Here is a 57,671-nt window from a genome sequence, read left to right as displayed (position 1 = left end):
ATATTTCATACTGCTCAAGTGCTTTTTCATTATTATCTTTCTTTCTATAAGCATCACCTAATGCTAAGTGTAACTCAGCATTATCTTCATTATTGGTCAATCCATTTTGATAGACTTCAATAGCCTTAGCAAATTTTTCATCCTTTGTATATAAGTCAGCTAAGCTTACATAAAAATCAACTTGTTCAGGATAATTTTGAATTGCCTCTTGGTAAGTTGAGATTGCCTCTTCTTGATTTCCATTCCTCTGGTAAACTTCAGCTAAGTTGTGATATAGATAGTATGCTCCTTGATTATTAGCAATAGCAGCTTTATAATTATTAATTGCTGTTTCAAAATCACCATCTTTTGCTGCATCAAAAGCATTAATTTCCTTATTTTCAATTACAATCTTAGCACTATCTCTAACCTCTTCTAACCAATTATTAACGGCTTCTTTCTCTTTTTGAGCAACTAACTCTTTTCTTAACTCTTCTTTCTTCTCTTCAAACTCTTTTCCACTAGCTTCTTTCTTATCAGTTACCTTAATAATATGATAACCAAACTCTGTCTTAACTAGATCACTAATCTCTCCAACTCCCATAGAAAATGCAGCTTCTTCAAAAGGTTTAACCATTCTACCACGAGTGAAAGAACCTAATTTACCACCTCTAGAAGCAGAAGGTCCTTCTGAATATTTTTCAGCTAATTTAGCAAAATCTTCTCCAGCTTTTGCCTTTGCTAACACTTCTTTAGCCTTAGCTTTAGCTTCTGCATCTGTTTTATCATCAGTCTTAATTAAGATATGGCTTGCAGTAACCTCTTCATATTGCTTTGCAATCTCTTGGTCAGTTACCTCTACATTAGCTTTTACTGAATCTAGCACAGCTTTAATTTTTTCTTGAGTAGCCATATTCTCTCTGATGTTGTTCTTTACATCTTCAATTGTTTGTCCATTCTTCTTGATAATCTCTTCAAATTCTTCTTTAGAAGAAGCATAATAATCAACAACTTTATCTAATTGAGCTTGAACATCTTCATCACTAATCTCTGGATTAATATCCTTCTTATTAGCCTCTTGAAGAATTAACTTTTGATTAATTATATTATCTAAAATATTAGCCTTTAACCCTACTACTTGGCTTGGAGCAATTTGATTCTGATATTGTCGTAAATAACCTTGTAATTGATATTGGTATTCTTGATAAGGTATCTCTTCACCATTTACAGTTGCTACAGCTTTATTAAATCTTTGAGCATAAGCCTCTTGTTGAACTCCACCTTTTCCTCCTGGAGTATTCAAATAAACCAATGCACCTGTTGCAACAAAGGCAACTACTACTACATAAATTATAACTTTTGTATTCTTTCTTAATAAATCCATCATAATTGCATTTTCCTCCCTCTATATAATTTAATTAAGAGCTTAACTGTAGCCTATAGCTTATAGCCTTAAATTCTCATAAATAGGCCAATAATAAAAGTTTGAAATCAGACAACTAAGTTATATTGTAACGTATCAAAGTTAAGATGTCAATTTCAGCTATTTTGATAAATAAGATAATTCAACCTAAGGAAGATGATTATAGTATATATAAGTAAAATTAACAGCTATTTAGTATAAAATCCCTTTAATTTACTTACCTTTGTAATCGTTCTTTCTTTAATTTCACTACTATATTGTCCAGGAAATTTAGGGTTATATAATCTTTCTAAAGACCAGTCCTCAGGATTGACTAGCTTAGTTATTGCTCCTCCCCCAAGTCCAATTACTGTCTCGCGCTCTTCCATCATTATAATATTATAAATAGATTCCTCTCCAGACTTAGCATATCCTACATTTTCTAGATTACCCAAGATGTGCTTCTGCCTATACATATAATAAGGTATCAAACCTATTTTTTTTGCCAAGCCCTCTGTCAAATGTATCATCTCTTCTACTTCTGTAGCAGAAGATAAATCAGTATCATCTAAATTATTTTTCAGTCGAGAAGCCCGCTTAATTGCCAAAGTATGTACAGTGAAACTATCAGGATTGAGCTTTTCAATCTCCTCTAAAGTATGTTCAACATCAGATATATTCTCATCAGGAAGTCCAATAATGATATCCATATTAATATTCTCAAAACCAATCTCTCTAGCTAAATTAAAGGATTCAACTACCTCTTCAACAGTATGACACCGCCCAATATGATCTAAAGTTGACTGATTCATAGTTTGAGGATTGATACTTATTCTTTCTACACCATAGTCTTTTAAAAGCTGTAGCTTATCTTTATCAATTGTATCAGCTCTACCTGCTTCAACGGTAAATTCTCTTAAACTAGGATGAATAAAATACTTCTTCAATAATGCTAATAGTACATCTAACTCTTCAGCAGATAAAACCGTGGGAGTTCCCCCTCCAATATAGAGGGTGTCTACCTTCAACCCTAACTCATTAACCACTTTACCTATCTCTTCTACCTCATAGCAAAGAGATTTTAGAAAATCAGGCATATACCTTCGATTATTCTCAATAGGATAAGAAGCAAAGGAGCAATAATTGCATCTAGTTGGACAGAAGGGAATTCCTACATAAATACTTATTTTGTTCTTAGCTTGATCTTGAGTAGGAAGATAATTCCGTTCTAATTTGATTATATCTAGTAATAACTCTCTTTTTTCCTTGGATACACCATAGATATCCTCTAAATAGTTATCTATTATCGAATAATCTAACCCTCTATCCAATAAATAATGTCCAATCTTAGTTGGACGTACCCCAATTAGAATCCCCCAAGGGCTCATCTCCTGATTTAAATATTTAATTAATAATCTATAAAGGCTTAATTTAAGCCTTTCTTTGACCCTTTTAAAAAAGTCTTCTTCACTATAAATGTCAGATAGAATCTCCTTATCGCTAATCTTTTCCTCTAAAGAGCTCTCCTCTTTTAGATAGCTATTGACCTCAATACCATCAGAAGTATCTAATTCACAAACAACTGTTACTCCATCTACTTCTTCCTCTATATGATAAAACTCTACCTCTGGTAATAATATTTTCAATGTATCTTTAACGGATTCATAGTATTTTGGAGTTATATCTAAATTTACTTTCATGATAAAATCCTCTCTAACTTAAGTTAATTAATAGCTATTAGTAACTATATATATCAGATTGTGCTAACTAAATTTTATGTAAATATGTTGGTTAATAGGTATATTGAGACACTTTTTACTTTGGTGGTTAGGAGTTAGGGGTTTAGGTATTTAGGCAGTTCCCAACCCCCTACCCACCTGTCTACCTCCTACGAGTTAAAAAACAACTCTGCGTGTAAACCGTCTAAATATCACTCTATTATACCAACCCTTACTAAAATAAAAATTATATATATGAATTTTCACTTCTAGCACGATTTAAAGTACTCTCTGGACCATGACCAGGGCATACCTTCAAATCTTCTTCAAACTCTAATATTCTAGCTATAGAATCTCTTAAAGCAGAGTAAGAACCCATTGGGAAATCAGTTCTACCAACTCCTCTAGCAAAGATAGTATCACCTGTAAATAAGATATCTTCTAATTTCAAACAGATACTACCTGGAGTATGACCTGGAGTATGAATTACTGAAAAGACTAAACTACCACATTCTATCTTTTCACCATCCTCTAGCAGTCTATCAGCCTTAGGACATTCCAACTGTTGACCCATCTCACCTATAAAGAAAGATAAATTCAGCTCAGAGTTCTGTAAAAACTCAGCATCATCCCGGTGAATTAATAATTCAGCACCAGTCTCTTCTAATAATTTAGGGTTGGCAGCAATATGATCATTATGACCATGAGTATTGATAACATATTTAACCTTTAAATCATTGTCATCAATCACCTTTAAAATATCATTAGCTTGTGAACCAGGGTCTATCACCACTGCCTCTTTACTATCTTCATCAGCAACAACATAACAGTTAACACTTAACGCTCCTACAGATAACCGCTTAATAAACATTTCCCTACTCTTTCCTCCTTAAAATCAAAAATCTTTCTTACTATCCACTAGAATAGTAACAGGGCTAGCATTAATTAAAGTAACCTTCATATGGGTTTTAAATTCACCAGTCTCTACCTTTAATCCATAAGCAAACCCTTCTTAACTTCAACCTCAATATCACTAGAACTTACGCTCTGTAAAACTGCCCTGATCTATCGTCCTCTTTACAATCAAGCAGGATTTGCCCGTTGTACATTCAGTACTCCATCAATATCTTCTAATTTACGAATAATATCTTTCATATGCTCTAAACTGCTTATCTCTAAAGAAAGATTAATATAAGCTAAAAGATTCTTAGTAGTACGAGCATTAATTGATGTTATATTCACTTTAGCATCTGAAATAACAGTAGTTACATCATTTAATAGTGATTGTTTATTCCAAGCTTCAAGCTTCAATTCAACCTCATAAGAAGTCTGTTGATCTACATACCACTCTACTTCTACAATTCTCTCTTCCTCAGTCTCTTCTAAATTCTTAAGATTAGGACAATCCCCTCTATGAACAGATACGCCACGCCCTCTAGTAATATAACCTACTATCTCATCACCAGGTACTGGGTTACAGCATTTAGAGATTCTAACTAATAGACCATCCATCCCTTTAACTTTAATCCCTTTGTTTTGGCGTTTTCTCTTAATAATTCTCTTCTTTCTTAATTTATCAAGCTCATATTCAGGACAATCTTGTTTTTCTGGCGGGATTAATTTTTTAACCACTTGAGAAACTGAAAACTTATTATATCCAATCCCTGCATAAAGCCCGTCGATATTAGCAACTCCTAGTTTTTTAGCTATCTCTTCAAGCTTTTTAGTCTTTTCAGCCTCTTTTAAGGTGAAATTCTCTTTTTTCAGTCTTGATTCTAACATCTCTTTACCCTTAATACTTGTCTCTTCTTTACGTTGCTCTTTAAACCAATGCTTAATCTTACTTTTAGCTCGAGAGGTCTTGACAAAATTAAGCCAATCACGGCTAGGACCACTATTATTAGAAGTAAGTATCTCTACAATATCACCATTTTTTAAACGATATTCTAAGGGAATAATCTTCCCATTAACCTTAGCCCCAACACAGGTGTGACCTATATCAGTATGAATATTGTAAGCAAAATCTACAGGACTAGCTCCATAAGGAAGAGAGATTACATCACCTTTAGGGGTAAAGACGAAGACTTCATCTTCAAAAAGATCAATCTTTAAATTTTCCATAAATTCTTTAGCATCATTTAAATCCTTCTGCCACTCTAATAGTTGGCGTAACCAAGAGATCTTTCTCTCAAAATCTTCATCCTTCTTATTACCTTCCTTATAACGCCAGTGGGCTGCGATACCATATTCAGCAGTACGGTGCATTTCCCAAGTTCTAATCTGAATCTCTAAAGGTTCTCCTTTAGGACCAATTACTGTCGTATGAAGGGATTGATACATATTGGATTTTGGCATAGCTACATAATCCTTAATTCTACCTGGCATTGGGTTCCACAACTCATGAATAATTCCTAAGACCTGATAACATTCTTTAACCGAAGTAACTATTACTCGTAAAGCAGTTAAATCAAAGATTTCCTTGAACTCTTTGCTATATTTAATCATCTTCTGATAAATGCTGTAAAGATGCTTTGGTCTACCATAAAGATCAGCTTCAATATCTACCTCTTCTAGCTTGCCATTTAAAGTAGATATGATATTTTCAATATACGCTTCTCTCTCTGCTCTATTTTTAGCTATCTTTCTAGCCAATTCATAGTAATGATCTGGCTCTAAATACCTAAAGCTTAAATCTTCTAACTCCCACTTAACATGGGAGATTCCTAATCTATGAGCTAAAGGAGCATAAATTTCAAGGGTTTCGGTAGCTTTTCTAATCTGCTTCTCTTTAGGTAGATATTTTAATGTTCTCATGTTGTGAAGTCTATCAGCTAATTTAATTAGAATTACTCTAATATCCTTAGCCATAGCCAAGAACATTTTACGCAAACTCTCAGCTTGATGCTCTTCACGAGATTTAAAATCTATCTTACTTAGCTTAGTAACTCCATTAACAAGCAACTCTACCTCTGGACCAAACTCTTCTCTTAATTCTTCTGCCGTTACTTCAGTATCTTCAACTACATCATGTAAGATAGCAGCAGTAATAGAGATTACATCCAATTCTAATTCTGCCATTATTTTAGCTACTTGTAAAGGATGACTAACAAAAGGTTCGCCAGAAACTCTATATTGACCTTCATGGGCATCTTTAGCAAAGTAATAGGCCTTCTTCACCAACTCAATATTCGGATTTTCAGTATAACTGCTTATTTTTGCTAACAATTGCTCTAAAGCCATAACTTATTGCTCCTTTATCAAAAGATTAAATATTTCTATTTATTCATCAATAATTAAAGAAAAGACCTCATAATCTCCTATCTTCTCTCTACCATCTAAAAATCCCAATTCCATTAAGAACGCAATTTCAACAATCTCTCCACCTAACTGTTCAACTAAATCTATAGTGGCCTTTACAGTTCCGCCAGTAGCTAATAAGTCATCTACTATTAATACCTTGGCACCTTGCTCGATGGCATCTTTATGTATCTCAATTATATTACTTCCATACTCCAAATCATATTCTGTCTTAATGACATCACCAGGTAATTTGCCTTCTTTTCTAACTGGTACAAACCCTTTATCTAATTTTAACGCTAGAGGAGCACCGATTAAAAATCCTCGTGCTTCTATCCCTAAGATTAAATCGATATCTTTATCTTCATATCGCTTAGCAATTCTATTAATAGCCTCTTGGTATGCTGTTGGATCCTTTAATAAAGTAGTAATGTCCTTAAAAGCGATACCCTCCTTAGGAAAATCTGGAATAGTTCTTATCTTATCTGCTAAATTCAACATTCTTCTCCCCTTTCAATTTTATAAACCTTTTTGGATAAATTGGTTGATTGATTAAATTTAATAGTTTCTCTGGTGATTCTTCTAAAGCAAACTTCTTAAACTCCATAAAAGCCTGCTTATCTTCAATACCTTCATTATATCTTATTGAGCTACTTAAGTCTAGTTTTACCTTGGGTTTAGGGTGCAACTGAATTATCCTGCCACCCTCTTGAATTCTAGTTAAGAGCTTTAATTCCTCTAAAATTCCTAATCCTGCAGAAACAGTACTTGCTTGTACCGATTTCTTTATCTTTTGATTTATCTCATCTGCCAGTTCTTGATTAGTAGCAAAGACCTCTCTATCTTTGGTCTGCAATTTATTTAAAACAATATATAATTGGGCTAAGACTTCTCTGTCAGGAGCCATAATATCTAAAATAAATTCATTAATTCTAGCATCTTGCTGTCCATATAAGAGATGGATATATGACTCTTTACCATCACGGCCAGCCCGTCCACTCTGTTGATTGAACTCAGTTCGATTAAAATTGAGATGGTATAAGATAATATGCCTAATATCTGGGATATCAATTCCTTCACCAAAGGCACTAGTAGAGATAACTACCTTTAATTCACCATCTCTGAACTTCTCCTCTACCAAAACCCTCTCTTGATTGGTCAAGCCAGCATTATAAAAAACAATCTGCTGGGCTAAGAAAGGATTAGCTTCCCTTAACCTACTAGCTATCTCAATACTCTTTTCTCGGCTATTGACATAAATAATTACCTTCTCTCCTTTAGCAATTATATCATCAATATAAGCATCTTTATTAACAGTATTCCTATTGTCAATTAACTTTAGGTTATTACGGACATGGGGGTCAATTATCAACTTGTCTGTCTGCAAAGAGTTAACTATCTCTTCAGTAACCTGATCATTTGCAGTGGCTGTTACTGCTAAAACCAAAGGGTTTTCTAATTCTACTAATAGTTCGGGTATTCTCTTATAAGTAGGTCTAAATTGATTAGACGCTAAACCAATATGATGACTTTCATCAACTACAAAAAATCCTATTCTATCTCCAATTTCCCTAAATCTATCTAAATTATATTCAATAAATTCAGGTGTAGTTAGTAGAACATCAACTTGATTACTATTTAAAGCTTGATTCAACTCTTCTCTTTCTTTAATAGTCAATGAACCATTCCCTTTATAAACTCTAATCCCTAAAGGTGCTAATTTATCCTGTAATGAACTATATTGATCATTAACTAAGGCCCTCAAAGGATAGATGATTATGGTCATTAAATTGAATTTTATAGCTTGAAAGGCTGCAAAACTCTGAAAAACAGCCGATTTGCCTCTCCCAGTTCCAAAGATAGCTAAAGTATTATTACCTTTGAATAGACTATCAAGGGCTTCTGCTTGCTTTTCTCTAAAACTATAATTCCCAATTAATGATTTTCTAATCTCCTCTAAAATCTCAGTTTCCGATCTAGTAGCAAGTTTGGCTCGATATAAACTATGTTCTGCATCCTCTTTTTTATCTAAATAATCTTTGTCCTTTTCTATAAAGAGATTGACACCTAGGCTCCTACCATCCTCTCCTCCTGTTATATCAGAAACGATGGCTTTATATTCAAGTCCATTATCCAAATAAGGCGCTAAATGTTTAGCTAAATCAGCTTTGAGAAAACCAATCTGCTTCTGAGTCTTAGTCAATACTTTAATCGCATTAACATCATATCTATTATCGGGATCTCTTTCTAAAAAGAGCAAATCACCTTTGTTAACCTCTGCTTTTATTATCTCCTGTCTACCTTCAAAGGTAACACCTACAACTTTAGTATAGAAAGAATCACTCTCTCCAATTCCTCGATAAAAGTCATCTGCTAATATCTCTTCACTCTTAGCAAAAAGCTGATCTACAAAGGATAACTTAGGAAACTTGATATCCTTGATAGTCAAACTTACATTCTCTTCTCCACCAAAGTCATTAATATCCATAGTAAATGCTAAAGATATATCCTCATTCTCTGTCTGCAACCTCTTCCTTAGCTCTGCCATTCTCCAACCAATAGCCTCTATGCTTCTACCTTCTTGGGCAAAATTAATCTTAATATGACTTTCTTCTTTACCAAAGAGATAGAAGTTATCTACAGCTAATTCCTTTAAGGCAAACTTAGGTCGGGGATTTGCACAACCATAAGGTTCTAGTTTGGCTAATTGATAGACCAATTCCTTTGAAACCTCTTCCATACTAATAACTTGTTCTACTTTTAAGCGATCTATTAAATCTTGTTCTGTTAAGACCTGATCTGCATACTCATTGATCATCTTTCGCAATTTAGGGATATCTTCTGCTTGTAAGGAGCAACCTGCTGCCTCCTTATGCCCTCCAAAACCTTCAAAACACTCTTCACAATACTTAAAGGCTTCATAGAGGTGGAAATTGCGAATACTTCTAGCTGAACCTAAAACTCTACCATCTTCAGCATAAGTCAGTAAGACCACTGGCCGATAATACTTCTCTTGAATCTTAGATGCAGCATTTCCAATTACACCTGGATGACCTTCAGCTAAAGGGATTACTAGTACCTTTTCTTGCTTCAAATCAATCTCTTGGTCGATATATTCTTCAGCCTGTTCTAAAATCTGACCGGTAATCTCCTGACGATCAGCATTCATCTCCCTTAGATGTGCAGCTAAATCATCAGCCACCACTATATCAGGCTCAGTAAAGATCTGTACACCTAAATATGCTTGCCCTAATCGACCAGTAGCATTGATACATGGTGCTAGATAATAACCTATTCCTCCAGCACTAATATCCTTATCCTTATAACCGACCTTGCTTTTTAAGATTCCTAAATTAAAGTCTCCTCTTCCGACAAACCCATTAATCTGCTTTAGTCCATAATAGACTATTACTCTATTCTCTCCAACAAGAGGAACAATATCAGCAATAGTACCTACTGCCACTATGCTTATATATTCGATTAATCCATTGAAATCCTCTAAAGCTCTTAATCTAGTCAATAAAGCATGAACTAATTTGAAAGTTACCCCTACCCCAGCTAATTTTTTAAAAGGATATTGGCAATCTTCTTGTTTAGGGTTCAGTATTGCTAAAGCCTCAGGTATCACCTCTGGTACTGTGTGGTGGTCAGTAATAATCACATCAATACCTAATTGCTTGGCTAAAGCAACCTCTTTAACTGCTGAGATGCCACAATCTACAGTTATAATCAAATCAGCACCTTTGTCAGCTAAAATCTTAATAGCCTCTTGATTTAAACCATAGCCTTCTTTAAGACGATTAGGGATATAATAGTCAACATTAATTTTAAATTGCTTTAATACCGTCATTAATAAGGAAGTACTTGTAATACCATCAGCATCATAATCTCCATAAATAAATATCTTCTCTTGCTTTTCAAGAGCCTGTTCTATTCTATTACAGGCTTTCTCCATATCCTTCATTAGAAAAGGATCATGTAAATCCTCTAAACTAAAATCTAAAAACTCCTCGATCTCTTGAGGAGTTTTTAAACCTCTATTGGTCAAAATTCGTGCTATGACTGGATTTATATTCAAACTTTTGGCTAGTCTATCAATATTGTCTTGATTGCTTTCTTGGAATGTCCATATCTTTTCTTGATTTACCATGATTCTCCCCCATTTTTGCAGATTATAATCAGCAACACTGATATACATTCTTCATAAAAATCCGTTTTCCTTCTTAAAGATTTATGTAATTTTTCTTTTAATTACTACTGATAGTTTAATGGTTTCTCTAAACATTCTATGTAAATGAATAAATTTGAAGTGAAACTTAATGGGTATATTGCGACAGTTTAAGTTTTAGCTACGGGTTTTAATCCGTAGTGTAACATGTCATCATCACCACAGATTGAAACCTGTGGCTAGTAAATTTATCATTATAAAAAGTATCGTAATATCTCATATAACAACACTTTTAAATTTCACTCCAAAATCAGATAATTATAATATATTATATCAAAATCTCCCTGATCTCAAAATAGAGATGACCAACCAAATTCCTAGCATTGCAGCAATTAAATAGCCTGATATACCTACAACAGGAAAACCTAAAAACTCTGGTCCCTTATCTGCTAACATAATTAAGGAGGAACCGACAATCAAAGAGGCAATGATTAAAGAGATCGATAAGCGATTACTTACAATATCCAATTTAGAGATTAAGGGTTTAATCCCTACATGGTGAAACTTTATCTCTAATTGATCCTCTTGCATTAGATTAAATATATTATGTAACTCTTCAGGCAAATCTATTATATAATTACTAATTTCTTGTAAGCGTTCTAGAGTATCTTTCATTAGTCGTTTAGGGCTTAGCCTCTTTTTAATAATATCATAAGCAAAGGGTTTAGCTACAGTTAAGATATCAAATTTAGGCTCTATTTTAGATACTACCCCTTCAACTGTAATCAAAGATTTAACCAATAAAATAAACTCTATTGGCAGCCTAATCTTGTATTTAAAGGTCAAATCCAAGAGTCTATTCATGATTACTGACAACTCTACCTCTTCTAAAGTTACACCATGATAATCCTCAATCAATCTAGCAAAATCTCTTTTTAAAGATCTCATATCTATCTCTTTAGTTACCATTCCTAAATTTAATAACTCTTCAATTGCCTTATCTGTATCCTTTTTTATCAAAGCTATAAATAAATTAGCCACTCTCTCTCGATCATCTTGCGTTAGCTGACCTACTAGCCCAAAATCAATCCAAGCCACCTTATAATTTTTAGTGATGATAAAGTTACCAGGATGGGGATCACCATGGAAAAGTCCATCAATCATAATCTGTTTCATAAAAGATTTACTGATTGTCTTAGCCAGATTCTCAGTTTGAGAATCATCCTTTATTTTATTAATATTATAACCATCAATGAACTCCATAGTAAAAATTCTCTTAGTTGTTAAATCCCAAAAAACCTTAGGAATAATAATGTCATCTTCAGAAATAAAATTCTTGTAAAATTTCTTTGTATTTCTACCTTCTATTCTATAATCAAGCTCCTGCTTAATCATATTAGAGAAGTTATTTACTATCTCTACAGGATCAATGAAGTCATCACTAAAGACTCTATTTTTTAAGAGGTTAGCTAAATTGGACATAATATCCAAATCAGTCTCTATAGTGGAATGAATCCTTTTTCTTTGAACCTTAACAACAACCTCTTCTCCATTCTTTAAGATAGCTTTATGAACTTGTCCAATAGAAGCACTTGCCAAAGGAGCAGACGAGACTTCGCTAAAGTATTGACTATAATCTCCATTCAACTCTCTATTTAACTGTTTAATCACATCCTCAAAGCCCATAGCCGGAACCTGGTCTTGTAATTTCTCTAACTCTTCTATATAGTTACGAGAAATCAAATCAGGTCGAGTACTAAGTAGTTGTCCTAACTTAATGTAGGTTGGTCCCAACTCCTCCAATACCTTTCTAAGCCTCATTGCTCTAGAATCATGTTGAGGCTTACTTGGTTTTAACTTTTTAATCCTCTTACTTAAAGGTAGAAACTGGCGTAACTCCATCACTTCTATCAAATAACCAAAGCCATGTTTGATCAAAACTTCTACTATATCTCTATACCTTTTTATATTCCTATAATGCATTCCAAGATCTTTAAAGAGCATCTATACCACCGCCATTCAGTATACAGTTAACAGTGTACAGTTGACAGTTAAATTTAAATTTAAATTTTTTCTACCTATACCCTTTTATGAATTAATGAATTTTAATCTATTTAATCTTTATAACTGTCAATTACTAACTGTTAGCCATCAACTACAAAATATCCCACTTACTATCTATAACTTAAAAAATCTTTACTAATAATAAAGTAGTCATCAATATTGAGATTAAAAAAGAGATTATTGAGCCACTAATATTACCTACAATTGTACCTATTCCAACCTTTAAAGCCTCTTCAAGCCTCTTGCCTCTGAATAATTCTACAATGATTGCTCCTAAAAGTGGACCTATTACCAGACCAACTGGACCTAGAAATATTATAGCTAATATAACGCCAAAAATAGCCCCTATAATCCCATACTTACTAGCACCAAAATACCTAGCTCCTAGTGCACTTGCCAAATAATCTAATCCTTCAGCCAATATGCTCAATAGGGCTAATATACCAATAAATCCCCAACCATAAACAATAAAGTTATTAATAAATCCATAAATTAATGCTCCTAATAAAATTAAAGGGGTACCAGGAACTGCTGGTACTAAGGTTCCCAAAACCCCTAATGCTGATAATATTGTAACTATAATCTTAACTGTCATCTTCAGCTACCTCTATCCCATCACCTTTTAAGCTCTCTATCTCTCTTTCTAAAGACTTGATATGTAGCTCTAATTTAGCAACCTTCTCATTTAACTCTTCTACATCCTCTTTTTTTACAATACCTACTTTATTGAGAGAATTATCTATCTCTGTCTTAATCTTATCTCTCATCTGTTCTTGTTGCTCTTTAGCTTTTTTAGTCATATTATTAATCAATTCATTTGCTTCATCTTTACTTACCTTACCTTCTTCTACAAGCTTTTGAACCATCTCTTCAACTTTATCCTTGGTCAAAAACAATGCACCTAAACCTGTTACCATCATCTCTTTAATAAAGTTTAACAAATTCATCACCTCCAGAAGTTGTTAATAATTATATCACAACTCTTATATTTTTCCAAATACTACAAATCTAATACTAGGATATGAAGATTTTTTATTTATATAACTTAAACCATAAAATAAAAACAACCCCCAGCTTCTAAAAACCAAGGGTCATTAAATATAACTTATTATTTATCTTATCTTCTCTCATCCCACTCTACTAAGATAGGACTAGCTACAAAGATTGAAGAATACGTTCCTGATAAGACACCTATTAATAATGCCAACATGAAGTTTTGAATAGTTGTACCACCTAAAAACAAGATAGCCAAAACAGGTAACAACGTAGTAAGTGATGTATTGATAGAACGTGGTAAAGTCTCAATAATTGCTTCATTATTTAATTGAGCAAAGGTCTCTTTTTTAGCCATTCTCATCTTCTCTCTGATTCTATCAAAGATAACTATCGTATCATTAATTGAGTATCCAACAATAGTCAATAAAGCAGCTATAAAAGGACTGTTAATCTCAACATGTAACAATGAAAAGATACCTATTACAATTAAAACATCATGTAATAAAGCTAATATTGCTGCAATAGCAAACCTAAACTCAAATCTCATACTAATATAAGCCACAATAGCAATAGATGCTAATAGTAAAGCAATCAAGGCTTTGTTTCTCAATTCCTTCCCGATTGTTCCACCAACCTTCTCAGTTCTTAACATCTTTCCTGGATATTTCTGTTGAATCTTGCTTTCAATAGCACTGACCTCTTGATGTGATAACTCTTCCATTCTAATTAAAACACCATTATTTTCAGTCTGTTGCACTTTAACCTCTTTAGTCAGTTTGAAGTCTTTTAGCAAGTCTCTAATTTCTGTATTAGTAACTGGTTTATCAAATCTAAACTCTATAACTGTTCCCCCAGCGAAATCAATTCCAAAGTTCATTCCTTGCAAGATAATAGAGATCAAACCTACTAAAATAATTATTGCTGAAATCGACATCCATAATCTTCTTTTACCGATAATATCCACTACTATTACCTCCTTGCCCAACCAAAAGCCTTTGGTTTATTTACTAGATTAGTACTTAATAATAAGTTCAATAACATTCTAGTCACTACAATAGCTGTAAACATACTTACTAAGATACCGATACTTAATGTAATTGCAAAACCTCGAACAGTTCCAGTTCCAAAATAGCCCAAAATAGCAGCTGTAATTAAAGTTGTGATATTAGAATCTAAGATAGTGGTAAATGCACGATCAAAACCAGATTTTACTGCTGATTTAACTGTTTTACCTTGACGATATTCATACTTAATTCTTTCAAATATAATTACGTTTGCATCTACTGCCATACCAATAGATAAGATTAAACCTGCAATTCCTGGTAAGGTCAAAGTAGCATTTAATCCTGCTAAAATACCTAAAGCAATTATACTATAAAAGGCCAGGGCCACTGCTGCCACTGCTCCAGATAACCAATAAGTAATAATCATAAAGATTACAATTAAAATTAAACCAATAATTGCTGCTTGAATACTCTTGTCAATGGAAATTTTACCCAAAGTAGGTCCAACAGTTCTATTCTCTACTACCTCAACTGGTACAGGTAAAGCACCTGCTCTAAGTAATAAAGCAGTCTGTTGAGCATCCTCTAAATCTTTAAAGCCAGTAATCTGACCCTTTCCTCTGATTTCACTCTGTACTGTTGGTGCAGTTAATAACTTATTATCTAAATAGATAGCAATTACTTTGCCAATATTCTTTCTTGTAATTGTAGCAAACTCTTTACTTCCCTCTTTTGTTAATTCAAAACTGACAACTGGTTGATTAAACTTTCCACCATAAGCAGCCCTTGCATCCTTTAATGCTTCACCAGTCATTACAATCTCTCCAGCCTCATTTTTAAACTGCAATTGAGCTGTCTTTCCGATAGTTTCAATAGCTTGGTTAGGATCTTCAACACCAGGTAGCTCTACTATAATCCTTCTTTGACCTTGTCGCTGCACAAGTGGTTCTGTCAATCCTAATTCATCAACTCTGCGATTAATAACATTTACTAATCGATTCATAGCATCATCATCTACTTTAGCAGTTTGGGTATCATGAGCTTCTAAAAGGACATGAGTTCCTCCCTGTAAATCTAATCCTAATTCCATACTTTCATTTAATGGATATAAGAAGTATGCTGCTAATCCTAATAATGCCACAATTAGAATAAAATTAAACATTCTTTTCTGTTTCCAGTTCATAATCCTGTCTCCTTCCTCTTATTAAAATAAAAGTTATCCAAATATATAACATCTCTTATTTAGAAGGTTAGATACTTCTAGAGATATTATCTATAGGATAAAAACAACCCTTAGCTTAGTAATACATCACTAAACTCTGCTTCAATTATCCATCAGCATAGTACCGTTGCTTAACTCCCTTGAAATAGGCTTATGTAAAATCTTATAAATACTAACTAGAGGATAATATAATACTAGCTACTAATTATTTAATATTAGATAGTTACTTGAAGAGAAATTATCTAAGAACAAAATTAATAGCCATATATAATATTAGACAACATATCTATTATATCCTTTAAAAAATCCCTTGTCAATCAGTCAAAGCCCTTATAATAGCTTAGTATCATTAATTATTAAATGAAAATTACATTCTAAAGTTAGGGCTGCTTTTCTAGACATTAGCATCCTTGTTAGAAAGATTTCAAAGTATTCTATAACTGAAATAATCTCTAAATCAATCTCTAACCTCAAAGTAATTGTCTTATCATATCTATTTACCTCAATAGTCGACTGCTTAGCTGCATAATTGACCCGGTCATGGATATCAAAGGTGGCAAACTCTTTATTTCTAACTCTAGTATAGTGAACATCAGATTTATCAGCTATAATCAATGCTGCTGCAACTACATTAACTGGCTCTCCAAAGTTCTCATCATGATTGCCTATAGCACCAATAACCATTGCAATTTCCTCATAGCTCATTCCCATCTCCCTTAACAGATTCTCAGCAATTATAGCTGAATGTTGGTCATGGTCATGACGATTAATGACATTACCTACATCATGTATATAACCAGCAATCTTACCTAACTCTATTACTCTCTTTGAGTAGCCCAACTCTGCTAAAATATCACCTACCAACTTTGAAATTAGACCTGCATGTCTAAAGCCATGCTCAGTAAAGCCCATTGCCGAGAGGTGCTCATTAGCCTTTGAAATATATGCCTTAATTAAAGGATGCTTCTTGACCTCCTCTACTGTAATTAATCTCTCAACAGTTAGTTCACTCATAATACAATCCACTCCTCTATCTAATGAATTAGTTTTAGTTTAAGAATTAGACTCAAACTTAAACTCATAGTTAGATTTAAACTAAAGTTAATCTTAATTAGTATGGATTTATTCTCGGGAATCTGGAATCAGTCTGTTTTACTGATAACTGGTCCCTGACTCCTGATTCCTAAAGGTGTCACAATATCCCCATTAAATTACACTTTAGACTTGAATATCTATAAAGCTCCCCAATTTTGGGAGCTTATATTTGAACAACTATTAAATTTTATCTAACCAAGGAACATCTTAATCCCAAATAAGATTAATATAATCCCTCCAAGATACTCAGCATATTTCTCTACCAACATTAAATTCTTTATGTACTTTACTGTAACTATTGCAATCAGAGTAGAAACTGCTGCTACAAATCCAATTATCAGAGAATTATTAATTACCATATAAATAGAGTATTGATGTAGTACAGAAAAACCAATACCTAAAGCATCTATGCTGACACTGATACCTAAAAGAATATACTTCCAAAAGTCTAATCTATAATATACACAGGCTTCTTTGTTTTCTAAACCTTCTTTGATAAATAGTGTACCTATAATCAATATTATTATCCCACCTAAATAACCAGAGATATCAAAGAAATAATTACTGATAAAACTCCCTAAAACTCCTCCTATTAAAGCTAATAGAGCTTGAAAAAAACCAAAAGAGAATACTAGAGAAAACTTCTCCTGAGATTCAAGCTCCTTTCCACAGCCAATTCCTAAAGCTACACCAAAGGCATCCAATGATAGAGCCACTGCTAATAACAAGATACTTTTAATCATTTTTCTTCCTCCCCAATATTAATGAAAAATTTATCTATAATAAATAAAACGAGACCTTATGGTACGCCAAAGCGCACCAAAGGTCTCGTTAAACAGAATTACTGCCGATAAAGCCAGGCATAAATGCCACTATGTTGACTATATCTAATAAACTACTCCCCAATGGTAGCAAAATTTAAATTTAACGTGTTTTGCTAATATTATATATATCAGTTGTTTTTTTGTCAATTAAAAAGGAATAATCAATGTATTTAGAGGGGAGTTCTAAAAATATATCAGGCTCCTAAAACACCCTCTCAACCTTCACTACATTCTCTACAAATTATCTTCTTTCTACATTTTTCAACTCTATTTTTATGTTGAGTCTTCTTGCCACATTTATTACATTGGCCTTTATACTCATAATCACCACCAGCAAATTTAATAGCCTTTCCTTCAATCAAAGCATCTGCTATCTTAGCACGTGCCTCAATTAGTACTCTCTGAAATGTCGGGCGGGATACTTCCATCTGTTCTGAAGCCTCTTGTTGAGTCAACCCCAATTTATCCTTAAGCCTAATCGCTTCTATCTCCTCTATAGTCAAAACTACTTCTTCTAACTTACACTTTGGTACTCGAGCTGGATTGAATAGTTTAACTTCTGGTATATAACTTACTTGCCTCTTTTTAGTAGGTCTTACCATAGATATCAACTCCTTTTCATTTAACTTATTATACCATAGACCTCTTTAAGTTAAAATTTAATATTGGCAATTTTTCTAATAGTTCTAAATCTTCTTATAGAAACTTTTGATCTTCTACCTACTCTATAACAAAGAGCCTTTTACCATTAATGGTAAAAGGCTCTTTTAATTATACTGCAAAGAAATGTCGTCCGATTCTACCAATTACTTGGCGTGTATAAATCCAATAGGAGGTTACTTTAGCTGGATTATAATAGAATACAGCCCCTCCACTTGGATCCCATCCTTTTAAGGCTGCTTCTACAGCTTTACGCATACTTGGATCTGGATCTAACCAAAACTGGCCATCATGAACAGCTGTAAATGCCCACGGTTGGAAGATTACCCCTTTAATTGTATTAGGAAATCGCTCATCTAATACCCTATTGATTACAACTGAAGCAACAGCTACTTGTCCCTCAAAACTCTCTCCTCTAGCCTCAGAATAAACTGTTCTCAATAATAAATCCATCTCTTCTGCAGTTACATCTAATCGATCATTTGAATTACTAATATTCAAATTGTAATGGCTCTTTAATCTCTTAATAGTCTCATATCCTGCAAAACCATCAATTCTTAAATTATAGTTCTTTTGAAATTCAATTACAGCCCTTTCTGTAATAGGACCATAATAACCAGTAGGCTCAACATGAAAATATCCTTTACTTGCTAACATGCTCTGTAGTGCCTTAACATCCCTTCCTCGAGTACCGAAGTATAACATTCTATTGCCTAAAGCAGCTGCTTCCCCAACTGAAGTCATAAAAATCATCAAAGCTAATATCATCACAAAAGTAATTGTAAATTTATTTTTCATATTTTTCACCTCCAAAGTTTGATTAACGAATCTCATTATACAAATATATCTCTTATCATTCAAAGGTATTTATTGTAAAATTAATCACAGAAATATTATGGCCCTACTCAGTATAGCTTCTAATTAAAAATCAACGAATTTTTCTAACACTTAGTCGCTTATATCCCCTTAGCAACTTACTCTTTATATAGTCATCCAACTTTAGAGTGAAACAATAGAAAGATAGTGTGACACTTCGTGTCAGTGTGAGTGAGTAGTTTGAGTGTGTGTGAAGTGCCTTTTTATTGAATTTCACTCACACTCCCACACCAACTTAAACTTATAAAAAGTGTCCCAATATCCCCATTAAGTTTCATTTCAAATTGACACACCTATAAATAGAGTAATTCTTCTACTAACTCGGTATATCTCTAGCTGATTTTGTTCACTCTAATCTTTATATGAAAATTTCTGCATATAAAATTTATAAAAACAGATAATACTATATAAAAAGTTAATAATTTTAAAATTGCTAAATTTGATTATTTGTTAAAGGAGACTAAATATGATACTTTCTCTAATCATCAAAACTACTATAGCCTATTATTTATTACTATTTCTAACTAGAGTAATAGGAAGAAAGATAATTGCTCAAATGACCTTTTTTGACTTTGCAATTGGAGTTACTGTAGGAACAATTACAGGAAATATCGCACTAGGAACAAAAACTGATAGTCTATCTGCTTCTATAGTTTTAACAGTCTTTGCTTTATTAACTATTCTAACTGATTTTATTCATTTAAAAAGCCACCTATTTAGAAAATATGTAGGTTCTGAGCCTGTAGTTTTAATCAAAAATGGGAAAATAGTTTATGAAAACATGAGAAAAATCCGTTATACCATCAACGAATTAATGATGCAATTAAGAAAGAAGAATATTTTTGATATAGGAGATGTTGAGTTTGCCCTAGTAGAACTTGATGGCAAAGTTTCAGTTCAACCAAAATCACAAAAACAGGCTGTTACCCCACAGGATTTAAAGCTCTCTACATCCTATAAAGGTCTAACTAAAGACCTTGTGATTGATGGCAAAATCATGGATGAAAACTTAAAGGATGCAGGATTGGATAAAGATTGGCTAATAACGGAATTATCCCATAAGGAGGTAACTGATTACAAAGAAGTATTATATGCAGGTTTAGACACCACAGGTAACCTTTATGTCTCTTTAAAAAAAGAAAAAGATGAAAAAGATGGTCAATATGGATTAGAGTAAATATAACTGATATATTCGGAGGTGAAAGAATGTTTGACCGCTTAGGCACACGTTATATACTTGCAATTTGCTGGATTGTAGCTTTTATAATCTTATGGATTATATTACAGCTTTCATTGCCAGATAAACTTTTAACTGATAATTTAGTTAGTATTGAGAAGTCTATATCTGATGAAAATTGGCAGTTAACCAATAAAAGAATGAAAAAATTAGAAGAAAATTGGCATGATAATAGATTAGCAATACAGATTAGCAATGGTACAGCAGAGATCTATGAATTTGAAAGAGCCTTAGGACACTTAAGAACACTAGTCAAACATAAAGAAGATGATTCTCTTGAATACCTTGGGCTTTTAAAAGAGATTTCAAAAAATCTTACTGATGTCTTTCCAGGTCCTTAAAGGAGTGATATAATTGACTGATTTTCTTTCTTACTCAATTAGAGTTCTATTGGTTTATATCTTTACTTATTTTGGTACCAGAATGCTATCTAAGAAAGCTATTGCACAGATGACTGCTTATGAAATGGCAGGAGTCATAGTTTTAACAACTGTTGCTGCTGAACCTTTGGTAACTAAAGTTACTACCAAAGCTTTATTTGGAACTGGATTTCTTATCTTTCTAATATCATTAACAAGTAGATTAACCCTTATAGAGAAACTAACTCCTATTTTAGAACATAAACCAACAATATTGGTTAAGGATGGACAACTTGATATGAATGCCTTAAAAAAGATAGATTTGAGCCTAAATCAAATGAAAGGCTTATTAAGACAGAAAGGCTATGATAAAGTTTGCGATGTAGAATATGCTATATTGGAGCCTCAAGGAAATTTATCAGTTATTGCCAAATCACAAAAAAGACCACTACAGCCTAGTGATCTCAATATTAGTACTCAATATGAAGGTTTAACAGTCCCTTTAATTATGGATGGAGTAATTATAGATAGAAACCTGGAACACGTTAAACTAACTGAAACTTGGTTAATTGGAGAGCTAAGAAAACAGGGAATAACAGATTATAAGAATCAAATCAATCTAGCTGAACTAGATACCTCAGGAAATCTATCAATATCTAAGAATAATGGTTAAGCATTTCTGCCTTATTTGATTTAGGAATTTAAAATAAATCTTATATCCATATTACTTTAGATAAAAATATCATAAATAGTATAAACTATATGATAACATCAGATTTTAAACTTTTAAAAGGAGAGATAAAAATGAATAAAAAAGGAATAATTCTGATAACAATATTACTTATTGGAGTTTCTATCTTCTGCGGGTACTATAATGCAAAGTTAGCAGAAGCTAAAACACCATCATGGTTTTGGAGTCTATCCCCTACTACAAGACTAATGGTTAATACTGTTCATGCAGAAGCTAAAGGTGAACCCTATCTTGCTAAAGTTGCAGTAGCAGCAGTAATGATGAATCGGGTCAGAAGTCATAAGTTTCCTAATACCATTGCAGGTGTAATTTATCAGCCTTGGGCCTTTACTCCTGTAGCTCATGGACTTGTCTGGAGCCAAAGACCAACTGAAGATTCAATCAGAGCAACTCTTTCAGCTATAAGGGGGTGGGACCCTACATATGGCTGTCTCTACTTCTACAACCCTGCTACATCTACCTCTAGATGGATTTATTCTAGAAGAACAGTTCGCAAAATAGGTAAGCATATCTTTGCTAGATAAATAATGACTATAACTAGCCCTACTGATATATCAGTAGGGCTAGTTATTATTAAAGAGAGAATCTTTATTATCTAACCATCTTCTCTTAAACACCTATCTTCTTCTATCTCTATCATATAAATCACGATAACACAAATACCAATCCTTACAGTTATAACCTTGCTTCAACCTTTCTTCAGCCTCTTGAGCAGTTCGAGGTGGTGAAACAATTACTGGTTCTCCTGGTCGCCAGTTAGCTGGGGTAGCCACATTGTACTTATCTGCTGTCTGTAATGCTTTAATCATCCTTAATAATTCATTGGTATTTCTACCTACCTCTGGTGGATAATATACTATTGTTCTAATTATCTGCTCTGGATCAATGATAAAAACTGCTCTAACTGTACTAGTATCGCTAACACCTGGCTGAATCATACCATACTTATTAGCGACTTTGAATCCTAAATCAGCAATAATAGGAAAAGGTACCTTAACTCCAAATAAATCTTCAATACTCCTTATCCAAGCAATATGAGAATAGACACTATCAATACTTAAACCAATCAGTGATGTATTTAACTCTTGAAATCTATCATAATTTCTAGCAAATGAAACAAACTCAGTGGTACAGACTGGAGTAAAATCAGAAGGATGAGAGAACAACATTACCCATCCCCCTTTATAATCTGATAAAGAAATTTCTCCTTGAGTAGTTGGAGCAGTAAAATTTGGTGCTAGTTGATTTATTGTTGGTATTGTAGATTCTTTAGCTTCTACTTTCTTAAGACCTCCACCAGAATTAGATTTAAACCCTTCACCTGTTAAGAGATTAGCCATAGATTTCTCAACTCCTTTTAAAAATATCTATCTAAAACTTATTCAATTCAAAGGAACTTTATATCTAATCTATAGTTATAATGGATTATTAACTACCCAATAGTATCAATAGTAAAAAAGTACAACAATAGAGAGATATTACGACACTTTCGTGTCAGGAATCGGGAATCTGGAATCAGTCTGTTTTACTGATAACTGGTTCCTGATTCCTAAAAATGTCTCAATATCCCCATAAGGAAAAATTACTTATATTGAAATTGAATCATCAATATTACTAATCAAATAAGACAAATCCCTTCTTTAAAACAAAAACTTCCTAGTAACATTACTAGGAAGTTTTAATATTATAATTTAAATTTGGCTATCTCTGCTTGTAAAATTTGAGCAATATCAGCTAAATCTTGAGAAGACTCACTTACCTGCTGTGACATATCATTAATTTCTTTAGAACCACTTCTTACCTGTTCACTATTTACAGCTAAACTTTGAGTTGAATGTGCCACTTCCTCAATATAAGCTGATGTCTCTTGGATTGAAGTTTTGATTTGACCGAAAAATTGACCAGTCTCTTCAACAATATTCTTACCTGCTTCTGTCTTATTCTCCACCTGCTTAACTGAATTTAATCCATCCTTTGAACTCTTCTGAGTATTCTTAATCAAATTACTGATTTCATCAGTAGCTTTAGAAGTATCTTCTGCTAGACTTCTAATCTCATCTGCTACTACAGCAAAACCACGACCATGTTCTCCCGCTCTAGCAGCCTCAATAGCTGCATTTAATGCCAATAAATTGGTCTGTTCTGCTATGTTATTAATTAACTCTACAATCTTACCTATCTCTTGAGAGTTAGCGTCTAGGTTATTAATAATCTTGACAGTATTTTTTACCATCTGGTTGATCTCATTCATACTATTTATAGTATCTTCAACATTCTTATTCCCTAAATCTATCTTAGCATCAACATCTTGAATATGTCCAGCCACCTCTTGACTACCTGCAGAGATTTGTTGAACACTACTTGTTACTTCTCTAATACCATCATTATTGTTATCAATAGTTGCATTGGTCTCTTCAGCACTAGCAGATAGCTCTTGGCTATAGCTAGATATCCTCTCCACAATGTTTAATAATCCACCAAAGAACTCCTGTTGCTGTGCCGTTGTCTGATTAAAGGTCTCAGCTAACTCACCTAATTCATCACTACGTTCAATATTTATTCTAGTAGTAAAATCACCATCGGCAAGCAATTTAATACCTTCTGCGACTTGGATAATTGGTTGACTAAAGTTATCAGCCAACCACCAAGCTATTAAACTTGCTATAATACCAGCTATTAGAACCATTAATAAATTTTTATAGATAATACTCTTTAAAGGTCTAAAAGCTTCTACTGTAGGCTGCTGAGCCACTAAAGCCCATCCTAATCTATCTAAATACTGATATGCTCCTAGCATCTCTTTACCAAAAGAGTTCTGATAGATGCTATGACCATCTTTTCCAGATAAAGCCTTATCAACAGCTAATGTTCCTTTTCCACTCTTTCGAGCTAAAACTATATCTTCAAATTGCGGATGGGCAATTGCTATACCCTTATTATCAGTAAGAAAGACATAACCAGACTTGCCTAACTTTACTTCACCAACCATAGCTTGTAAGACTTGAAGGTTAATATCAGCTCCTAAGATGCCTATAATTTCTCCACCACTTCTGATTGGTACAGACATTGTAATACAAGGCTTTCCAGTACCTTTAGATATATAGGAATCTGAAATATAAGTTGAGCCTTTTATCGCACCTTTAAACCAATCCCTATGACTAAAATCCTCTCCTATATATTCAGTGTTCTGATTTAGACTGACCAATCTACCCTCTTCATCGCTAACGAAAAACATTTCAAAGATAGGGTTCTTATCTAAAAACTTTTTAAATATCTTCTGGTGCTCTTCTAATTCCATAGATTTAATTCCATCTAAACTCGCCATTAAGTCAACAACCTTGATCTTACCCTGAATCTTTTCACTAATCCGACTAGCCAATTGTTTAGCCAAGATATCATTTTGAGTAATAATTCCATGCTTAATCGCTTCTCTTTGATTAAGATAACTAAAAGTCCCATAAACCATAACTGGAATAATAGCCAATAATACCATAGCTAAGATCAACTTCTGCTTTAATTTCAAATTAAATAATATCATAATTCTCCTCCCCATATACTTATACCAAAATGGCTCTTATCTATATAGATATTATTTGATAGATTCTATAATTTAATATCATTTTCCTGCTTATTTATTATATCTATATAAACTGATAAAGATTTCATATTATAAACAAGTTAAAATCAAAAGAATATTAGATACAGATTAACACAGCGCCCTGAGGGAAACGACCTCTGTTGACTGAGGAAGTACTCTTGGGGTGATAAAAACAAATTAAAATAAAAGGTTATTTCAGATTTTAATCAGTGCCAAAAAAGTATTTTAAGAATTTAATTTCTTTTTTGTGTTCTATACACAGTAAATAAAGATAATAAAAATCATTTTAATTTTAAACTTTTCCTTGTTCTCTCAATAAATTATAAATTAATCTTTTTTAACTTTTAATTCAAATAAAAAAGTTAGTCTATGTGATAGACTAACAATATAAACTAACTCTTTTAATTCAAATCAGGATAAGTAACCTTGTCTAAAACTTTCATTTCAGTTACAGGCCAATAGACCCAGAATGCCTTACCACTAATATTCTTATAAGGAACATAACCTACAACCATCATATTTCTACTATCAGAACTATTGTTACGGTTATCTCCCATAGCAAAGACATGGTCTTTAGGTACATAGAAAGGACCAGCAGTACTACGAATTTCATACTCTTGTTTATCTTCATTATACATCCGATAAAGACGAGCTCTAATATAAGATTCATTAATATAATCTTCTTCAATCCTCTTATCATTAATATATAAAGACCCATCTTTAATCTCTAGCTTATCACCTGGAAGGCCCATCACTCTTTTAATATACTTTCTTTTAGGATCTCCTTTAGGCTTCAAGACAATTATATCACCTCTTTGAGGAGGTTCAAATCTATAAATAAACTTATTAACAAATAATCTCTCACCATCTGCCAAAGTAGGATCCATAGAATGTCCATGAACTACAAAGGATTGTGCTACAAAAGTTATAATAAAGAATGCTAAAACCCCGGCTATGAGCACAGACTCAATCAGTTCCTTAATCTCATCTTTAATAGCTAACATCATGCTCCTCCTATCTTATTCTCTATCTTCACTTAATCTTCTATTCTACCAACTGCCATCCTGCTGACCTTAATCTCTACTTCTGAAGCAATCTTTACACCTAACTCATCATCTTTAATTTCAGTAATCTCACCTTTAATTCCACCAATAGTAACTATCTTAGCCCCTATCTCTAAACTATCTAACATCTCTTGACGTTCTTGTTGCCTCTTCTTCTGTGGTTTGATAAATAAAAACCAAAAAAGAACTGTCATTACCACAAAGGGTAATAGACCACCTAAAATCTGCATCTAAACTCCTCCTTAAGTATCCAAGGACTATATAATCTAATTTAATATAACCCCATCAACTACCAAAATATTTTTATTTTCTTTATTTTATATTCAAGATTACAAGGTTAAAACCCTTTTATGAGAAATATCTTTTTTTAAGCAATATATCAAAAAATGTAACTAGTAACCAGCAAATAATCTTAAATAAAAATTATAGTCCTTAACCTTTAGACTTTAAATCTACAATAAAACTTTATGGATATAAAGCAACACCTTAGGAATCTGGAATCGGTTATCAGGAATCTGTAAAACATACTGATTCCAGGTTCCTGATTCATGACACGAAAGTGTCTGAATATCCTTCTATAACCCACTTTTAAGCTCCATTCCAAAATATAATGTCTATATTTACCAATTTAAACTTTTAACCCATATTTCTCATAAAATTCAGTACGATACTCTAAGAATCTATCCTCTGCAATAGCTTTTCTGATATTCTCCATCATATCCAATAAGAAGTGTAAATTATGATAAGTGGTCAATCTTACACCTAAGATTTCATTCTGCTTGATTAAGTGCCTAATATAAGCACGAGTATAGTTCTGACATACATAACAATCACAGTTTTGATCTAATGGACTAAAGTCCCTTTCATAAGTTGCATTACGTACAGTTACTCTTCCTTCACTAGTAAAGACCATCCCATTTCTAGCAACTCTAGTTGGGAATACACAATCAAACATATCTATCCCTCTCATTACACCTTCAAATAGATCAAAAGGAGTTCCTACTCCCATCAAATAGCGTGGCTTATTTTCAGGTAAGAAGTCAGGAGCATAATCTAGCACCTCAATCATCAACTCCTTAGGCTCACCTACACTTAAACCACCGATAGCATAACCAGGTAAGTCAAACTCGACAATCTGTTTAGCACTCTCTTCTCTTAAGTCCTTATACATCCCACCTTGCATAATCCCAAATAAAGCTTGATCATCACGAGTCTTAGCTTCAATACAACGTTCCAACCAGCGAGTGGTCATCTCTAAAGACTTCTTCACATAATCTCTATCAGCAGGATAGGGTGGACATTCATCAAAGGCCATCATAATATCTGCTCCTAAAGCTGTCTGAATCTCAATAGACTTTTCAGGGCTGATAAAATGTTTAGAACCATCGATATGGGACTTAAACTCTACTCCTTCTTCAGTAATATTATTCATATCACTTAAGCTAAAGACTTGAAATCCTCCACTATCTGTCAAAATTGGTCTATCCCAATTCATAAATTTATGTAATCCACCAGCCTCTGCTATCAAATCATGACCTGGCCTTAAATATAGATGATATGTATTACTTAAAATAATTTGAGAATTAATCTCCTTTAATTCCTCTGGAGTCATCGTCTTAACAGTAGCTTTAGTCCCTACTGGCATAAAGATAGGTGTTTCAATCTTGCCATGGGGAGTAGATAACTCTCCTAGTCTTGCTTTAGTATCCTTGCATTTTTTCTTTAATGTATATTTAAAAGACATCTTATTTCCTCCTATATTTAAATAAATAATGCAATAATCTTTACTTTTAAAAGTAAACCTTTAATTAGGTTAATTAAAAACTATTACGAGAAAGCTTATCAGCTTTTCACCCCAAGGGTACTTCTTTCAGGGCGTCTCGTGTTACTTTTAGCATTGCCCTAAAAGTAACCAAAAGGTCTAGAAAAAAATTAAAACTCGCTACGCAATCAAAATATTGATTATTATCATTGTTTTAAATTCTTTAATTAAGATTTTATTAAACTATAAATATTAGCTCAATTCTTGCTTCGCTCAAACAATAATTTTTTTCGGTTTTAAAAACTTAACTGTCAACTGTACACCGTACACTGTCAACTATAAAATCAACATCCCATCACCAAAACTATAGAATCTATACTTTTGCTCAACTGCCTGCTGATAGGCCTTCATTGTCAACTCTTGACCTGCAAAGGCACTGACTAGCATTACTAAAGTAGATTGGGGTAAATGAAAGTTGGTTATTAAAGCATCTACTGCTTTAAACTCATAACCTGGATAAATAAAGATATCAGTCCAGCCTTTAGCTGCTCTAATTTTACCATTTTCAGTAGCTACACTCTCCAAAGTTCTAGTAGAGGTTGTTCCTACAGAAAAAACTCTATTTCCTCTCTCTTTAGTATCATTGATTATCTTAGCAGTCTCTTCTGAGACCTCATAGTATTCAGAGTGCATATCATGCTCTTCTATAGTATCAACACTGACCGGTCTAAAGGTACCTAAGCCAACATGCAAGGTGATATCTACAATATTAACACCTTTATCTTCTATCTTAGCTAAAAGCTCATCAGTAAAATGCAATCCTGCCGTTGGAGCAGCAGCAGCTCCCTGTTTTTTAGCATAGACAGTCTGATACTTGTCACTCTTATCTAACTCCTTAGTTATGTATGGTGGCAAAGGCATCTCCCCTAGTTTATCTAACACTGCTTCAAAGGTCCCTTCATATTCAAATTTGATCACCCGTCCACCAAAGTCTGTTCTATCCTTAATCTCACCAACTAACTCTCCATTACCAAAAATAACTCTAGTCCCAAGCTTTAACTTACGCCCTGGGCGGACTAGAGCTTCCCATTCTCCTAATTCAACTTGAGTTAATAATAAAACCTCTACCCTAGCTCCTGTCTCTTTATGCCCAAATAAACGAGCTGGAATTACTTTAGTATTATTTCTCACCAAAGTATCTCCTGGCTCAAAATAATCTATAATCTCTTTAAATATCTTTCCCTCTATCTGCTCCTTGGCACGATTGATAACCATTAACCTTGATTCATCCCTTGGTTCCATCGGCTCTTGAGCAATTAGTTCTTCTGGTAGTTCAAAGTCAAAATCTTTAACCTTCATCTAATATTCCTCCAACCTCTTTAAATTATATTAATATATTTATATATGAACTTAAAATGAAATACTATAGGGGATATTGTGACACTTTTTTATTAAATAGTTAGGAGTTGGGTGGAACAGAATTAAATCATATTCTAAATTCATATGGCTATACTTAAAATTAATTCTAAAATAAAGTTACCACTTAACAATATCTATCCCTTGGTAATAATGCTTCAATATCTCTTGATAAGCATATCCATTTTCAGCCATCTGATATGCTCCCCATTGGCTCATCCCTACTCCATGGCCCCAGCCATGTCCAATAAATTGATATCTATCATCTTCTGTTGTTGTAAAACTATCCTCTACTCCTAAAGTTGCTAAGTCAAAGGTGAAGCTATTATCTAAATTGCTTAACCTTAAGGAGTTATTTCTATTAATAATAAAACGAGTACTCTTCAAGCCTAGCCAGAATCTAAAGGTAGAACTATCAACATCATAAATTCTATCATTGCTATCAAAAATTCTAATAAAGCTAGCTCTTCCTGAAGGTCCTACATCTTCTAAAGCTATCTTTTTTAGTCCAGTAAGAGAAACTCCCTTGGCTACTAATATCTTCTCTATCTCACCTTTAGAATATTCCTTCTGCCAACTATAATGGGGGGAGATATTATCAGGTGAACTGACACTTTGTAGATAGGGGGTATCACTACTCCAGATAGTTGCACCTTTAGCTGTCTGTCCTCCTGCTGTGGAATGATAGACAGCTGCAATCAACTGACCTTGATAAGTAGCCACCTCATTATGGGTCTTCTGTACTGCTGTTAATGTTCTGGGATGTTCAAAGCTATAACCTTTATAGGCTTGAGATCTAACAGTCGCTGATAAATTATATCCTTTACTTGCATGGGATTTCATATTCCTTAAGGCATAGGTTCTAGCTACAATTGCTTGAGCCTTTAAAGACTCCATCGGCCACTTAGCACTAATTTCACTACCTACTACACTGGCTAGATAATAATCAAAACCTAGATGATTAACCACTGTTAAACCTTTGGTATGATTTAAAATTTCTAAATAACCTCTATACTTTCTACCATTAACACTGATTAAACTGTTAGAGCCAACAGGATATACTAATACCTTATCCTCTTGGAAGATATTCTTCCCAAAATAGATTAAATCATTATTCTTCTTAATATTAAACCTATCTGATGAGATCAAATTAAACTCCACCCCATCATTTAATACCACCTTAACTCCATTATCTGCTCCAATTAATGCTGCTCCAACATCATCTAATATCCCTACTTTTACTGTGTCAATACTTGCATTACTAATAGATGTCATTGCAAACAATAAGACTAAGACGACTAATAGATTTAATTTTATTTTCATTTTATCCTGCCTCTCTGATTTAGTGATAAGTAACAGATGACGAATAGTCAGTTTTAAATAATAAATATTGTGATAATAAAAATTCATGATATTAGAACATTTTAATAAATGTGTGAGTGAGTTGTTTGGCACTGAAGTTTGCTCACACAGTCACTAATCACTCACACTTATATAAAAGGTCTAGCTTTACCTCTCTAAGCACAAATCATCTAAACAATTTCAGAAGCAATGACAATACTAAACTGACCAATACCCCTGTTGTTAGTGGAAAATAAAAGCTAAAGTTCTCCTTCTTAATATAGATATCCCCTGGTAAACGCCCAATTGGAAGACCTGATTTAATAAGTATTCCTACAATAATCAAAAGCACCCCTATCAAGATAATCTGTCCACCAAATAAATCTTTCATCTAACTTCCCACCTCGAGATTAAAATGCTTATAAGCTAAATCTGTTACCTTTCTTCCCCGTGGTGTCCTGTTTAAGTATCCAATCTGTAATAAATAAGGCTCGTAAACATCTTCAATGGTCTCCCGTTCTTCATTGATAGCAGCAGCTAAGGTTCCTAAGCCCACTGGTCCACCTTTAAATTTCTCGATAATCATCTTCAGCATCTTTCTATCGACTCTATCTAGACCTAATTTATCGACATTCAACCTATCTAAGGCATCATGAGCAATCTCTTCAGTGATAATCCCATCACCCTCAATCTGAGCAAAATCTCTAACCCTTTTCAAAAAACGATTGGCAATTCTGGGTGTGCCTCTAGAACGTAAAGCAATCTGCTTAGCTCCAGCCTTCTCAATTCCTACCTGTAAGACCTTAGCAGCTCTTAAAATAATCTGGGTCAATTCATCCTCAGTATAGAACTGTAGCCGATTAATCACTCCAAATCTATCACGTAATGGTGAAGTCAAGCTTCCTGCCTTAGTAGTAGCACCAATTAAGGTAAAGGGTGGTAAATCCAAACGAATAGAACGGGCTTGAGGACCTGTACCAATTACAATATCCAAAGCAAAATCCTCCATTGCAGGATATAAGGTCTCTTCTATCACCCGATTTAAACGGTGAATCTCATCTATAAAGAGAATATCATTTGGTTGTAACTTGGTTAAAACAGCTGCTAAATCGCCAGGTTTTTCGATAGCTGGACCTGAAGTTGTCTTAATATCAGCCCCCATCTCATTAGCAATAATATTTGCTAATGTAGTCTTTCCTAATCCTGGAGGTCCATATAATAGAACATGATCTAAAGAATCTCCCCGCTCTAAAGCTGCTTGAATAAATATCTTCAGATTCTTCTTTATCTCCTCTTGTCCGATATAATTGTCGAACTTATTAGGGCGTAAATTAAAGTCTATATCCTCTTGCTTCTTAGTTGCTGATACAAATCTATCTCTCATCTTCTCTTCCTCCTACCCTAGCTCAAATGAAGTAGAGCATTCTTGATAATATCTTCTACAACCATCTCTTTGTCCTCTCTAATTACCTTAGCTACTGCTTTAGTAGCATCACCTTGCTTGTAGCCTAAGCTGATTAATGCCTGAACAGCATCTTCCATTCTACTATCACCGCTAACCACATCTATAGAGTCATTATCTAATATATTATCAAGGTCTATCTTCTCTTGCAACTCTAAAATCAATCTCTTAGCAGTTTTATTACCAATACCCTTAATCTCTTTTAAAGTATTTATCTGATTATTAACGATAGCCAGCTTAAACTCTCTAGCTGGCATAGTAGATAAAATACTTAAAGCAACCTTTGGTCCTATCTTTGAGACATCTAGTAACTGCTCAAAAAGCTCTAGAGTCTCTACATTATTAAAACCATATAGCGATATATTATCTTCACGTACATAGTGATAGGTATGTAGTTCAACCTCTCCACCTATCTGTGGTAGACTCTGCTGTAGGCTACTTGGAATATAAACCTTATATCCTATTCCACTTACTTGAATAACTATGTATTCTATATTATTTCTGATTAATTTTCCCTGTAAATAAGCTATCATACATTCCCCTCCCTAACCCTTTAATTTCAATAACTTTTACTAAAATCCTGTTTAAAAAGAAAAAAACAGCCTAGTAATGACTGCTTATAATGGATATTTTTCTTTTTTGAAACTATCTAATATATTAAAATTTGATATGGGGTTAATAGTATAAATTTAAATTAACAGTAATACTGAAATACTTTCACTTTGGTAGTTAGAAGATATATCTAATACCAAAATTATTCTATTATCTCTATATGAAGACACATTTAAATCAAATTATATATATTTACTTATTCATTTATAATACTAACTAAACCCTCTAAAACAGTTAGTAGCTCTTCTTGATTTGCCACCTCTATCCCTTTAAGCAATTCCTTCTTATCCTTTTCCGATAGCTTCTTGACTGGAATATCCTTTCTTAATTCAACTAACTCTTTAGCTTCTAAACTATCCCCTTTATAAATTGCTACATATCCATCCTTGACACCTAAAAACAACTTATTCTTTATCTCTAACTGTTCTTTATCTTCACTATTATTCTCTTGAATCTCTGATTCTAAACTATCATCACCTGGTTTCTTCAATTCCTGCTCTTTATTCTCATTGTCTGTATCGTCTTCATTTAAAGCTTGATTATTATCTATTCTCTCTTTATCTTCATCCAGCTCTGAACTATCCTCATTTATACCATCTAAAATAGACTGATTATCACTATCTTCATTTAACCAAGAGAAGAAGTCATATGTATCTGATGTTGAATCTCCCATCTTAGTCTCTTCTTCTTTAGCTGATCTTTTCTGCTGATTCTTCACAAGATCTTCTTCATTGATTTCAATGATTATCTCATCTGATTTTATCTCAGTCTTCTTATCCTCCATCTTCTCCTTAGCAACCTCTAAAATTGATTCTAGCAATTGGTTCTCTTGCTTGGTATCTTTAGAAGGATGATTCAATCTCTCTAAAAGATATTTAAGCCCTTCACTTAACTTAATATTAGTAGCTGTCTGTAACTTCTGATTTATCCTCTTCTCTTCTTTTTTGACCAGCTCTAAGATAGTCAGATTTCTTCCAACCTCCTCTTCCACCTCTGAAACCTTAGCAACATCCTCTTGCTGTTGATAAAAGTCCTCCTCCACTAGTTCTTCTCTATTTTTTTCAGATTTTTTAATATTTATAGTTGTATCTAAAATTAGATAAGTTAGACCTGCAATCATCCCAATTATAATAGGAATTATCATCAACTTGTTTAGGTGCTTCAAATCAAATCCTCCTTTAGTATTACAGTGCTAAAGTTATTATCTCCAAAGAAGGATTTGATTATAATTAGTAAAGCAAGTAAATCAAGTTTTGTTGCTGATTAAGTAGTTATAATATTTAACAACTTTAATTAGAATAAGTTTTTCAATAATTTAGCATCTATCTCTCCAATTGAATCAACAATAATATCTGCTGTTGACAAATCTTGATTTCCTGAATTGATATTCTGAAAACCAATACATTTCATCATAGCAGCTTTGGCAGCCTTTACACCATTAGTTGAATCTTCGATCACAACACAACTATTAGGGTTAATATTCAATCTTCTAGATGCTTCTGTAAAGATATCAGGGGCAGGTTTACCTTTCTCAACTTCTTCTCCACTAATAATCAAATCAAAGAAATCATGTAGATTGAGCTTAGTGAGAATAATCTCAATTAAATTCTTAGGAGATGAAGAAGCTACTGCTATCTTTATCTTTCTACTTTTTAGCTTTTCTAGCAACTCTTTGATATATTCTACTATAGGTAACTCTTTAGCTTCTGACATGTATTGAAAGGCACTATCCTTATGTAACCTTGTTAAATCTTGAATCGTCTCTTCTAACTGATATTTAGCTGTCACCCTCTCCCACAATCCTTCCATCGTCATTCCCACAAATGACTCATGCTCTCTTTGGGAGATATCCAAGCCTAGTTCATCAAATAAATCTCTTTCTATTTCAAAATATATTGGCTCACTATCAATAATAACTCCATCCATATCAAAGATAACCGCTTTTAACTCAGCCATTTAATCGCCTCCTATAGCTATAATTATTTCAGTAAACTCCCTTTTAATATCATTACAGCTTGCCCACCTAAATAAACTCTATCTTGCTCTACCCTAACCTTGATAACTCCTCCACGTTTTGAGGCTTGATAAGCTAAGAATTCATCCTTATTCAACCTCTCTTGCCAAAAAGGACCCAAACAGCAATGTGCAGAACCAGTAACTGGATCTTCATTTACTCCAACTCCTGGGGCAAAGAATCTTGAAATAAAATCATACTCTTTAGAATCAGATTTGCTAGTTACAATAACACCTCTAGCTTTAAGATCTTTTAATGCTTTAAAATCAGGACTAATCCCTCTAAGAAGCTCTTCAGATTCAACCTCTATTAAATAATCAAGGCGATTTCTCCCAACATATTTAGGCTCTACTCCTAAAGAATTAATAATTATATTAGATGCTTCAGCTTTCTTCTCTGGCTCAGCTGGAAAATTCAGTTCTATCCACTCACCATTCTTTCTTGCTGTTAGTAAACCACTTCTTGTATAAAAATTTATCTCCTTATCCTCTTTTACCCTTTTAGTCTCCCATAACACATATGCACTAGCAAGAGTAGCATGACCACATAGCTCTTCTTCATGTTCTGGAGTAAACCAACGTAAATTATAACCATCACCTTCTTTATACAAAAATGCTGTCTCTGATAAGTTCATTTCAGCTGCTACATTCTGCATCCAACTATCTTCTTTTAATTTTGATAATAAGCAGACAGCTGCTGGATTACCTTTAAAAGCTTTAGCTGTAAACGCATCTACTTGATATATCTCCATTTTTTCTTCCTCCTTAAATATTCTTGATATTTATTTTTAATGAACTTCTTAACTCTTTTTTAGATGTCTATTTAAGAAACCATCAATCTCTTTTTTATCTTCATTATTAAAAGTATATTTAAACTTATTATTAAACTCCATCCCTAATAAACTTCCCTTTGTCTTAAACTCAATAAACTCATTGTCTTCTGACCATCGATAAGATGCTATACTTTTAAATTTCAAATTCACTCCAGAAATAATGATACCACTATCAGTAATCCCTTGCTTTACAGACTGATGGACTATACGTGATAAAGTCTGACTTCCTAACATTAGTCCTACTATAAACAAGATAATGCTTGGAATAATCATAGAAAGAATAAATTCTGTTAATGTTATTATTACTAATAATATTAGTAATAACTTCTGTCTTTTATCCACTAAAGTCTGCAACTCAAAAGTAATTTCTCCCTTATTCTTTTCATTAATCACTAATCTTATAATACCATAAATTGAAGTCAGGGTTGATAAGATCCCCGATATAATAACGATCCAATCGATTAACCTTAACTCATTATATCTGAAATATCCAAAATAAAAATCAAAAAATAGGATTAATCCAGTCAATAGACTAGCTAAAAAAATAATAGCTATGCTTAATTTATAAATATTATTTGTGTTTTTCATATATTCTGCCACCTCTAAACTCTCACAACGAAATAAGGTTAAGAACAAATTGGGCTACACCCACTCTTCTATAATTCAAAATTTAATTTTCATTCTAAAAAGTAATTACTAAACCATATTAACTAAGATTAAAAACTATTACGAGAAAGCTTATCAGCTTTTCACCCCAAGGGTACTTCTTTCAGGGCGTCTCGTGTTACTTTTGCACCCCAAGATTACTTCCTCGGAGAAGAACATTCCTCAGGGCGACATTGCCCCAAAAGTAACCAAACCTACGGGTTTTAAAATACGAAAACCCTTCGTGATAAATCCAGTCTAGAGAAAAATATACCTACGAGTTTTAAAAAACAAAAACTCTTCGTGGCACAACCAGCCCACTCACTACGCAATCATAATAGTAATTATTATCAATAATCAGTTTCTCTAATCAAGACTTGATTTAACTCTAAATTCTTGTTCAATTCTTACTTCGTTCAAACAATAATTTTTTCACTCTAAAAACAAAAGAAAAGTTATCCACAACCTCTAAAAAAGCATAATTTCCTTAATAAAAAAAACACTTAAGCACATCTTGTACTTAAGTGTTAAAAAATTATAATTCATCTTCAATTTCTGTCATTACATCATCAGGAATATTAAAGTTAGCATATACTTCTTGTATATCATCTTGATCTTCTAAAGCATCAATTAACCTCAATACCTTCTTAGCATCATTAGGATCAGTTATATCAATTACATTCTCTGGAACCATTGCTATATCTCCAGAATCAAACTTATATCCTGCTTCTTCCATAGCAGTTCTAACCTCTTTTAAATCTGATGGGTCAGTTATGATCTCTACACTATCTGCTTCGATAGTAATATCCTCTGCCCCAGATTCTAAAGCAGCCATCATAATCTCATCTTCATCAATCTCATTTTCACTACGATCGATGATTAATTGACCCTTTCTTTCAAACATCCAAGCTACACAACCACTCTCTCCTAAATTTCCACCATTCTTAGATAGAACATGTCTTACATCAGAAGCTGCACGATTACGGTTATCTGTCATGATTTCCATATATAAAGCAACTCCAGCTGGAGCATAACCCTCATATACGAACTCTTCATAATTGACCCCTTCTAAATCACCAGTTCCTCTTTTAATAGCTCGTTCAATATTATCTTTAGGCATATTAGCATCCTTAGCCTTTTGAACAGCTAAAGCTAAATCATTATTAGTTTCGAGATCACCACCACCATTTCTAGCAGCAACGGTAATCTTCTTAACTAACTTTGAGAACAACTTACCCCTTGCTTTATCCTCTTTCGCTTTCTTATGTTTAATATTGGCCCACTTAGAATGTCCAGCCATTTTAATACCTCCTTATCGATAAATACAATTCACCTAACTATTCTAACATAAATTTCTTAACTTTTCAATTTGACTTTAGATACTCTTAGTATTCTCGTGAATCTAGAATAAAATTTAACCATGACGTTATATAAAAAAAGCGACATTTAGGAGGTAGGTGGGTAGGGGTTAGGAAAACTCAACTACCTAACCACCCAACCCCTAACTATCTAATAAAAAAGTGTCCCAATATCCCCATTAGGTTTCATTTTGAATTCACATACATATAGTCTACTACTTTACTAACCCCTTTATAAATATCTCTTCATTATTACTTTCCGCTATAGCAATTACAACTTTACATTATTAACTGCCTTCTTATATGAGCCTAAGAGCTTGTACCAAGAGCTCTTATACCGTACTAACTCTAAAGCCTCCTTAACCCTACTATCAAGATAATGACCTTCAAAGTCTATAAAAAAGATATACTCGCCTAACATTCTCTTAGCAGGTCTAGACTCTATCTTAGTCAAGTTGATTCCTCTAATAGCAAATTCATGTAAGATATCATATAAGAATCCTGGATGATCTTCTACCACTGAACAGATAATTGAAGTCTTATCATTCTGGCTCTTTACCCCTTCTTGCTTAGACAAGACTACAAACCTGGTACAATTATCACGATTATCCTGTATCCCTTGAGCCAAAACCTCTAAATCATAATGATCAACTGCTCTACTATTTCCAATAGCTACCCAACTCTCATCCAAAGTTGTAAGCTGTTGGATTGCTTCAGAAGTGCTATTACTGATATGAGTTTCATAATTAATTAAATTTTCTTCCAAAAAAGCACGGCATTGTGCCAAAGCCTGAGGATGTGAGATAACATGTCTAATCTCAGCTAAATCCATCTTCTTCTTCGCTACTAAACTCTGCTCAATAACCACAACTACCTCACCAACAATATTCAGCTCAAACTCTGCCAATAAATCTAAAGTCAAAGTCACTCCACCCTGTATCGAATTCTCAATAGGAACAACTGCCCTGTCAATATCATCATTGACAACGCCCAATACCAAACTCTTAATATCATTATAAGGGATAAACTCTCCTACTTGATGCTCATATTCCCTAGCTGCTACTTCTGTAAAACTTCCCTGTGGTCCTAAAAATCCTAATCTACTCACTACTTTCACTCCTAATCTATAGCAATTTTTTAAAGATCAAATACAGGCTAAGGCCCTTTTTCCAATCTATGTTAACATAAAAAAGATTTACAACATAATATATAATAAATTAATTATAAGGAGGTTCCATTATGTTCAAATTGAAGAATAATGATGACTCTTCACAAGAGCCCGTTGATGATAATAAGACAAGTAATTATAACCCTTTTACATTATTTTTAATTTTAATCTTATTGATACTAGCTGATCCCAATGCCTACTCCTTAGATTTCTTAACAGATCTCCAAGATAAACTCCAACATATTTATGGAAAAAAGAGATAACCCCTCTAAAACCAATTACTTAGGTATTGGGGCTTGAACTTCAGAGACTAAAAACTATCGGGAACCCAATACCTTTAATATTAGACTCCTAAAATAAGTTATTAAAAAACTAAAATAATTCCATACATACAATTATTGAAAAAACAAAGCTACAGTTCCTGGTCCTGCATGACTTCCTACAGCAGCTCCAATATCTGTAATAATAATATCTTTAACCTTATACTCTTGCTTAAGCTTAGTTGCTAATTTATTAGCAAGTTCACTATTATCAGTATGCCCAATTCCAATTAACTTTTCTTCTAATAGCCCTGCTCTCTCTTTAAAGGTATCGAGTATATATTTAATACAGCGTTTCTCTCCTCGAATCTTAGCCAAAGGGACAAGCTTTCCTTCAGAATCCACCTCTGCCATAGGAATGATATTAAATAATAACTTATTGTTTCAATTATATAATCAAAGGCTGACTAGTACAAATATTAACTTATACTTTAATTTTATCAGATATAATTTAATATATTCTAGCAATTAACAACATGAATTTTATTGCTTAATGAGGATATTGGGATACTTTCGTGTCGGGAATCAGGAATCAGTTATAAACACTGATTCCAGATTACTAAAAGTATCTGAATATCTCTCTATTATATTATCATTACTCTTAAATCTTTAATTCTATGTACCAAATTAATTTTAATATATAACAAAACCTCCGCTAGATAGCGGAGGTTTTTAGATAATATTTAACAAATAAGTAGACCTGTAAGCCGGGTTCTGTACCCTCACGGGTGATGAACATCCATCTAGGATGACAGTTGCCTGCCACCTCAAGCGACCTAACCCGGAAAGATGAGCGAGCTACTCTTAACCTTTCCCTACTTGGTCTTGCTCCGGATGGGGTTTACCATGCGGACTCTGTCACCAGAACCCCGGTGCGCTCTTACCGCACCCTTTCACCCTTACCTGTGCCTTAAAGGCCATCGGCGGTTTGCTCTCTGTGGCACTTTCCCTCGAATTACTCCGGCTGGCCGTTAACCAGCATCCTGCTCTATGGAGCCCGGACTTTCCTCAAGTATAGCCCATTTTACCATACTTGCGATCATCCAGTCTACTTATTTAATTATCGTTTTAGATTATAACATCTTTAATTAAGATTGTCAATAAGAAGAATTATTTTTCATCTCCTTAGCGACAAGTTATATAATATCATTTAGTCTCTATGAAGTCAATAGTTTTATGAATACATTTTTTTACAAATGATGATTTTTTGATTTTGAAATAGAGCTTACTGGGTATATTGCGACACTATTACTTTTTAAAAAGTAGACAAAAATTCTTAGGTTTGGCCTAAGGGCGGTTTACTTTTAGCATTGCCCCAAAGGTAAAGAAACCTACGATTTTTTAAAAACTCTTCGTGGCAAAAGTAGCCCATTCACTTCACAATCAAAATAGTAAAAATTGACAAATTATTATCTTTCTAGTTAAGACTTATTTGCACTTTAAATTCCATCCCAATTTTTGCTCCATTCAAACAATAATTCTTTTCGTTTTTCAAGACCTTGACTATCAACTATACACTAAAGTAAAAATCATTCTGACCAATAAAGTATTCTGCCACAGTTTTCACAATAGACTATCTCCTCACTAGACTTTACCTCTTCTACTAGATTGACTGGCAATAACATTCTACACCCCATACAATAGCCATCATCAGCCACCTCTACCACTACTCTTCCTCTCTTTCTACGATATAAATCTTCATATTCTGAAACCACCTCATCCTCTAACTTATCAAATATCTCTTCTTTAGCTGAATTTACTCTATCTAACTCTTGATTTACTTTAGTAGTACCTTGTTGATAATCTTTCTCTAGCTTTAGTAACTTTTCTTGCTTACTCTCTAAATCTTCTTGTAAAGAAACTAGTTCATCTTCTTTTGCTTCTAATTCTAGCATTAGCTCTAATAACTTATCCTCTAGCTCTTCTTTAGTCTCTAATGTAGTATCTAATTTCTCCTGAAGCTTCTGCAACTCTTTAGGATTAGAGGTGGCACCACTATAAAGTTGTTCTTTATAATCTTTCTCTTTTCTCACTAAACGAGCATCCTTGAACTCTTCTTCTTTAATCTGATGCTTTAAATCTTCCAATTCCTTATTATGCTGATTCCAATCTCTCTCTATCCTAAGCACAGCCCCTTTTAAGAGATCAATCTCTTCAACAATAGATTCTTCCTCTAAACTCTTCTTTAATCCTTTATTCTCTTGATTTAACTTTTCTAATTGATATAACAGCTCTAAAGTAGCCATTCTTATCCCTCCCAATTTATAATAAAGATCAATCTCAATCTAAAAATATACTTTTAGATATAGAAAAAAGTAGGTCGCTAAAACGACCTACTCTTAAACTATTCTAACAGGGTTAGTATTAATTTGTGATTTTAAAATTTCTACATCTAAATTATTCTTATTAACCTCTTCTATTAAATATGATACTACAGCATCTCTCATAATCTGTTCAGTTTCATAATGACCAGCATCTATCAATGTTAATCCTTCTTCTAATACTAACTGAGCATCATGATATTTAACATCTCCAGTTACCAATAAATCTGCTCCTTTAAAAGAAGCAGTTTTAATAAAATCAGCCCCACTACCACTACAGATAGCAACCTTTTTAATCTCAGTATTATCTTCTCCTACAACCTTAAGACTAGCTATATCTAAAGTCTGTTTAACCACTTGAATATATTCTTTCAAAGAAGTACTCTCCTTTAAATACCCAACTCTACCTATCCCAAAAGCTTCCCCTCTATTATCGACAGGATAGATATCATAGGCAACCTCTTCATAAGGATGAGCCTTAATCATCTTATTAATAACTCTATTTAAAATCTTACTTTGTACAATAGTCTCTAAGCGATACTCTGTAACCTCACTCAACTCTCCTTTAGTACCTGTATAAGGACTAGTACCTGCTAGGGGTCTAAAACTACCAGTACCTTTTTGCTCAAAAAAGCAGTCACTGTAATTACCAATCCAACCTGCTCCTGCTTTTGCCATAGCTTCCTTGACCTTAGATACAGATTCCTTTGGTACAAAAACGACCACCTTCTTCAATCCTTCTGCTTGAGTAACCTTTAAAATCTCTGTATCTACTAGACCTAATTTCTTAGCTAATAAATCATTTAGTCCCCCTTGAGCTATATCATAATTTGTATGAGCTACATAAAAAGCAATATCATGCTTAATTGCTTTTTGAATCATCTTACCTAAAGGAGTATTGAATCTAATATTAGAGATTCCTTTAAAGATTACAGGATGATGAGCAATAATTAAGTCTACATCAGAGCTTATAGCCTCTTCTATTACCTCATCTGTTACATCTAAAGTAACCAAAACTCTACCTACATCTTGGTTATAATCACCAAGCTGTAACCCTATATTATCCCAATCATAGGCTAAGTGCTTAGGTGCTAAATCATTTATTAAATTAGTCACTTGTTGTAGTTTCACAGCCATCCTATAGCCTCCCTAATAAAAATCTATTAATTAGCTTACCTCTCCCTCTTTAACTCTATTTCTTCTAATCTTTTAATTTTCCTCTTTAAAATTTTAATTTTTTGATTATCTGGAGAACTTTCACCAATCTTATTGATTACCTTTTCCCATTCATCCTTCAATTTATTGAAATAATCTTCTAATAAATTATCATTCTTCTTGAGCAAAAGAGGGCCTATCTCTAAGATAAAATCATCATTTACTTCCATCTTGCCTGGCTGAGCTACAATAATCTGATAAAGCTTATCCTCCTCTTTAACTAAAGCTTCATCAACAATTTTGAAATTATTCCCTACCAGCCATTTCCGTAAAGATGATGAACCAGCCATCGGTTGTAAGACCAATCTCTCTAGACTCTGAGCCAAATCATAATCATCCTTTAAAATATCGATAATAGTTCTACTACCCATTCCCGCAATTACAACTTGATCAACCTCATCTTTGCTTAAAACCGATAATCCTGATCCCTGCCTAACCTCAACTCTATCTTCAACTCCAGCCTGCTGAACATGATTTAAAGCTGCCTCACAAGGCTGTTTATTATAATCACTTGCTATGATCTTAGCAGAGGTTGTAGTCTCTGCTATATGAATTGCTAAATAAGCATGATCAGTCCCTACATCAATTACTCTAGCTGGTAAGAGTAATAAATCTACTATTTTAGCTAACCTCGGTGATAGTCTCATAATTTACTCCTTGTATGTAATATATTCTTTATTCTACCTAAAGTTTACTATAATTATTAAAAAACCTTACTACAAATGTAGTAAGGTAAGAGTTTTTAAATTATTATATATCTTAAAAACTTAGCCACCTAATTTATCACCTATTAATCAATATATTGATAATAAAGGCAAAAACTTTTAAGACTTAATAATTTTTAATTCTAATATATGTAAACTCTTGTAAAAAAACAATGGCTCCCCGAGCAGGACTCGAACCTGCGACTCGATGGTTAACAGCCATCTGCTCTACCAACTGAGCTATCGGGGAACATCAACAATTAGAATTATATATCAAAGGTATCCAAAGTTCAACTTCCATTTAAAGTAAATAGACCTAATAATCTATATTTATTGACTAATATCTAATTATATCTTTTATTCTCTATCTATGTTAAATAATCTTTAAGTTTTTTACTTCTACTTGGGTGTCTTAGCTTTCTTAAGGCTTTAGCTTCAATTTGTCTAATTCTCTCTCTAGTAACCCCAAATTCCTTTCCTACTTCCTCTAGAGTACGAGAACGTCCATCCTCAATACCAAATCTCAATTCCAAGACCCTCTTTTCACGATCTGTTAAAGTATCTAAAACACCATCTAATTGCTCTTGCAATAACATAAATGATGCTGCTACAGATGGTTCTGGGGCATCCTCATCTTCAATGAAGTCACCTAAATAACTGTCCTCTTCTTCACCAATTGGAGTTTCTAAAGATACAGGCTCTTGAGCAATCTTCTTAATCTCACGTACCTTATCCTCAGTGATGTCCATCTCATTAGCAATCTCTTCTACAGTTGGCTCCCGGCCCAACTCTTGTACTAAGTGACGAGATACTCTAATCAATTTATTGATGGTCTCTACCATGTGTACAGGAACTCTAATTGTTCTAGCTTGATCGGCAATAGAACGAGTGATAGCCTGTCTAATCCACCAAGTAGCATAGGTACTGAACTTATATCCTTTTCTATAGTCAAACTTCTCTACAGCCTTAATCAAACCTAGATTACCCTCTTGGATTAAATCTAAGAATAACATCCCTCTACCAACATATTTTTTAGCGATACTTACTACCAATCTCAAGTTAGCAGCAGCTAATCTCTGCTTAGCATATTCTTCGCCTTCTTCCATCCTTTTAGCCAAATCTTTCTCTTCATCAGCAGTTAATAATGGAACCTTTCCTATCTCCTTAAGATACATCTTTACTGGATCATCTAATGATACTCCACTTGGAATACTTAGATCTAACTCTACCTCATCACTATCATCTTCATCTTCATCTATATTATCATTATCATCATCTTTAACCTCAATTCCCATTGAGGAGAAACTTTCATAAATCTCTTCAATTTGATCAGTCTCTAAATCTATTTCAGATAATGCATCCATTATCTCTTGATAACTTATTTCACCTTCTTTTTTACCTTTAGCAATTAAACTTCTTACTTTCTCTTGAATTGCACTTTTATCTACAGACATTAATTCCCCTCCCTTCTTAACAACTGTACCTCTTTCATTAGTTCCATTTGTCTAGTAAAATCTCCATTCTTTTGTGCATCCTTTATTTCTGCATTTAGCCTTTCTATTCTCATTTCTCTTTGATACCCCTTTATTGTTTCAATATAATCACTTATAGTCTTCTCAGTATCATCTAAAAAATCATTGTCTTTTATGGATAACTCCAACAATAAATTCTTAGCATTATTGTTGGTTATAGTCTGTAAAACTTGATTAATCTCTAAAGATTTATGTTCTTGATAAAATTCAAAAATTCTAGCAAATAACTCCTTATGTTCTTCTTTAGCTAAAGCATCAATTTCTAATTGAGACTTTAAGCTGTTAATAAGATTAGGGTTTTTAAAGATAATACTTAATAACTCCTTGATAGCTTTTAAGTATTTGATTAATTTAGGATCATTTAAAGCATCTGCTAATTCAGTCTCGTTATTTATATTATTCCTATAATTACTCTTTCTATCCTGAGCCCTCATCTTAAATTTATATTTATCTATCTCTTTTCTTAGTACACCTTCACTTGTTCTTAATCTTTCAGAAATTTTCTTACAATATTCATCTAATTCAACCTTATTTTTAACCTTTGCTAAAACAGGTATAATGCCTTTGACTGCTGTTATCTTATCATCAACATTCTCTAATCTTCTTCCTTTTAAAATATTACTAATTTTAAAATCTATTAAGGTTTCTGACTGAGCTTGACTTTGACTAAACCCTTCTTTTCCTTCAGTTCTAATAAATTCGTCAGGATCTAAATCTTTTGGTAATATAATCACTTTTACCTCTAATCCTTCTTCTTTTAAAATATCTAGACCCCTCAAAGTAGCTTTAGCTCCCGCAGTATCTGAATCATAAGCTATATAAGCTGTATTAGCATATCTCTTTAATAATTTAGCTTGCTCACTGGTCAGTGAAGTACCTAAAGAGGCTACCACATTCTTGATTCCATATTGGTATGCTGTAATCACATCAGTATAACCTTCTACTATAATCGCTTCATTACTCTGTTGTATGAATTTTTTAGCAAGATTGAGTCCATATAGATTTTTACTCTTATCAAAAATCAGTGTATCGGGAGAATTTAAATACTTAGGCTGATTAATATTCTCTATGATTCTACCACCAAATCCGATAACTTGTCCTTGGTGATTGCAGATAGTAAAGATAACACGATTACGAAAACGATCGTAATAGCCAGTGTTATTTTTCCTTGCTAAAATCAAACCAGATTCTAATAATAATTGATCAGAATATCCCTTGTTCTTTAAAAATCTATACAGAGCCTCCCAGCGGTCAGGAGCAAATCCTAACTGAAACTCTTTAACAATATCCTTCCCAAAACCACGTTGATTTAAATATTCCTTGCCTTTATTTCCTATATCAGAGCTTGTCAAAAGATAATTATAAAAACGGGTGGCCAATTCATGTATATGCAATAATTTCTTCTTCTTATCATATCTTTTCTTAGCTTGAGGATTGGCTTTATGTTCAGGTAAACTCAGTCCAGCTCTACCAGCTAAAGATTTAACTGCTTCTCTAAAATCAATCCCTTCTACACCCATTATAAAGTTAAAGATATCCCCTCCAGCTCCACAACCAAAGCAATAATACAACTGTTGCTCAGGGTTTACAAAGAAAGAAGGAGTATTTTCATCATGAAAAGGACATAACCCTTTATAACTCTTTCCTGAATGTTCCAATCTAGTATAATCAGATATAATATCGATTATGTCATTATTAAAACGAACCTGTTCTATGAAATCCTCACTATAAGCAAAACTCAACTCTTTTCACCCTCTAGCTTAAATGATATCTTCTAATTTCATGTAGCATATAACTTGATAAAGCAGTTACTCTAAACTACTTATTCTATAGTTATATTAAACCCATAAATAAATTAAACTTAGCACTGAACATAATTCCCCTAACTTGTCCATAATAGAGAATCCTGTGTAATAATAGTTCTACATTTATTATGAAGATTATACTAAACATAGAGTCTAATGATAATCAGAAAAGCTATTTCTTCTATCCCATTTGAGTTATTAATTCAATTAAATTAACTTTAAACCTCTCTCTATCCTCTTTAGAGTATTTACTCTGCTTTGAGATATACTTTCCTTGTCGTCTTAGTTTGGTAGCTAAATGCCTTTTAGCTAATAGATAATTTATCTTATTTTTAGTAAAGACTCTGCCATTAAAAGAGAGTGCAGAGGCTCTCTTAGCTAAAATTAAAGAAGCTAAACCATAATCATTAGTTATAACTATATCTCCAGGTTTGACTCGATTAACTATCTTCATATCCACTTCTTGATAGTTACTATCAACAGTTATATATTCAACATCTTCCCTATTAACTGTCCAGTGAGCAGTGCTTATAAAAATTATTACTTTAACCTTATACCTTTCTGAAACTCCAGAAATAGTCTCTTTGACTGGACATGCATCTCCATCAACTAAAATTTTCATCCTATACTCCTCATAATTATACTTGACAGCAATTACAACTTTTCGACAGTAAAGCACAAATCCCTTCTTTATAATTAAAAAAAGTATAAATTAATAAGACTTAACAAAAGAAGAATCTTAGCTAGCAAATATTCTATTAAGATACTTATTGATGATTTGATAAAAATCTATGATTGAATAATAATTATATTAGAGTTCTTAAATTAACAACCCTTATTATTCCAAAAAAAATATTATTTATTCTATTAATTTTAGACTATCAAAATAAGATTAGATAATAAGAATCTATATTTATATTATTTAATCAATCTGGCAATTCTTTGCCCCAGTATTTTAGCTCTTTTCTGCCCTTCCAAATCATCTTTAGCATTACGCTGACTACAAGCACCTTGGTGTCCCATATCTGTATCTTCAGATCCATCACCTACTATCATCATACCTTGAATCATCATCATATCATGTAAAGCATTAACTGTGGTCTCTTGTCCTCCATATCTAGAAGCACCTACAGTGATCGTACCTCCTATTGTATTGAACAAAGACTTTTCACTTCTTAAAGCTCTAGTCATATCCCAAAATGCTTTTAATTGAGCTGTAACTGTTCCAAAATAGACAGGACTTCCTAAGATAACCCCATCTGCCTCTGCTAATAATTCATAATATTCTTCTAATGAAGTTCCTTTATAACAAACCTTACTACAAGGGCTTGAACATTGTACACAAAAAGGTTCCTTTAACTCCTTTAAGGCATCTCTAACATGAATTAATTCCGTCTCTACACCTTCGTTTTGAGCAGCCTCTAAGGCCTTAGTCAATAAAAAAGCAGTATTTCCATTTCTATTTGGACTTCCATTAACTGCCAAGAGCTTCATCATATCCCACCCTCTCCGTTATAATATTCTATGTTATATTACAATAAAAACTTTAAAACTCCTTTAATTTTTAGAGTTAAAATTTTATAAAAGATCAAAAAACTTAACTTCTATGTATAGAATAAAAAAATTTAAAGCTCTATAATAAAGGGATTGACCTTTACTCTACTATCAATAAAAAGGTGGTATAATATAGAGATATTACGACACTTTTTACAATTAAAAATTAAGAGTTAAAAGTTAAGAATTAAAAGATTTTAAAGCTTTTTAAACTGAAGAAAATTAATGTTTGAGCGGAGCAAGTATTCTAAAAAAATAATAGTTCATAAAATAATCTTTGAAGTAGGACTCTTAGCTATCTTATTTTCAATTAATGTTGATTGTGTAGCGAGTTTAATTTTCTTCTTGATTTTTTGGTTACTTTTTCATCAAGGAAAAACGTAACCCGCCCTTAGGCGGAACCTAAGAATTTTGTCTACTTTTTAAAAAGTAAAAGTGTCGCTATATACCCATAAAGTTATAATATCTATATTAGAATTCATCTAATTGCTTCCCTTTTTAAGATTATAACAATAATCATCCACTCTTCACCAAAACTAATATACAAAAAGAAATTTCGCTCTAAAATTTAGAACGAAATCTAATAATATCTTATAAAAAAACTGCCTTATCTTTTATCTTTAATTAGAACTAGTTAATTTGATAGTATAGATTAGCTATAAGAAAGAACTATGTATTATATAAAAGTATTAAATCGATCAAATAATCATCAACTAAAAGTTAGCAACTTCTTTTTCTAAATAGATGTTATTAGTGACTCTATGTTCTAATTTAATATGTCTAACCTTATTAGTTGAACTATTCATTACTATAGAATGAGTCTCTACCCAGTTATGATAATGTTGAACACCCTTTAATAATTCACCATTGGTTATTCCTGTTGCTGAAAAGATAACCTCTTCTCCTGATACTAACTGGTCAAGGGTAAATATCTGATTTATATTAGTAATTCCCAACTGCTTAGCCTCTTCAACCTCTTTATCATTATGAAAGATTAATTGACCTTGCATATCTCCACCTAAACATTTTAGGGCTGCTGCTGTTAATACTCCTTCTGGTGCTCCACCAATTCCATATAACAAATCACCTTCCTGATTAGCTAACCCTACTGCAACTCCTGCTACTACATCAGCTGCATTAATCAATTTAACTTTAGCACCGACTCCCCTAATCTCTTTAATCATCTCCTGATGGCGCGGTCTATCTAAGATAATTACCTTAATATCAGAGATCCTTTTACCCTTTGCCTCAGCTACAGCCTTGATATTCTCTGTAATACTGGCTTCTAAATTAATAACTCCTCTAGCCTCAGGACCAACTGCTATCTTCTTCATATACATATCAGGGGCACTGAGTATTTTCCCCTTTTTAGCAATTGCCACTACTGCTAGTGCATTAGGCAAATCATTAGCTACTAAATTAGTTCCTTCTACTGGATCAACTGCTATATCTATCTCACAACCTACTCCCAGCCCTAGCTTCTCTCCTGTGTATAACATCGGGGCTTTATCTTTCTTACCTTCTCCAATTACCACCTTACCTCTAATCTTCATCTTATTAAACTCTGCTCTCATAGCATCTACAGCCGCCTGATCAACTAAAATTTTATCTCCCTTTCCAATCAAAGGGCTAACTGCCAAAGCTGCTGCTTCTGTCACCTTTACAATCTCTAGTTCTAATTCTCTTCTCACTATTATCCTCCTCTTATAATAAGTAATTATAATTCAAAATCAACATATATCTAAATTATTATATACTTATTATACTAATTCTTTATAAAAAGTGCAACACTTTTATTTAAAAAGTACAACATAAATATTTTTAAAGGGAATTATATGATATAATAATAAAGAAAAAAAGCCCCAAACATCAAAGTTTAGGACTTAAATATATAAGTTCAAATTAAAACTTTTATTTAATTTTATTTAAAATCTCATCAGCTATGTCTTCAATAGCTTTATTGGTGATATCAATGACCCTAGCCTCTATCTTCTTCATAATCTTTTTAGCATACGTTAGCTCTTCTTTTATTCTGTCCATACTGACATAATCTCCACCTTGATTAAAAGCCATTAACTTAATTCTATTCTCTCTAATTTTTTGTAGGCATTGTGGGTCTATAGTTAAGCCTATTATCTTGTTACTATCTATTTCATATAGCTCCTTAGGTGGAATAACCTCAGGAGATAAAGAAACTGTAGCCACATTATAATTCTGCTGAGATAAATATATACTCAAAGGAGTTTTAGAGGTTCTAGAAACACCAACCAAGACTAGATCTGCTTCTTTTAATTTATTTAAATTTCTGCCATCATCACACCTTAAGCTAAAATCAATACAAGAAATCTTTTCAAAAATCTCATAATCAATATTATAGCTTAATCCCACCTCTAATTGGGGTTGTTGATCCAATGCTTGAGAAAAACTGTTGATCATTGGACCCAATATATCTATTATTGGCAAGCCTAAACGGTTGGCTTCACTCTCCAGATAAGCAGATAATTCTGGTAAAACAATGGTATAAGCTAATAGTATATTATCAACTTGCATTGCTTCATCTATAATTGATGCTAATTTATCAATATCTGATATATCAGAAAACTTCTTTATCTTGATTCTATCATTATCAAATTGAATCGCTACAGAATTGAGTATAGTTTCAGCTGTTTTCCCAGTAAAATCTGATATAGCAAATACAGTCAACTCATTTTCACTTATATTATTATTTGACAAGTCAATTTCCCTCCTATATTTGCAACTTACAATCAACAAAAATTCTGGCAATAGTAGTCTTACTGACCCGCCCAATCACCTTAAACTTATCTTCTATAACTTCACCTGCTTGATCAGTCAACTGCTCTACTACTGGCAAACTATCAACCTCATAGTCTACTATCTTTTTAGCAGCTTCAAAAACAGTATCCTCATCTTTTACAGTAAAAAGATGAGGCATTCTAGTCATTACCACACTGACTGGCATCTGATTTATATCGGTCTCTCCTATTGTCATCTTTAATAGATCTTTTCTAGATAATACACCTACTAAGATCTCATCATCATCTATTACAAACAAGGAACCTACATCTTCCAAAAATAGCTTTACTATTGCATCATAGACTGAAGTTCTCTTTTTAACAACAACAGCTACCGATTTAACTTCTTTTACTTTCTTACCATATATCTCTTCTAAATTATTTAAATATCCACTTCCCTCTGAATATGTATAACCAACTTTGGGTTTCGCTTCTAATAGACTGGCCATAGTCAATACAGATAAATCAGCCCTTAAAGCACCACGGGTTAGGTTTAATTTATTTGCTATCTCTTTACTAGTAATGGGTTCGTTATTTTTTACTATTTCAATTATTCTCTTCTGTCTTTCACTTAGGTTAATCTCAATCACCCCTAATATCAGATTATACAGTGTATTAAATTACTTACACATATAATTATTTCACCTTATATATAAATATATCCTGCACTTTTAGAGTAATTAATCTGATAGTTACTAGATAAAATCAAATATATCTCTATTTTAAACTTTAACTTTATCCTACAAAATCAAAAATTTCCTCTTTATTATATTCCTTAGCTATTATCTTTGGAGTCTTTCCATTTTTATCTTCCATCTTAGGGTCTGCACCAAATTCAATTAGTGTACTAGTTACATCTTGATTATTATTCTCTATTGAATACATTAAAGCTGTACGCCCTACATTCTCAGAAGCATTAACCTCTGCTCCTGCCTTAATTAGAGTATCTATAATTTCAACATCCTTATTATATCTTGAGGCATACATTAAAGGAGTTCTTCCCAGTTCACACTTAACATTAACATCTGCTCCTGCATCAATAAGTAGTTTAATTACTTCTAAGCTCTCTTTATGCCAGATAGCAAAAATTAAAGCAGTAGATCCAGCTCTATTTTTAGCATTTACCTCAGCTCCAGCTTCAAGCAACTCTTCAATTACCTCTATCTCAGCATTATTTAAAATAGCTTCCATCAATGGTGTATCTCCATACTTATTTCTTTTATTGATATCTTCCAATAGATCTGTAGAAACGCTAGTTGTCATACTAAATCCCCCTTAAGATATATAATTTATTCTATTTTTTTACATTTATCTTCTATATAATATTATAACACATTTATTTAATAGTGCAACACATTATTGAAAATTAATCTAATTACTTTGATTAAAAGTACAAATTGAACCTTATATATAGTTCTTCTTATTTATATACTCACTAATGAAAGTAATTATGCCACAAATATAAAAATAATTTTGAAAATAAGAGTTGATTATATAATATGATTTAAATATGACGTTACATAGAGATATTGCGACACTTTCGTGTCAGGAATCGGGAATCTGGAATCAGTGTGTTTTGCTGATAACTGGTTCCTGACTCCTGATTCCTAAAAGTATCGCAATATACCCATAATATCTAATTCTCACATATCTATAAAAAAAGAGCTACCCAGTTAAATACTAAGTAACTCTTATTATCCTTATTTTATTCAATATCTATACAGATAAGATGAAAAGTAATTAGACCCTATCATTAATTAATCGATTACAACCTTAGTTAAATCAGCAATCTTAACTAATAAATTAGAGATTGAATTTAATAATCCCAATCTATTCTCTTTAATTTCCTCATCTTTTGCCATTACCATTACAGAATCGAAGAAGTTATCGATTGCTTCCTTTAACTTAGCAACCTCTGTTAACGCTTCTACATAAGCACGCTCAGCAACTAAACTATCAATCTTATCCTTAGCATCTTGATAAGCTGAATATAGCTCTCTTTCACTATTATCTTCAAATAACTCAGGGTTAATTTCTGTATTATCACTCTTACTTGCTAAGTTAGCAACACGATTAAAGGCTGTAATTAACTCTTCAAAGCCTTCATCTTCTCTATACTCCATCAAAGCAGTAGCTCTAATTAAGGTATCGTTGATATTAGTAAAGTTGCTTGCTAAGATAGCCTCACTAACATCATATCTAACCTCTGCCTCCTCTAATAGATTCTCTAGTCTTAGCTTAAAGAAGTCCAATACTTCTGCTTTTACTTCTGCCTCATTTCTTTGTAACTTATCTTGCTTCTTAAGAGTAGCTAAGGATTGCTCGATTAGATAATCTAAGTCTAATTCCAACCCTGTATCAACGATAATCTTAACAACTCCTTGAGCCTGACGGCGTAAAGCATAAGGATCTTGAGAACCTGTTGGTATAATTCCCACACTGAAAAATCCAAGGATACTATCAATCTTATCAGCAATACTTACTATAATCCCTGCTTCAGTACTTGGCAAGATATCCTCAGCATAACGTGGTAAGTAATGTTCAAAGATAGCACTTGCTACCTCTTCACCTTCTCCATCATTTAAGGCATAATAGCTTCCCATCACACCTTGTAATTTGGAGAATTCATCAACCATACCTGTTACTAAATCGGCTTTAGATAATTTAGCAGCTCTTTTAGCTTGCTCTACCTTGTCTGCTGATAATCCTAATTTAGTAGCAAATTCACCAGATAACTTGACTATTCTATCTACCTTCTCATAGATAGTACCTAAATCCTCTTGGAAGATAACATTCTTTAGCTTATCTACCTTAGTGGCTAAAGTCTCCTCTTGATCTTCTTCATAGAAGAAGATCGCATCAGATAGGCGCGCTTGTAATACCTTCTCATTTCCTGCTCTAACTATATCAAGATACTCTTCATTACCATTTCTGACAGTAATAAATAGATTTAGAAGATTTCCTTTCTTATCTTCAACTGGGAAGTATCTTTGATGCTCTCTCATAGAAGTAATTAGTACTTCAGAAGGTAGTTCTAAGAAGTGCTCAGAGAAGCTACCACATAAAGCAGTTGGATACTCAACTAAGAAGTTAACCTCTGTTAATAGATCTTCATCTATCTTTACAACTACATCTTTCTTTTGAGCAATGGCTTGAATCTGCTCTACTATCATCTCTCTACGCCGATTATGGTCTACAATTACAAACTCTTTCTCTAACTTAGCAAAGTACTCAGCTGGACTATCAATTTCTACCTTACCTTCACTTAAGAATCTATGACCTTTACTCCAATTGCTAGCTTGAACACCTGCTATAGAAAACTCTACTCTATCCTCTCCATAAAGACTTAGAATCCATTTAATCGGTCGAACAAATCTCATATCTTCACTAGCCCAACGCATAGATTTAGGGAAGTTTAATTTATTGATAATCTCTGTTAATAATTTTGATAATAACTTGTCAGTAGCTTGTCCTAACTCTTTTGTACAAGCATAGACATACTCATCTCTAACATCTAATTCTTCTGGAGTAATTCCTTGTCCACGTGCAAAGCCTGCTCCCGCTTTACTAGGCTTACCCTCTTCATCAAAGGCGATTCTAACAGCAGGACCTCTAACTTCTTTCTCTAAATCACTCTGTTTTTCTGCTACATCTTTAATCAGTAAGACCAACCTTCTTGGTGTACCAGTAGCTTCTACTTCTCCAATCTCAATCCGATTATTAGCAAATATCTCTTTAGACAATTTAATTAATTGTTTGAAAGTATAATCCATAAAACCCGCTGGAATCTCTTCTGTTCCAAGTTCTAATAATAAATCCTTACTCATTATCTTTACCCTCCTTTAACAACGGATAACCCAACTCTTCTCTCTGCTTAACATAATTCTCAGCACATTTTTTGGCCAAAGTACGTACTCTAGCGATATAACTAGTCCTCTCAGTAACAGAGACCGCACCTCTAGCATCTAACATATTGAAGGTATGTGAGCACTTCAATACATAATCAAAAGTCGGTAAGACTAGACCTTCATCAGCAATTCTAGTCGCTTCTTTTTCGTATAGATTAAATAATGTCAATAATGTATCTACATCAGCAATCTCAAAGTTATAAGTAGAGTGTTCTACCTCACCTTGATGATGGACATCTCCATACTTAATTCCTTCCACCCACTGAATATCAAAGACACTATCCACCTCTTGCAGATAGATAGCAAGACGCTCTAAACCATAAGTAATCTCTACAGATACAGGCTTACACTCAAGACCTCCTACCTGTTGAAAATATGTAAACTGGGTAATCTCCATACCATCTAACCAGACTTCCCAACCAAGCCCCCAAGCTCCTGTAGTTGGGTTCTCCCAATTATCCTCTACAAATCTAATATCATGCATCTTAGGATCTACACCTAACGCTTCTAAACTCTTTAAATAAATCTCTTGAATATTATCAGGAGATGGTTTCATAATCACCTGATACTGATAATAATGCTGTAAGCGGTTAGGATTCTCACCATAGCGACCATCTGCAGGTCTTCGGCAAGGCTCCACATAAGCTACATTCCATGGTTCTGGTCCTAAAGACCTTAAGAATGTAGATGGATTCATCGTACCAGCACCAACCTCAACATCATAAGGCTGTCTGACAATACATTTTTGTTCAGACCAGAATTGATTTAAGGTATTGATCATATCTTGAAAATTCATAAAAAATCCCCCTTTTTTGATTCAATTAATAGTTAAAATTTAAAAGTTAATAGTTATAATCTATTCTCAACAACCTTTTTATCTTTTTTTATTTTATTACTTAACTATTAACTATAAATTATGTACTGTAAACTAAAAAACCCCCTCCCTAATAGTAATTTCTACTATCAGGGACGAGGTTACCCGCGGTTCCACCCTGTTTAATCCTTTTTAGCAGGATTCACTTTATTATCAGTTACTCCCAAGCGCCCTTCATCAGATTGCTATGCTAGGCTTCCACCATCCCTAGCTCTCTTGAATAGCAAATTCTAACTACTCCTCTTGTTCTTTGTAACTAACTTCATCTATTTTTCCTTAAATATATCAGAATTCATTTGAATTGTCAATATCATTCTCAGCCCTATCTGCTAGTCTATTAAGCCTCTCAACTTCTATAGTACATTTACTAGCCAAGGCTACTATTCCTGCTAAAACTGTCAGATAAGGTGCAATTACAGTCCCTACTACACCTGCTGTTACTGGGATATCTACTAATACCCTATCATCTTTTTTTACTCTAATTCTTGTAACATTACCCTTTCTAATCAAATCTTTAACCCTGCCAATAACCTGCTGACCTCTTACTTGAAACTCTTCTTTAGTATATTTCTGTTTTTCCTCTTTTTCTAACTTAATAATTGCTTCTAAGACATCACCATCAACAGACCTCAAAGTCTCTACAGCCTGCTCATAATCAACCCCTGTTCTCTCCCTAATCACATCTACCTTCTCTAACTCTTCTGTTATCATAGTTCTCCTCCTTAATTAAACTCTTTTAAACTTTCTATAAAAGAGATAGACTTTAATTTTTTATGAATTAAAGATTGAATATAATAAGGTATAATCTCAGCCAATTCCTTTCTTGCATACTCAGGTAGCTTCATCTGTAACAACTTCTTATAGTCCAATTCCAGGATCTTCTTCATATACTGCACTGTTCCCATACTTATCTTTTTAGCCCAATTAAAAGAACAAGTACAGACCAGTCCTCCAGCCTCACCATTAAATCTAATATTCTTAGTTAATTTATTCCCACATTCTACACAACTATCTAAATAAGGCTCATAACCCAATAGTTTAAGTAATTTTAATTCAAAGACCCTAATAATCAATTCTAGTTCATCTAAACTATCTATTAGTCTTAATGTTAATAATAAGAGACCAAAGACCCATTGATTCTCTTCATAGTCTGTAGTCAACTCATCAACTACCTCTACTACATAAGAAGCATAAGCCATCTTATCTAAATCTCCTCTTATCTTAGTAAAAGACTCCTTTATATCACATTGACTTAATTTACCCAAATCAGATTTGCCTTGATAAACTAAAACATTATTATATACAAAAGGCTGTAATCCAGCAGATAGAGTACTCTTGGTCTTACGTACACCCTTTGCTACTATCTTAATCTTCCCTTTTTCTCTACTATAAAGAGAAATAATCTTATCAGCTTCCTTAAACTCATAATTTCTTAGCACAATGGCATCTGTATCAAAGAGTGGCATAGCATCATTCCTTTTTAATTGTTAGTATTAAATAGTCTTCTCCACCTAGCCAAAATATCCTCTTTGACACAAACTACTCTAACCATAGTTTATGCAAAAAAATAAATTTAACTCATTATCACAATTAAATATTGAGATCATACGCGTTAACTTAAGCCGAATTTTGACAATTAGTCAATGGAATAGTATATTCCATCAATCTGTCTAAAGTTGTTTTTCGCTTACGTTTCTCATA

Annotated in this window: 52 protein-coding genes, 1 tRNA gene, 1 other RNA gene, 1 pseudogene and 1 other annotated feature (1 of these 56 running past the window's edge); of the genes and pseudogenes, 5 read left to right on the top strand and 50 right to left on the bottom strand. The window is 33.1% G+C overall.

All coding sequences use genetic code 11. The features are described 5' to 3' along the window. The 16 genes and pseudogenes from ACTCDL_RS01545 to ACTCDL_RS01470 form a co-directional block, all read right to left on the bottom strand. On the bottom strand, positions 1–1,366 hold the 5' portion of the coding sequence (locus tag ACTCDL_RS01545) for a peptidylprolyl isomerase (protein WP_463173493.1). The gene continues 194 nt to the left of window position 1, outside the view; 1,366 of the gene's 1,560 nt are visible here — the first part of the coding sequence; the start codon lies at positions 1,364–1,366; its stop codon lies off the left edge, out of view. A gap of 224 nt (positions 1,367–1,590) precedes the next feature. Then, the gene (gene hemZ / locus ACTCDL_RS01540) at positions 1,591–3,081 is read right to left on the bottom strand and encodes a coproporphyrinogen dehydrogenase HemZ (RefSeq protein WP_463173492.1); all 1,491 of its coding nucleotides are present in this window, start codon (positions 3,079–3,081) and stop codon (positions 1,591–1,593) included. 265 nt (positions 3,082–3,346) lie between these two features. Further along, positions 3,347–3,970 (bottom strand): MBL fold metallo-hydrolase, encoded by a 624-nt coding sequence (locus tag ACTCDL_RS01535; RefSeq protein WP_463173490.1) that lies wholly within the window; start codon positions 3,968–3,970, stop codon positions 3,347–3,349. Between the two features lie 24 nt (positions 3,971–3,994). After that, positions 3,995–4,087 (bottom strand): annotated as a pseudogene (locus ACTCDL_RS01530) (D-aminoacyl-tRNA deacylase); the annotation flags it as partial. A 95-nt stretch (positions 4,088–4,182) separates the two neighbouring features. Continuing rightward, positions 4,183–6,339, bottom strand: coding sequence for a RelA/SpoT family protein (locus ACTCDL_RS01525; protein ID WP_463173489.1), 2,157 nt, complete (start codon positions 6,337–6,339; stop codon positions 4,183–4,185). Between the two features lie 39 nt (positions 6,340–6,378). Further along, on the bottom strand, positions 6,379–6,894 hold the full coding sequence (locus tag ACTCDL_RS01520) for an adenine phosphoribosyltransferase (RefSeq protein WP_463173512.1): 516 nt from the start codon (positions 6,892–6,894) through the stop codon (positions 6,379–6,381). Continuing rightward, positions 6,878–10,546 carry a single-stranded-DNA-specific exonuclease RecJ gene (gene recJ, locus ACTCDL_RS01515; protein ID WP_463173488.1) on the bottom strand — a complete coding sequence of 1,223 codons (3,669 nt, stop codon included), beginning with the start codon at positions 10,544–10,546 and terminating at the stop codon, positions 6,878–6,880. The genes ACTCDL_RS01520 and recJ overlap by 17 nt, the downstream gene beginning before the upstream one ends. 351 nt (positions 10,547–10,897) lie before the next feature. After that, a complete protein-coding gene (locus ACTCDL_RS01510) occupies positions 10,898–12,568 on the bottom strand; it encodes an ABC1 kinase family protein (protein WP_463173486.1) in 1,671 nt (556 codons plus the stop codon). A 181-nt stretch (positions 12,569–12,749) separates the two neighbouring features. Next, positions 12,750–13,223, bottom strand: coding sequence for a DUF456 domain-containing protein (locus ACTCDL_RS01505; protein WP_463173484.1), 474 nt, complete (start codon positions 13,221–13,223; stop codon positions 12,750–12,752). Beyond that, positions 13,213–13,569, bottom strand: coding sequence for a phasin family protein (locus ACTCDL_RS01500; RefSeq protein WP_463173483.1), 357 nt, complete (start codon positions 13,567–13,569; stop codon positions 13,213–13,215). The genes ACTCDL_RS01505 and ACTCDL_RS01500 overlap by 11 nt, the downstream gene beginning before the upstream one ends. A 176-nt stretch (positions 13,570–13,745) precedes the next feature. Next, positions 13,746–14,588: a protein translocase subunit SecF gene (secF, locus tag ACTCDL_RS01495; RefSeq protein WP_463173481.1), complete on the bottom strand. Its 843-nt coding sequence runs from the start codon at positions 14,586–14,588 to the stop codon at positions 13,746–13,748. Positions 14,589–14,593: 5 nt separating this feature from the next. Further along, positions 14,594–15,811, bottom strand: coding sequence for a protein translocase subunit SecD (gene secD, locus ACTCDL_RS01490; protein WP_463173479.1), 1,218 nt, complete (start codon positions 15,809–15,811; stop codon positions 14,594–14,596). A gap of 369 nt (positions 15,812–16,180) precedes the next feature. Then, on the bottom strand, positions 16,181–16,864 hold the full coding sequence (locus ACTCDL_RS01485) for a phosphohydrolase (protein WP_463173477.1): 684 nt from the start codon (positions 16,862–16,864) through the stop codon (positions 16,181–16,183). Between the two features lie 272 nt (positions 16,865–17,136). Next, complete coding sequence (locus ACTCDL_RS01480; protein ID WP_463173476.1) at positions 17,137–17,688, bottom strand: manganese efflux pump MntP; 552 nt, start codon at positions 17,686–17,688, stop codon at positions 17,137–17,139. Positions 17,689–17,984: 296 nt separating this feature from the next. Next, positions 17,985–18,371: a DUF134 domain-containing protein gene (locus ACTCDL_RS01475; RefSeq protein WP_463173475.1), complete on the bottom strand. Its 387-nt coding sequence runs from the start codon at positions 18,369–18,371 to the stop codon at positions 17,985–17,987. Between the two features lie 169 nt (positions 18,372–18,540). Next, on the bottom strand, positions 18,541–19,227 hold the full coding sequence (locus tag ACTCDL_RS01470; RefSeq protein WP_463173474.1) for a cell wall hydrolase: 687 nt from the start codon (positions 19,225–19,227) through the stop codon (positions 18,541–18,543). Between the two features lie 544 nt (positions 19,228–19,771). Between ACTCDL_RS01470 and ACTCDL_RS01465 the strand changes: the two genes are divergently transcribed. From ACTCDL_RS01465 to ACTCDL_RS01450, 4 genes are all read left to right on the top strand, one after another. Further along, positions 19,772–20,482 (top strand): YetF domain-containing protein, encoded by a 711-nt coding sequence (locus tag ACTCDL_RS01465; RefSeq protein WP_463173473.1) that lies wholly within the window; start codon positions 19,772–19,774, stop codon positions 20,480–20,482. Between the two features lie 29 nt (positions 20,483–20,511). Beyond that, positions 20,512–20,883, top strand: coding sequence for a DUF4363 family protein (locus tag ACTCDL_RS01460; protein WP_463173472.1), 372 nt, complete (start codon positions 20,512–20,514; stop codon positions 20,881–20,883). A gap of 13 nt (positions 20,884–20,896) precedes the next feature. After that, positions 20,897–21,574: a DUF421 domain-containing protein gene (locus ACTCDL_RS01455; RefSeq protein ID WP_463173471.1), complete on the top strand. Its 678-nt coding sequence runs from the start codon at positions 20,897–20,899 to the stop codon at positions 21,572–21,574. 131 nt (positions 21,575–21,705) lie between these two features. Beyond that, the gene (locus ACTCDL_RS01450) at positions 21,706–22,176 is read left to right on the top strand and encodes a cell wall hydrolase (RefSeq protein WP_463173470.1); all 471 of its coding nucleotides are present in this window, start codon (positions 21,706–21,708) and stop codon (positions 22,174–22,176) included. A 93-nt stretch (positions 22,177–22,269) separates the two neighbouring features. Here the strand turns inward: ACTCDL_RS01450 and ACTCDL_RS01445 are convergent, their stop codons facing one another. The 16 genes from ACTCDL_RS01445 to pheA all read right to left on the bottom strand — a co-directional run bounded on the left by ACTCDL_RS01445 (position 22,270) and on the right by pheA (position 38,864). After that, positions 22,270–22,992, bottom strand: coding sequence for a peroxiredoxin (locus tag ACTCDL_RS01445; protein WP_463173469.1), 723 nt, complete (start codon positions 22,990–22,992; stop codon positions 22,270–22,272). Between the two features lie 344 nt (positions 22,993–23,336). Beyond that, a complete protein-coding gene (locus ACTCDL_RS01440; protein ID WP_463173468.1) occupies positions 23,337–25,190 on the bottom strand; it encodes a methyl-accepting chemotaxis protein in 1,854 nt (617 codons plus the stop codon). Between the two features lie 461 nt (positions 25,191–25,651). Beyond that, complete coding sequence (lepB, locus tag ACTCDL_RS01435; RefSeq protein WP_463173467.1) at positions 25,652–26,254, bottom strand: signal peptidase I; 603 nt, start codon at positions 26,252–26,254, stop codon at positions 25,652–25,654. A gap of 32 nt (positions 26,255–26,286) precedes the next feature. Beyond that, positions 26,287–26,544 (bottom strand): preprotein translocase subunit YajC, encoded by a 258-nt coding sequence (yajC, locus tag ACTCDL_RS01430; protein WP_463173466.1) that lies wholly within the window; start codon positions 26,542–26,544, stop codon positions 26,287–26,289. A gap of 398 nt (positions 26,545–26,942) precedes the next feature. Continuing rightward, complete coding sequence (gene tgt, locus ACTCDL_RS01425; protein ID WP_463173465.1) at positions 26,943–28,058, bottom strand: tRNA guanosine(34) transglycosylase Tgt; 1,116 nt, start codon at positions 28,056–28,058, stop codon at positions 26,943–26,945. A gap of 354 nt (positions 28,059–28,412) precedes the next feature. Further along, entirely contained in the window at positions 28,413–29,435 is a 1,023-nt protein-coding gene (gene queA, locus ACTCDL_RS01420) for a tRNA preQ1(34) S-adenosylmethionine ribosyltransferase-isomerase QueA (RefSeq protein ID WP_463173464.1), read from the bottom strand. Positions 29,436–29,612: 177 nt separating this feature from the next. Then, entirely contained in the window at positions 29,613–30,815 is a 1,203-nt protein-coding gene (locus ACTCDL_RS01415; protein ID WP_463173463.1) for a SpoIID/LytB domain-containing protein, read from the bottom strand. Positions 30,816–31,020: 205 nt separating this feature from the next. Further along, entirely contained in the window at positions 31,021–31,224 is a 204-nt protein-coding gene (locus ACTCDL_RS01410; protein WP_463173462.1) for a DUF2905 domain-containing protein, read from the bottom strand. Next, entirely contained in the window at positions 31,225–32,217 is a 993-nt protein-coding gene (gene ruvB, locus ACTCDL_RS01405) for a Holliday junction branch migration DNA helicase RuvB (RefSeq protein ID WP_463173461.1), read from the bottom strand. It lies immediately after the preceding gene. Positions 32,218–32,234: 17 nt separating this feature from the next. Beyond that, positions 32,235–32,828: a Holliday junction branch migration protein RuvA gene (gene ruvA / locus ACTCDL_RS01400; protein WP_463173460.1), complete on the bottom strand. Its 594-nt coding sequence runs from the start codon at positions 32,826–32,828 to the stop codon at positions 32,235–32,237. 275 nt (positions 32,829–33,103) lie between these two features. Further along, positions 33,104–34,072: a BofC C-terminal domain-containing protein gene (locus ACTCDL_RS01395; RefSeq protein ID WP_463173459.1), complete on the bottom strand. Its 969-nt coding sequence runs from the start codon at positions 34,070–34,072 to the stop codon at positions 33,104–33,106. Positions 34,073–34,200: 128 nt separating this feature from the next. Continuing rightward, a complete protein-coding gene (locus ACTCDL_RS01390; RefSeq protein ID WP_463173457.1) occupies positions 34,201–34,863 on the bottom strand; it encodes an HAD family hydrolase in 663 nt (220 codons plus the stop codon). Between the two features lie 23 nt (positions 34,864–34,886). After that, positions 34,887–35,672: a PhzF family phenazine biosynthesis protein gene (locus ACTCDL_RS01385; RefSeq protein ID WP_463173456.1), complete on the bottom strand. Its 786-nt coding sequence runs from the start codon at positions 35,670–35,672 to the stop codon at positions 34,887–34,889. Positions 35,673–35,720: 48 nt separating this feature from the next. Beyond that, entirely contained in the window at positions 35,721–36,341 is a 621-nt protein-coding gene (locus ACTCDL_RS01380) for a hypothetical protein (protein ID WP_463173455.1), read from the bottom strand. Positions 36,342–36,933: 592 nt separating this feature from the next. Beyond that, a complete protein-coding gene (locus ACTCDL_RS01375; RefSeq protein ID WP_463173454.1) occupies positions 36,934–37,698 on the bottom strand; it encodes a YebC/PmpR family DNA-binding transcriptional regulator in 765 nt (254 codons plus the stop codon). 329 nt (positions 37,699–38,027) lie between these two features. Continuing rightward, positions 38,028–38,864, bottom strand: coding sequence for a prephenate dehydratase (gene pheA, locus ACTCDL_RS01370; RefSeq protein ID WP_463173453.1), 837 nt, complete (start codon positions 38,862–38,864; stop codon positions 38,028–38,030). A 131-nt stretch (positions 38,865–38,995) separates the two neighbouring features. Here pheA and ACTCDL_RS01365 point away from each other — a divergent pair, with 131 nt between their 5' ends. After that, positions 38,996–39,187, top strand: coding sequence for a hypothetical protein (locus ACTCDL_RS01365; protein ID WP_463173452.1), 192 nt, complete (start codon positions 38,996–38,998; stop codon positions 39,185–39,187). 132 nt (positions 39,188–39,319) lie between these two features. On the opposite strand, the gene ACTCDL_RS01360 is transcribed toward ACTCDL_RS01365, so the two are convergent. The 18 genes from ACTCDL_RS01360 to recO form a co-directional block, all read right to left on the bottom strand. After that, positions 39,320–39,604, bottom strand: a complete 285-nt coding sequence (locus tag ACTCDL_RS01360; RefSeq protein WP_463173511.1) for a DegV family protein — start codon at positions 39,602–39,604, stop codon at positions 39,320–39,322. A 327-nt stretch (positions 39,605–39,931) separates the two neighbouring features. Next, an RNA gene (gene rnpB / locus ACTCDL_RS01355) (RNase P RNA component class A) lies at positions 39,932–40,299 on the bottom strand. Positions 40,300–40,773: 474 nt separating this feature from the next. Continuing rightward, positions 40,774–41,490: a zinc ribbon domain-containing protein gene (locus ACTCDL_RS01350; protein ID WP_463173451.1), complete on the bottom strand. Its 717-nt coding sequence runs from the start codon at positions 41,488–41,490 to the stop codon at positions 40,774–40,776. Between the two features lie 93 nt (positions 41,491–41,583). Continuing rightward, positions 41,584–42,702, bottom strand: coding sequence for a Nif3-like dinuclear metal center hexameric protein (locus ACTCDL_RS01345; RefSeq protein WP_463173450.1), 1,119 nt, complete (start codon positions 42,700–42,702; stop codon positions 41,584–41,586). Positions 42,703–42,737: 35 nt separating this feature from the next. Continuing rightward, positions 42,738–43,427: a tRNA (adenine(22)-N(1))-methyltransferase gene (locus tag ACTCDL_RS01340; protein WP_463173449.1), complete on the bottom strand. Its 690-nt coding sequence runs from the start codon at positions 43,425–43,427 to the stop codon at positions 42,738–42,740. A 231-nt stretch (positions 43,428–43,658) separates the two neighbouring features. After that, a tRNA-Asn gene (locus tag ACTCDL_RS01335) sits at positions 43,659–43,734 on the bottom strand. A gap of 118 nt (positions 43,735–43,852) precedes the next feature. Further along, complete coding sequence (gene rpoD, locus ACTCDL_RS01330; protein ID WP_463173448.1) at positions 43,853–44,938, bottom strand: RNA polymerase sigma factor RpoD; 1,086 nt, start codon at positions 44,936–44,938, stop codon at positions 43,853–43,855. Then, positions 44,938–46,758, bottom strand: a complete 1,821-nt coding sequence (dnaG, locus tag ACTCDL_RS01325; RefSeq protein ID WP_463173446.1) for a DNA primase — start codon at positions 46,756–46,758, stop codon at positions 44,938–44,940. Before dnaG ends, rpoD begins: the two co-directional genes overlap by 1 nt. A 244-nt stretch (positions 46,759–47,002) precedes the next feature. Continuing rightward, entirely contained in the window at positions 47,003–47,443 is a 441-nt protein-coding gene (locus ACTCDL_RS01320) for a YaiI/YqxD family protein (RefSeq protein WP_463173445.1), read from the bottom strand. A gap of 296 nt (positions 47,444–47,739) precedes the next feature. Then, positions 47,740–48,315, bottom strand: coding sequence for a flavodoxin family protein (locus ACTCDL_RS01315; RefSeq protein WP_463173510.1), 576 nt, complete (start codon positions 48,313–48,315; stop codon positions 47,740–47,742). A gap of 773 nt (positions 48,316–49,088) precedes the next feature. Further along, on the bottom strand, positions 49,089–50,066 hold the full coding sequence (glpX, locus tag ACTCDL_RS01310) for a class II fructose-bisphosphatase (RefSeq protein WP_463173443.1): 978 nt from the start codon (positions 50,064–50,066) through the stop codon (positions 49,089–49,091). A gap of 220 nt (positions 50,067–50,286) precedes the next feature. Further along, positions 50,287–51,108, bottom strand: a complete 822-nt coding sequence (locus ACTCDL_RS01305; RefSeq protein WP_463173441.1) for a pyruvate, water dikinase regulatory protein — start codon at positions 51,106–51,108, stop codon at positions 50,287–50,289. Positions 51,109–51,121: 13 nt separating this feature from the next. Then, complete coding sequence (locus tag ACTCDL_RS01300) at positions 51,122–51,778, bottom strand: helix-turn-helix transcriptional regulator (RefSeq protein WP_463173440.1); 657 nt, start codon at positions 51,776–51,778, stop codon at positions 51,122–51,124. 145 nt (positions 51,779–51,923) lie between these two features. Continuing rightward, positions 51,924–52,451, bottom strand: a complete 528-nt coding sequence (locus tag ACTCDL_RS01295; protein ID WP_463173439.1) for an ankyrin repeat domain-containing protein — start codon at positions 52,449–52,451, stop codon at positions 51,924–51,926. 494 nt (positions 52,452–52,945) lie between these two features. After that, positions 52,946–55,015, bottom strand: a complete 2,070-nt coding sequence (gene glyS / locus ACTCDL_RS01290) for a glycine--tRNA ligase subunit beta (RefSeq protein WP_463173438.1) — start codon at positions 55,013–55,015, stop codon at positions 52,946–52,948. Beyond that, on the bottom strand, positions 55,008–55,892 hold the full coding sequence (gene glyQ / locus ACTCDL_RS01285; RefSeq protein WP_463173437.1) for a glycine--tRNA ligase subunit alpha: 885 nt from the start codon (positions 55,890–55,892) through the stop codon (positions 55,008–55,010). The genes glyS and glyQ overlap by 8 nt, the downstream gene beginning before the upstream one ends. 166 nt (positions 55,893–56,058) lie before the next feature. Next, positions 56,059–56,230, bottom strand: a binding site (T-box leader). 25 nt (positions 56,231–56,255) lie between these two features. Continuing rightward, on the bottom strand, positions 56,256–56,681 hold the full coding sequence (locus tag ACTCDL_RS01280; RefSeq protein ID WP_463173435.1) for a DUF4342 domain-containing protein: 426 nt from the start codon (positions 56,679–56,681) through the stop codon (positions 56,256–56,258). Positions 56,682–56,692: 11 nt separating this feature from the next. Then, complete coding sequence (recO, locus tag ACTCDL_RS01275; protein WP_463173433.1) at positions 56,693–57,436, bottom strand: DNA repair protein RecO; 744 nt, start codon at positions 57,434–57,436, stop codon at positions 56,693–56,695. Positions 57,437–57,671 lie beyond the last annotated feature (235 nt).

It is taken from the genome of Orenia sp., from assembly GCF_055140805.1.
The sequence above is the reverse complement of the archived record's forward strand: the minus strand, read 5'-3'. Positions and strand labels throughout refer to the sequence as shown.

Coding starts and splice junctions, on each gene's coding strand:
- ACTCDL_RS01535 (WP_463173490.1), bottom strand. CDS start 3,970: ATGTTTATTAAGCGGTTATCTGTAGGAGCGTTAAGTGTTAACTGTTAT.
- ACTCDL_RS01375 (WP_463173454.1), bottom strand. CDS start 37,698: ATGGCTGGACATTCTAAGTGGGCCAATATTAAACATAAGAAAGCGAAA.
- ACTCDL_RS01345 (WP_463173450.1), bottom strand. CDS start 42,702: ATGGCTGTGAAACTACAACAAGTGACTAATTTAATAAATGATTTAGCA.
- ACTCDL_RS01280 (WP_463173435.1), bottom strand. CDS start 56,681: ATGATAACAGAAGAGTTAGAGAAGGTAGATGTGATTAGGGAGAGAACA.
- ACTCDL_RS01525 (WP_463173489.1), bottom strand. CDS start 6,339: ATGGCTTTAGAGCAATTGTTAGCAAAAATAAGCAGTTATACTGAAAAT.
- ACTCDL_RS01480 (WP_463173476.1), bottom strand. CDS start 17,688: ATGATTAAAAGTATCTTGTTATTAGCAGTGGCTCTATCATTGGATGCC.
- recJ (WP_463173488.1), bottom strand. CDS start 10,546: ATGGTAAATCAAGAAAAGATATGGACATTCCAAGAAAGCAATCAAGAC.
- ACTCDL_RS01475 (WP_463173475.1), bottom strand. CDS start 18,371: ATGGTAAGACCTACTAAAAAGAGGCAAGTAAGTTATATACCAGAAGTT.
- ACTCDL_RS01380 (WP_463173455.1), bottom strand. CDS start 36,341: ATGAAAAACACAAATAATATTTATAAATTAAGCATAGCTATTATTTTT.
- rpoD (WP_463173448.1), bottom strand. CDS start 44,938: ATGTCTGTAGATAAAAGTGCAATTCAAGAGAAAGTAAGAAGTTTAATT.
- glyS (WP_463173438.1), bottom strand. CDS start 55,015: ATGAGTAAGGATTTATTATTAGAACTTGGAACAGAAGAGATTCCAGCG.
- lepB (WP_463173467.1), bottom strand. CDS start 26,254: ATGTTAGCTATTAAAGATGAGATTAAGGAACTGATTGAGTCTGTGCTC.
- ruvA (WP_463173460.1), bottom strand. CDS start 32,828: ATGATAGCTTATTTACAGGGAAAATTAATCAGAAATAATATAGAATAC.
- ACTCDL_RS01445 (WP_463173469.1), bottom strand. CDS start 22,992: ATGGCTAATCTCTTAACAGGTGAAGGGTTTAAATCTAATTCTGGTGGA.
- ACTCDL_RS01450 (WP_463173470.1), top strand. CDS start 21,706: ATGAATAAAAAAGGAATAATTCTGATAACAATATTACTTATTGGAGTT.
- ruvB (WP_463173461.1), bottom strand. CDS start 32,217: ATGAGAGATAGATTTGTATCAGCAACTAAGAAGCAAGAGGATATAGAC.
- ACTCDL_RS01485 (WP_463173477.1), bottom strand. CDS start 16,864: ATGAGTGAACTAACTGTTGAGAGATTAATTACAGTAGAGGAGGTCAAG.
- ACTCDL_RS01460 (WP_463173472.1), top strand. CDS start 20,512: ATGTTTGACCGCTTAGGCACACGTTATATACTTGCAATTTGCTGGATT.
- ACTCDL_RS01320 (WP_463173445.1), bottom strand. CDS start 47,443: ATGAAAATTTTAGTTGATGGAGATGCATGTCCAGTCAAAGAGACTATT.
- ACTCDL_RS01465 (WP_463173473.1), top strand. CDS start 19,772: ATGATACTTTCTCTAATCATCAAAACTACTATAGCCTATTATTTATTA.
- ACTCDL_RS01365 (WP_463173452.1), top strand. CDS start 38,996: ATGTTCAAATTGAAGAATAATGATGACTCTTCACAAGAGCCCGTTGAT.
- ACTCDL_RS01505 (WP_463173484.1), bottom strand. CDS start 13,223: ATGACAGTTAAGATTATAGTTACAATATTATCAGCATTAGGGGTTTTG.
- tgt (WP_463173465.1), bottom strand. CDS start 28,058: ATGTCTTTTAAATATACATTAAAGAAAAAATGCAAGGATACTAAAGCA.
- hemZ (WP_463173492.1), bottom strand. CDS start 3,081: ATGAAAGTAAATTTAGATATAACTCCAAAATACTATGAATCCGTTAAA.
- ACTCDL_RS01410 (WP_463173462.1), bottom strand. CDS start 31,224: ATGAAAGATTTATTTGGTGGACAGATTATCTTGATAGGGGTGCTTTTG.
- ACTCDL_RS01295 (WP_463173439.1), bottom strand. CDS start 52,451: ATGACAACTAGCGTTTCTACAGATCTATTGGAAGATATCAATAAAAGA.
- ACTCDL_RS01470 (WP_463173474.1), bottom strand. CDS start 19,227: ATGAAAAATAAATTTACAATTACTTTTGTGATGATATTAGCTTTGATG.
- ACTCDL_RS01415 (WP_463173463.1), bottom strand. CDS start 30,815: ATGAAAATAAAATTAAATCTATTAGTCGTCTTAGTCTTATTGTTTGCA.
- secD (WP_463173479.1), bottom strand. CDS start 15,811: ATGAACTGGAAACAGAAAAGAATGTTTAATTTTATTCTAATTGTGGCA.
- glyQ (WP_463173437.1), bottom strand. CDS start 55,892: ATGAATTTTCAAGATATGATCAATACCTTAAATCAATTCTGGTCTGAA.
- yajC (WP_463173466.1), bottom strand. CDS start 26,544: ATGCAGATTTTAGGTGGTCTATTACCCTTTGTGGTAATGACAGTTCTT.
- ACTCDL_RS01510 (WP_463173486.1), bottom strand. CDS start 12,568: ATGCTCTTTAAAGATCTTGGAATGCATTATAGGAATATAAAAAGGTAT.
- queA (WP_463173464.1), bottom strand. CDS start 29,435: ATGAAGGTTAAAGATTTTGACTTTGAACTACCAGAAGAACTAATTGCT.
- ACTCDL_RS01385 (WP_463173456.1), bottom strand. CDS start 35,672: ATGGAGATATATCAAGTAGATGCGTTTACAGCTAAAGCTTTTAAAGGT.
- ACTCDL_RS01440 (WP_463173468.1), bottom strand. CDS start 25,190: ATGATATTATTTAATTTGAAATTAAAGCAGAAGTTGATCTTAGCTATG.
- ACTCDL_RS01315 (WP_463173510.1), bottom strand. CDS start 48,315: ATGAAGCTCTTGGCAGTTAATGGAAGTCCAAATAGAAATGGAAATACT.
- ACTCDL_RS01350 (WP_463173451.1), bottom strand. CDS start 41,490: ATGGCTACTTTAGAGCTGTTATATCAATTAGAAAAGTTAAATCAAGAG.
- recO (WP_463173433.1), bottom strand. CDS start 57,436: ATGCCACTCTTTGATACAGATGCCATTGTGCTAAGAAATTATGAGTTT.
- ACTCDL_RS01390 (WP_463173457.1), bottom strand. CDS start 34,863: ATGGCTGAGTTAAAAGCGGTTATCTTTGATATGGATGGAGTTATTATT.
- ACTCDL_RS01340 (WP_463173449.1), bottom strand. CDS start 43,427: ATGAGACTATCACCGAGGTTAGCTAAAATAGTAGATTTATTACTCTTA.